Source organism: Nocardia sp. bgisy134 (assembly GCF_965341865.1).
GTDB lineage: Bacteria > Actinomycetota > Actinomycetes > Mycobacteriales > Mycobacteriaceae > Nocardia.
Window position 1 is genome coordinate 573,433 of record NZ_CBDQZP010000001.1, and the last position, 55,844, is coordinate 629,276.

At 68.1% G+C, this 55,844-nt stretch carries 52 protein-coding genes and 1 tRNA gene (1 of these 53 running past the window's edge); 26 read left to right on the forward strand and 27 right to left on the reverse strand.

What is annotated here, in order from left to right; all coding sequences use genetic code 11:
• Nucleotides 1-604 carry the 5' portion of a glucose 1-dehydrogenase gene (locus ACRWNM_RS02510; RefSeq protein ID WP_431962998.1) on the reverse strand. The gene continues 137 nt to the left of window position 1, outside the view, so 604 of the gene's 741 nt are visible here — the first part of the coding sequence; the start codon lies at nucleotides 602-604; its stop codon lies off the left edge, out of view.
• 186 nt (nucleotides 605-790) lie between these two features.
• On the opposite strand from ACRWNM_RS02510, the gene ACRWNM_RS02515 reads away from it, so the two are divergent.
• Entirely contained in the window at nucleotides 791-1,684 is an 894-nt protein-coding gene (locus ACRWNM_RS02515) for an alpha/beta fold hydrolase (RefSeq protein WP_431963000.1), read from the forward strand.
• A gap of 63 nt (nucleotides 1,685-1,747) precedes the next feature.
• Here ACRWNM_RS02515 and ACRWNM_RS02520 read toward each other — a convergent pair whose 3' ends face one another.
• Nucleotides 1,748-3,145, reverse strand: coding sequence for a WS/DGAT/MGAT family O-acyltransferase (locus tag ACRWNM_RS02520; protein WP_431963002.1), 1,398 nt, complete (start codon nucleotides 3,143-3,145; stop codon nucleotides 1,748-1,750).
• A gap of 171 nt (nucleotides 3,146-3,316) precedes the next feature.
• On the opposite strand from ACRWNM_RS02520, the gene ACRWNM_RS02525 reads away from it, so the two are divergent.
• Genes ACRWNM_RS02525 through ACRWNM_RS02535 form a run of 3 tightly spaced genes read left to right on the forward strand, consistent with a single transcriptional unit; the run spans nucleotide 3,317 to nucleotide 7,128 of the window.
• On the forward strand, nucleotides 3,317-4,219 hold the full coding sequence (locus ACRWNM_RS02525) for a metal-dependent hydrolase (RefSeq protein WP_431963004.1): 903 nt from the start codon (nucleotides 3,317-3,319) through the stop codon (nucleotides 4,217-4,219).
• Nucleotides 4,216-5,322, forward strand: a complete 1,107-nt coding sequence (locus tag ACRWNM_RS02530; protein WP_431963006.1) for a PDR/VanB family oxidoreductase — start codon at nucleotides 4,216-4,218, stop codon at nucleotides 5,320-5,322. The genes ACRWNM_RS02525 and ACRWNM_RS02530 overlap by 4 nt, the downstream gene beginning before the upstream one ends.
• A gap of 33 nt (nucleotides 5,323-5,355) precedes the next feature.
• Nucleotides 5,356-7,128, forward strand: a complete 1,773-nt coding sequence (locus ACRWNM_RS02535; protein ID WP_431963008.1) for an SDR family oxidoreductase — start codon at nucleotides 5,356-5,358, stop codon at nucleotides 7,126-7,128.
• Here ACRWNM_RS02535 and ACRWNM_RS02540 read toward each other — a convergent pair.
• A complete protein-coding gene (locus ACRWNM_RS02540) occupies nucleotides 7,121-7,648 on the reverse strand; it encodes a hypothetical protein (protein WP_431963010.1) in 528 nt (175 codons plus the stop codon). The two genes, ACRWNM_RS02535 and ACRWNM_RS02540, sit on opposite strands and share 8 nt — an antisense overlap.
• Before the next feature lie 521 nt (nucleotides 7,649-8,169).
• Between ACRWNM_RS02540 and ACRWNM_RS02545 the strand changes: the two genes are divergently transcribed.
• Nucleotides 8,170-9,165 (forward strand): zinc-binding dehydrogenase, encoded by a 996-nt coding sequence (locus tag ACRWNM_RS02545; protein WP_431963012.1) that lies wholly within the window; start codon nucleotides 8,170-8,172, stop codon nucleotides 9,163-9,165.
• A 208-nt stretch (nucleotides 9,166-9,373) separates the two neighbouring features.
• Here ACRWNM_RS02545 and ACRWNM_RS02550 read toward each other — a convergent pair whose 3' ends face one another.
• Nucleotides 9,374-9,805: a nitroreductase/quinone reductase family protein gene (locus ACRWNM_RS02550; protein ID WP_431963014.1), complete on the reverse strand. Its 432-nt coding sequence runs from the start codon at nucleotides 9,803-9,805 to the stop codon at nucleotides 9,374-9,376.
• A 174-nt stretch (nucleotides 9,806-9,979) separates the two neighbouring features.
• On the opposite strand from ACRWNM_RS02550, the gene ACRWNM_RS02555 reads away from it, so the two are divergent.
• Nucleotides 9,980-10,053, forward strand: a tRNA-Ile gene (locus ACRWNM_RS02555).
• A 497-nt stretch (nucleotides 10,054-10,550) separates the two neighbouring features.
• Entirely contained in the window at nucleotides 10,551-14,858 is a 4,308-nt protein-coding gene (locus tag ACRWNM_RS02560) for a TIR domain-containing protein (RefSeq protein WP_431963016.1), read from the forward strand.
• Nucleotides 14,859-14,980: 122 nt separating this feature from the next.
• Here ACRWNM_RS02560 and ACRWNM_RS02565 read toward each other — a convergent pair whose 3' ends face one another.
• Nucleotides 14,981-15,352 (reverse strand): hypothetical protein, encoded by a 372-nt coding sequence (locus ACRWNM_RS02565; protein ID WP_431963018.1) that lies wholly within the window; start codon nucleotides 15,350-15,352, stop codon nucleotides 14,981-14,983.
• Nucleotides 15,353-15,615: 263 nt separating this feature from the next.
• On the opposite strand from ACRWNM_RS02565, the gene ACRWNM_RS02570 reads away from it, so the two are divergent.
• Nucleotides 15,616-16,497: a hypothetical protein gene (locus tag ACRWNM_RS02570; RefSeq protein WP_431963020.1), complete on the forward strand. Its 882-nt coding sequence runs from the start codon at nucleotides 15,616-15,618 to the stop codon at nucleotides 16,495-16,497.
• A gap of 52 nt (nucleotides 16,498-16,549) precedes the next feature.
• Here ACRWNM_RS02570 and ACRWNM_RS02575 read toward each other — a convergent pair whose 3' ends face one another.
• The 5 genes from ACRWNM_RS02575 to ACRWNM_RS02595 all read right to left on the reverse strand — a co-directional run bounded on the left by ACRWNM_RS02575 (nucleotide 16,550) and on the right by ACRWNM_RS02595 (nucleotide 20,829).
• Nucleotides 16,550-17,230 carry a class I SAM-dependent methyltransferase gene (locus ACRWNM_RS02575; protein ID WP_431963022.1) on the reverse strand — a complete coding sequence of 227 codons (681 nt, stop codon included), beginning with the start codon at nucleotides 17,228-17,230 and terminating at the stop codon, nucleotides 16,550-16,552.
• Between the two features lie 106 nt (nucleotides 17,231-17,336).
• Nucleotides 17,337-17,705 carry a hypothetical protein gene (locus ACRWNM_RS02580; RefSeq protein ID WP_431963024.1) on the reverse strand — a complete coding sequence of 123 codons (369 nt, stop codon included), beginning with the start codon at nucleotides 17,703-17,705 and terminating at the stop codon, nucleotides 17,337-17,339.
• A gap of 230 nt (nucleotides 17,706-17,935) precedes the next feature.
• Entirely contained in the window at nucleotides 17,936-19,072 is a 1,137-nt protein-coding gene (locus tag ACRWNM_RS02585) for an SGNH/GDSL hydrolase family protein (protein ID WP_431963026.1), read from the reverse strand.
• Between the two features lie 204 nt (nucleotides 19,073-19,276).
• Nucleotides 19,277-20,404, reverse strand: coding sequence for a zinc-dependent alcohol dehydrogenase (locus ACRWNM_RS02590; protein WP_431963028.1), 1,128 nt, complete (start codon nucleotides 20,402-20,404; stop codon nucleotides 19,277-19,279).
• Nucleotides 20,404-20,829, reverse strand: coding sequence for a tautomerase family protein (locus ACRWNM_RS02595; RefSeq protein ID WP_431963030.1), 426 nt, complete (start codon nucleotides 20,827-20,829; stop codon nucleotides 20,404-20,406). The genes ACRWNM_RS02590 and ACRWNM_RS02595 overlap by 1 nt, the downstream gene beginning before the upstream one ends.
• Nucleotides 20,830-20,908: 79 nt before the next feature.
• Here ACRWNM_RS02595 and ACRWNM_RS02600 point away from each other — a divergent pair, with 79 nt between their 5' ends.
• Nucleotides 20,909-21,493, forward strand: a complete 585-nt coding sequence (locus tag ACRWNM_RS02600; RefSeq protein ID WP_431963032.1) for a TetR/AcrR family transcriptional regulator — start codon at nucleotides 20,909-20,911, stop codon at nucleotides 21,491-21,493.
• A gap of 33 nt (nucleotides 21,494-21,526) precedes the next feature.
• Here ACRWNM_RS02600 and ACRWNM_RS02605 read toward each other — a convergent pair whose 3' ends face one another.
• The 4 genes from ACRWNM_RS02605 to ACRWNM_RS02620 all read right to left on the reverse strand — a co-directional run bounded on the left by ACRWNM_RS02605 (nucleotide 21,527) and on the right by ACRWNM_RS02620 (nucleotide 25,057).
• On the reverse strand, nucleotides 21,527-22,321 hold the full coding sequence (locus tag ACRWNM_RS02605) for an enoyl-CoA hydratase/isomerase family protein (protein WP_431963034.1): 795 nt from the start codon (nucleotides 22,319-22,321) through the stop codon (nucleotides 21,527-21,529).
• A 54-nt stretch (nucleotides 22,322-22,375) separates the two neighbouring features.
• Entirely contained in the window at nucleotides 22,376-23,116 is a 741-nt protein-coding gene (locus ACRWNM_RS02610; RefSeq protein WP_431963036.1) for an SDR family NAD(P)-dependent oxidoreductase, read from the reverse strand.
• A gap of 404 nt (nucleotides 23,117-23,520) precedes the next feature.
• The gene (locus ACRWNM_RS02615) at nucleotides 23,521-24,150 is read right to left on the reverse strand and encodes a TetR/AcrR family transcriptional regulator (RefSeq protein ID WP_431963038.1); all 630 of its coding nucleotides are present in this window, start codon (nucleotides 24,148-24,150) and stop codon (nucleotides 23,521-23,523) included.
• Nucleotides 24,151-24,247: 97 nt separating this feature from the next.
• Entirely contained in the window at nucleotides 24,248-25,057 is an 810-nt protein-coding gene (locus ACRWNM_RS02620) for an enoyl-CoA hydratase/isomerase family protein (RefSeq protein ID WP_431963040.1), read from the reverse strand.
• A gap of 163 nt (nucleotides 25,058-25,220) precedes the next feature.
• On the opposite strand from ACRWNM_RS02620, the gene ACRWNM_RS02625 reads away from it, so the two are divergent.
• Nucleotides 25,221-26,024 carry a thioesterase family protein gene (locus ACRWNM_RS02625; RefSeq protein WP_431963042.1) on the forward strand — a complete coding sequence of 268 codons (804 nt, stop codon included), beginning with the start codon at nucleotides 25,221-25,223 and terminating at the stop codon, nucleotides 26,022-26,024.
• Nucleotides 26,025-26,103: 79 nt separating this feature from the next.
• On the opposite strand, the gene ACRWNM_RS02630 is transcribed toward ACRWNM_RS02625, so the two are convergent.
• Nucleotides 26,104-26,382: a hypothetical protein gene (locus ACRWNM_RS02630; RefSeq protein ID WP_431963044.1), complete on the reverse strand. Its 279-nt coding sequence runs from the start codon at nucleotides 26,380-26,382 to the stop codon at nucleotides 26,104-26,106.
• A 241-nt stretch (nucleotides 26,383-26,623) separates the two neighbouring features.
• Here ACRWNM_RS02630 and mraY point away from each other — a divergent pair, with 241 nt between their 5' ends.
• Complete coding sequence (gene mraY / locus ACRWNM_RS02635; protein WP_431963046.1) at nucleotides 26,624-27,700, forward strand: phospho-N-acetylmuramoyl-pentapeptide-transferase; 1,077 nt, start codon at nucleotides 26,624-26,626, stop codon at nucleotides 27,698-27,700.
• Between the two features lie 114 nt (nucleotides 27,701-27,814).
• A complete protein-coding gene (locus ACRWNM_RS02640) occupies nucleotides 27,815-28,411 on the forward strand; it encodes a TetR/AcrR family transcriptional regulator (protein ID WP_431963048.1) in 597 nt (198 codons plus the stop codon).
• Here ACRWNM_RS02640 and ACRWNM_RS02645 read toward each other — a convergent pair.
• Complete coding sequence (locus ACRWNM_RS02645; RefSeq protein ID WP_431963050.1) at nucleotides 28,389-29,321, reverse strand: alpha/beta hydrolase; 933 nt, start codon at nucleotides 29,319-29,321, stop codon at nucleotides 28,389-28,391. The two genes, ACRWNM_RS02640 and ACRWNM_RS02645, sit on opposite strands and share 23 nt — an antisense overlap.
• Nucleotides 29,322-29,870: 549 nt before the next feature.
• On the opposite strand from ACRWNM_RS02645, the gene ACRWNM_RS02650 reads away from it, so the two are divergent.
• The 5 genes from ACRWNM_RS02650 (at nucleotide 29,871) to ACRWNM_RS02670 (ending at nucleotide 36,502) form a co-directional block, all read left to right on the forward strand.
• Nucleotides 29,871-31,799 carry a hypothetical protein gene (locus ACRWNM_RS02650; RefSeq protein ID WP_431963052.1) on the forward strand — a complete coding sequence of 643 codons (1,929 nt, stop codon included), beginning with the start codon at nucleotides 29,871-29,873 and terminating at the stop codon, nucleotides 31,797-31,799.
• 72 nt (nucleotides 31,800-31,871) lie between these two features.
• On the forward strand, nucleotides 31,872-33,419 hold the full coding sequence (locus tag ACRWNM_RS02655) for an ABC transporter substrate-binding protein (RefSeq protein ID WP_431963054.1): 1,548 nt from the start codon (nucleotides 31,872-31,874) through the stop codon (nucleotides 33,417-33,419).
• Nucleotides 33,420-33,690: 271 nt separating this feature from the next.
• A complete protein-coding gene (locus ACRWNM_RS02660; RefSeq protein WP_431963056.1) occupies nucleotides 33,691-34,356 on the forward strand; it encodes a trypsin-like serine protease in 666 nt (221 codons plus the stop codon).
• A 136-nt stretch (nucleotides 34,357-34,492) separates the two neighbouring features.
• A complete protein-coding gene (locus ACRWNM_RS02665) occupies nucleotides 34,493-34,966 on the forward strand; it encodes an SRPBCC family protein (protein WP_431963058.1) in 474 nt (157 codons plus the stop codon).
• A gap of 63 nt (nucleotides 34,967-35,029) precedes the next feature.
• Nucleotides 35,030-36,502: a VWA domain-containing protein gene (locus tag ACRWNM_RS02670; RefSeq protein ID WP_431963060.1), complete on the forward strand. Its 1,473-nt coding sequence runs from the start codon at nucleotides 35,030-35,032 to the stop codon at nucleotides 36,500-36,502.
• 59 nt (nucleotides 36,503-36,561) lie between these two features.
• On the opposite strand, the gene ACRWNM_RS02675 is transcribed toward ACRWNM_RS02670, so the two are convergent.
• A complete protein-coding gene (locus tag ACRWNM_RS02675; protein WP_431963062.1) occupies nucleotides 36,562-36,837 on the reverse strand; it encodes a hypothetical protein in 276 nt (91 codons plus the stop codon).
• A gap of 237 nt (nucleotides 36,838-37,074) precedes the next feature.
• Here ACRWNM_RS02675 and ACRWNM_RS02680 point away from each other — a divergent pair, with 237 nt between their 5' ends.
• A complete protein-coding gene (locus ACRWNM_RS02680) occupies nucleotides 37,075-37,362 on the forward strand; it encodes a hypothetical protein (protein ID WP_431963577.1) in 288 nt (95 codons plus the stop codon).
• Between the two features lie 66 nt (nucleotides 37,363-37,428).
• Here the strand turns inward: ACRWNM_RS02680 and ACRWNM_RS02685 are convergent, their stop codons facing one another.
• On the reverse strand, nucleotides 37,429-37,866 hold the full coding sequence (locus tag ACRWNM_RS02685; RefSeq protein WP_431963064.1) for a group II truncated hemoglobin: 438 nt from the start codon (nucleotides 37,864-37,866) through the stop codon (nucleotides 37,429-37,431).
• Nucleotides 37,867-38,044: 178 nt separating this feature from the next.
• Between ACRWNM_RS02685 and ACRWNM_RS02690 the strand changes: the two genes are divergently transcribed.
• Nucleotides 38,045-38,524, forward strand: coding sequence for an SgcJ/EcaC family oxidoreductase (locus ACRWNM_RS02690; protein ID WP_431963066.1), 480 nt, complete (start codon nucleotides 38,045-38,047; stop codon nucleotides 38,522-38,524).
• Between the two features lie 122 nt (nucleotides 38,525-38,646).
• Here the strand turns inward: ACRWNM_RS02690 and ACRWNM_RS02695 are convergent, their stop codons facing one another.
• Nucleotides 38,647-40,668 carry a TerD family protein gene (locus ACRWNM_RS02695; RefSeq protein ID WP_431963068.1) on the reverse strand — a complete coding sequence of 674 codons (2,022 nt, stop codon included), beginning with the start codon at nucleotides 40,666-40,668 and terminating at the stop codon, nucleotides 38,647-38,649.
• A gap of 133 nt (nucleotides 40,669-40,801) precedes the next feature.
• Between ACRWNM_RS02695 and ACRWNM_RS02700 the strand changes: the two genes are divergently transcribed.
• Nucleotides 40,802-41,299, forward strand: a complete 498-nt coding sequence (locus ACRWNM_RS02700) for a hypothetical protein (RefSeq protein WP_431963070.1) — start codon at nucleotides 40,802-40,804, stop codon at nucleotides 41,297-41,299.
• A 6-nt stretch (nucleotides 41,300-41,305) separates the two neighbouring features.
• Here the strand turns inward: ACRWNM_RS02700 and pabB are convergent, their stop codons facing one another.
• The gene (gene pabB, locus ACRWNM_RS02705) at nucleotides 41,306-43,639 is read right to left on the reverse strand and encodes an aminodeoxychorismate synthase component I (protein ID WP_431963072.1); all 2,334 of its coding nucleotides are present in this window, start codon (nucleotides 43,637-43,639) and stop codon (nucleotides 41,306-41,308) included.
• A gap of 80 nt (nucleotides 43,640-43,719) precedes the next feature.
• On the opposite strand from pabB, the gene ACRWNM_RS02710 reads away from it, so the two are divergent.
• From ACRWNM_RS02710 to ACRWNM_RS02720, 3 genes are all read left to right on the forward strand, one after another.
• On the forward strand, nucleotides 43,720-44,784 hold the full coding sequence (locus ACRWNM_RS02710; protein ID WP_431963074.1) for a phosphotransferase family protein: 1,065 nt from the start codon (nucleotides 43,720-43,722) through the stop codon (nucleotides 44,782-44,784).
• 72 nt (nucleotides 44,785-44,856) lie between these two features.
• Nucleotides 44,857-45,441: a DinB family protein gene (locus tag ACRWNM_RS02715; protein ID WP_431963076.1), complete on the forward strand. Its 585-nt coding sequence runs from the start codon at nucleotides 44,857-44,859 to the stop codon at nucleotides 45,439-45,441.
• A gap of 146 nt (nucleotides 45,442-45,587) precedes the next feature.
• A complete protein-coding gene (locus ACRWNM_RS02720; protein WP_431963078.1) occupies nucleotides 45,588-46,718 on the forward strand; it encodes an NDMA-dependent alcohol dehydrogenase in 1,131 nt (376 codons plus the stop codon).
• A gap of 1 nt (nucleotide 46,719) precedes the next feature.
• Here the strand turns inward: ACRWNM_RS02720 and ACRWNM_RS02725 are convergent, their stop codons facing one another.
• Together ACRWNM_RS02725 and ACRWNM_RS02730 are read right to left on the reverse strand one after the other, a co-directional pair.
• Nucleotides 46,720-47,073: an iron chaperone gene (locus tag ACRWNM_RS02725; protein WP_431963080.1), complete on the reverse strand. Its 354-nt coding sequence runs from the start codon at nucleotides 47,071-47,073 to the stop codon at nucleotides 46,720-46,722.
• Nucleotides 47,074-47,168: 95 nt separating this feature from the next.
• Nucleotides 47,169-48,359 carry a serine hydrolase domain-containing protein gene (locus ACRWNM_RS02730; RefSeq protein WP_431963082.1) on the reverse strand — a complete coding sequence of 397 codons (1,191 nt, stop codon included), beginning with the start codon at nucleotides 48,357-48,359 and terminating at the stop codon, nucleotides 47,169-47,171.
• Nucleotides 48,360-48,547: 188 nt separating this feature from the next.
• Between ACRWNM_RS02730 and ACRWNM_RS02735 the strand changes: the two genes are divergently transcribed.
• Together ACRWNM_RS02735 and ACRWNM_RS02740 are read left to right on the forward strand one after the other, a co-directional pair.
• Nucleotides 48,548-49,378 (forward strand): serine hydrolase domain-containing protein, encoded by an 831-nt coding sequence (locus tag ACRWNM_RS02735; protein ID WP_431963084.1) that lies wholly within the window; start codon nucleotides 48,548-48,550, stop codon nucleotides 49,376-49,378.
• A gap of 92 nt (nucleotides 49,379-49,470) precedes the next feature.
• Nucleotides 49,471-50,007 carry a DUF3145 domain-containing protein gene (locus tag ACRWNM_RS02740; protein ID WP_431963086.1) on the forward strand — a complete coding sequence of 179 codons (537 nt, stop codon included), beginning with the start codon at nucleotides 49,471-49,473 and terminating at the stop codon, nucleotides 50,005-50,007.
• A 190-nt stretch (nucleotides 50,008-50,197) separates the two neighbouring features.
• Here the strand turns inward: ACRWNM_RS02740 and ACRWNM_RS02745 are convergent, their stop codons facing one another.
• From ACRWNM_RS02745 to ACRWNM_RS02760, 4 genes are all read right to left on the reverse strand, one after another.
• Nucleotides 50,198-50,950, reverse strand: a complete 753-nt coding sequence (locus ACRWNM_RS02745; RefSeq protein ID WP_431963088.1) for a TIGR02206 family membrane protein — start codon at nucleotides 50,948-50,950, stop codon at nucleotides 50,198-50,200.
• Between the two features lie 443 nt (nucleotides 50,951-51,393).
• On the reverse strand, nucleotides 51,394-52,263 hold the full coding sequence (locus tag ACRWNM_RS02750; protein ID WP_431963090.1) for a metal ABC transporter permease: 870 nt from the start codon (nucleotides 52,261-52,263) through the stop codon (nucleotides 51,394-51,396).
• 1 nt (nucleotide 52,264) lies between these two features.
• Nucleotides 52,265-53,014: a metal ABC transporter ATP-binding protein gene (locus ACRWNM_RS02755; protein ID WP_431963092.1), complete on the reverse strand. Its 750-nt coding sequence runs from the start codon at nucleotides 53,012-53,014 to the stop codon at nucleotides 52,265-52,267.
• Entirely contained in the window at nucleotides 53,011-53,931 is a 921-nt protein-coding gene (locus tag ACRWNM_RS02760) for a metal ABC transporter substrate-binding protein (RefSeq protein WP_431963579.1), read from the reverse strand. The genes ACRWNM_RS02755 and ACRWNM_RS02760 overlap by 4 nt, the downstream gene beginning before the upstream one ends.
• A 678-nt stretch (nucleotides 53,932-54,609) precedes the next feature.
• Between ACRWNM_RS02760 and ACRWNM_RS02765 the strand changes: the two genes are divergently transcribed.
• On the forward strand, nucleotides 54,610-55,017 hold the full coding sequence (locus ACRWNM_RS02765; RefSeq protein WP_431963094.1) for a VOC family protein: 408 nt from the start codon (nucleotides 54,610-54,612) through the stop codon (nucleotides 55,015-55,017).
• 173 nt (nucleotides 55,018-55,190) lie between these two features.
• Here the strand turns inward: ACRWNM_RS02765 and ACRWNM_RS02770 are convergent, their stop codons facing one another.
• Nucleotides 55,191-55,577 (reverse strand): hypothetical protein, encoded by a 387-nt coding sequence (locus tag ACRWNM_RS02770; protein ID WP_431963096.1) that lies wholly within the window; start codon nucleotides 55,575-55,577, stop codon nucleotides 55,191-55,193.
• Nucleotides 55,578-55,844 lie beyond the last annotated feature (267 nt).

A 55,844-nucleotide genomic window follows, 5' to 3' on the forward strand; every position in this document is an offset into this window, starting at 1 on the left:
GTGGGATCTGGAGGAAATCCGCCGGAATGCCCTCGGTCATCGGCGTGCTGATCAAGCCTGGATGCACCGAGTTCACCCGAATCCCGTGCTGCGCCAACTCCAGCGCGGTCGATTTCGTCAGACCCCGGACGGCGAACTTGGTCGCGGTGTAACCGTGCAGGCCGGGGCTGCCGCGCATGCCCTCCACGGAGGAGATGTTGACGATGGAGCCGCCGCCCGCCTCGATCATCGCGGGAGTCGCCGCCTGCATGCCGAGGAAGGTGCCGGTCAGGTTGATGTCGATAATGCGCTGCCATTCCTCCAGCGCGAAGTCCACCAGCAGGTTCCCGTTGACGATCCCGGCATTGTTCACCAGGACGTTCAGCGCGCCGAACCGCTGCACGGCTTCGGCGGCGGAGGCCTGCCAGTCCGCCTTCTCCCGGACGTCGAGGTGCACATAGACGGCGTAGTCGCCGAGTTCCTCGGCCAGCGCCTTGCCCTCGTCGTCGAGGACGTCTCCGAGCACGACGCGCGCGTCCTCGGCCACGAACTTCTTGGCGTGCGCGGCGCCCATGCCGCGGGCTCCACCGCTGATCAAGGCCACCTTGCCGGTCAGCCGCCCCATTGCGGTACCTCCGTCCGTCGCGGAAAAGCGTCGGCGGTAGCCGACGTGAACACGTTACATAACATCCGCATAGTTCAGCGGGTCCGCGAGGCGAAGAATCCGCCGCGCAGCACAGACCGGTCCGTAACGCTGTGGCATCATCGAATGGAACGTGTTCCAGTATTGTCGCCCGGAGGAGGTCCGAGGATGGCGAATCCCGACCGGATCCGACGGTGGATCCGCCGCGCGGGCGTTCCCGACATCGCCGAGGTGCCCGGCGGCCGCGTGGTCGAGTTGGCGGGCAGGGGACGCACCTACGTGGTCGACATGCCGGGGCCAGAGGGCGCGCCGACCGTGATCCTGCTGCACGGCACCGCGAGCACCGCCTACCTCACCTGGTTTCCCGCGCTGGCTGCGCTAGCCGAGCGCTACCGGGTGATCCTGTTCGACCAGCGCTGGCACGGGCGCGGCATCAAGTCCCCGCACTTCTCGGTGCGCGACTGCGCCGACGACGTGCTGGCGGTCGCCGACGCCATGAACGTCGAGCGGCCCCTCTGCGCAGGCTATTCGCTCGGCGGCGTGGTCGCGTTGACGGCGGCCCACCGTCATCCGGACCGCGTGGGCGGGCTGGTGCTGTGCGCGACGCCGTATCGATTCCGGGAGAAGTGGCGCGAGCGGGCGTTCCATCAGGTGTTCGGCGCTTTCGCCGATGCCATCGGCCCGTATTCGCTGCGGCGCCTCGACGCATTCGCGAGCAGGTTGTCCGAACTGCCGGAACATACCTGGCCGCCAGGCGGTTTCGAGCGCTGGGCGCTGGAGGAATTCCGCAGCACGAGCGGCTGGGCGCTGGCTCAGGTGATCGCGGAGGTGGGACGGTTCGACGCGTCGGCCTGGCTCGGCGCGATTTCGGCGCCGACGGCGGTGGTCATCACGACCCGCGACCGGGCGATTCCGGTGTATCGGCAGCTGGAGATGGCGACGATGATTCCCGGCGCGACCATTCACCTGGCCGGGACGGGACATACGGGCTGTGTCTTCGGCGCGGAGCGTTTCGTTCCCGCGCTGCTCGACGGCTGCGCTGCCGTTGCCGCGCGGCAGTGACCCGGCGAAAATCGCTGCGGGAGACCCTGTTCGGCGTCGGTGGCGAACAGGGCGGCATGGGGATTACTCCACTTCGCGTGCCGCGGTGCGCAATTCGTCGATGATGCCCGGCACCGCATCGGCCATCGTGGCGAGATCGGGCACGAGCTCCTTGCAGGCGATGAATCCGATGTCGAGATCGCCGTTGTTGGACAGCACCGTGACGGTGAGCCCTGCCCCGTGGAAGACCGGCCCGAACGGATACATCGCGTCCACCTTGATGCCCAAGAAGTACAGCGGCATCGGCGGGCCCGGCACGTTCGAGACCACGAGGTTGTGCACCACCGGATGATGTTCGGCCAGCTTCAGCGACGAGTACACCCGCGCGGCGAGCTGGAAGGTGTTGGGCGGGGCGTACTTCGACCAATCCTGCAGGAAGTCGGCGCCGATCAGATCGTGTTCGTCCTTGGCGTTCCGATTCGCCGCGGCCACCGCGCGCAGCCGCTCGACCGGGTCGGCGATGTCGGTGCCGAGCTCGGAGAAGAGCGAGGAGACTTTGTTGATTCCCTCGGTGTGCCGCGAGGATTCGTGCACCGAGACCGGCACCGAGGCGATGAGCGAGCGATCGGGCAGCTCGTCGTGCTTGTCCAGATAGGCGCGCAGCACGCCGCCGACGACGGTCAGCACAACGTCGTTGACCTTCACGTCGAAGGCGGTCTTGATCTCCTTGATGTCGGCCAGATCCGCTTCGGCGAAGGCCACCGCGCGGTGCGGGGTGATCGCCTTGTTGAACGGGGTGCGCGGCGCGGTGAGCGGAATCGCCATGCCCGCCTGGTTGTTTCGCCGCCGCTGCGCGAAACCGGCGAGCATGCCGACGGTCTTGGGCACCATGCCGACGATGCCCATCTTGCCCGGCAGTCGAACAGCCGCCTCCGCGAACAGCTTCAAGTCGTTCGGCGCGGACTCGGGCCGCCATTCCTCCGTCGGCTCCGGTCGGGTCACGCCCGGTTCCATGTCGCACAGGTGCATCATCATGTTCGTGCCGGTGATGCCGTCCACGGCGGCGTGGTGGTACTTGCAGATCACCGCGACCTTGTCGCCGTCGACGCCTTCGACCACGTTCATCTGCCACAGCGGCCGGTCGCGGTCCATCGGCCTGCTGGCGATGTCGCCGACCAGTTCGGCCAGCTCGCTCCTGCCGCCCGGACTCGGGATGCCGATGCGCCGGATGTGGTAGTCGAGATCGAAGTCGGGGTCCTCCACCCAGACCGGATGGTCCAGGTTGAACGGCACTTCGTGTAGTCGCCGCCGCATCTGCGGGATCAGGGGTACTCGGCGGCCCAGCTCGGCCTTGAAGGAGTCGAAGGAGTAGCGCGCGCCGTCGGCCGCCGGGTCCAGGATGAGCAGCGCGCAGACGTGTAGATGCTGGGTCCCGGTCTCGAGATAGAGGAAACTGGCATCCAATCCGGTCAATCGTTCCATAGCCGAAGCCTACTAGAACGTGTTCTAATTTCGGGCTCGATTGACGCTCCCTATGTGTGTTACCGCTAGTTCCATATACGTGTATGATCGTTGCTACACCCGCGCAGGAACCGGCGCTGACCCATGCCGATTCGCTGCCGAGGTGCACGTATGAGGATCGAGGGAGTACCGATGAAGCTACTTCGCAGGGCTCACCGGCGGCCGGACACCGATCCGGGCGAGGTGGCGCTCAACGCGCGCAATGTCCAGTTCGATTGGGCCGACACTCCGCTGCACTGGATGCCGGAGGAGCCGATCGCCTCGCACCTGATCAATTCGCTGAACCTGCTGCTCCCCGAGGGCGAGCGCATGTTCTGCGCCGCCTACGCCGAGGCCTTGCCCTACGTCAAGGACGAGAAGCTCCGCGAGGCGATGCTCGGCTTCATCGGCCAGGAATCGATGCACGCCGAGACTCACGACAAGGTGCTGCACGAGGTGCTCTCGGCGAACGGCATCGACCCGGAGCCCTATGTGCGCCAGGCCGAATACCTGTTCCGCAAGACGCTCGGGCCCACGGACGTCGAGGGCATCGCGCAGCGCCAGATCATGGTCGAGCGGCTGGCCTTCATCGCCTGCCTCGAGCACTTCTTCGCCTTCCTCGGCGACTGGGTGCTCAACGCCGACCTGGAGAAGTTCGGCGCGGACCCGCGGGTGGCCGACCTGTTCCGGTGGCACGGCGCGGAGGAAGTCGAGCACCGGCATGTCGCCCACGACGTGGCGGTGTATTTCGGCGCGGGGTACGTCCGCAGGTCGGCGCTGATGGTGCTGGTGTTCCCGATCTTCGTCTCGCTGGTCGTCCGCGGCACCAAGTTCATGGTCCAGCAGGACCCCGCGCTGCCCGATCTCGGATACCCGCGGCTGATCAAGCGCGTTTTCGGCGCCATGTGGCGCGGCTCACTGCCCGGCGTACCCTCGCTGCTGTGGAGTGCGCTGTCCACGTTCAAGCCCGGCTACAACCCGGAGACGGTCGGCTCCACCGCCCAGGCGGTGGCGTACCTGGCCACGTCGCCCGCGGCGCGCGCGGTCGCCTCGTGAGCCCGCGGGTCATCCCGGAGCGGCTACCCGCCGATCTGTTCGGCAAGCGTGATCGGGACCGCGCGGTGCGGGTGTTCGACGCGCTGGCGACGGCCCGGTTGCGCTGGGCCACGCTGGTCAACCGGCGGGATCTGAGCCCGAAGGTCGACGACCGCAGGCTCGCGCTGGTCGTCACCGAGCGCCGGGTCGAGGCGCACGACCAGGACGTGGTGAGCCTGCGGCTCGAGGCGCCGGACGGGCGCGAACTGCCCGCGTGGCGGCCTGGCGCGCACCTGGATCTCGAGTTGCCCTCCGGCAAGCTGCGGCAGTACTCGCTGTGCGGCGACCCTGCGGACACTCGTGCCTATCGGGTCGCGGTGCGCCGCATCCCGGATGGTGGCGGCGGTTCGGTCGAGGTGCACGACGCCTTGCCTGTCGGTAGCCCGATCGTGGTGCGCGGTCCGCGCAACGCCTTCCCGTTCGCGGTGCCCGGCTACGGTTCGCCCGCGGTGCATCTGCACTTCGTCGCCGGCGGCATCGGAATCACCCCGATCCTGCCGATGGCGCGGCTGGCCGTGCGGCTCGGACTCGACTGGTCCATGGTGTACGTCGGCCGCAGTCGCGAGACCATCCCGTTCCTCGACGAGATCGAGACGTTCGGCGACCGCGTCACCGTGCGCACCGACGACGAACACGGACTGCCGGACGCGGCCGCGCTGCTGCCCGGCGTCACCACGGGCACCGCGGTCTACTGCTGCGGCCCGGTGCCGATGACCGACACCGTCGCCGACGCGGTGCGCCGGATGCGCGGCGTGGAACTGCATTCCGAGCGTTTCTCGCCGCCGCCCGTGGTGAACGGGCGGCCGTTCGAGATCCAGCTCGCCTCCACCGGGGAGGTGCTCCAGGTGCCCGCCGACGAGTCGGCGCTGGCCACCCTCCTGAAATCCCGTCCTGATCAACCGTATTCGTGTCGGCAGGGTTTCTGCCGAACCTGCAAGGTGCGCGTACTGGCCGGTGAGCCGGACCATCGCGACACCGTGCTCACCGAGGACGAGCGCGCGGACGGCGAGATGCTGGCCTGCGTATCGCGCTGCGATCGAGGGCGTCTCGTGCTCGACCTGTAGTGAAGACCCCTCCGACCAGAACAGGAGACGTCGATGACTACGGATATCGACTCGGAAGTGACCGAACGGATCGTGCGCAACGGTGAATTCGAGCTCGCCGTCTACGAATACGGCGATCCCGCGGCCCCGACCGTGGTGCTCGTGCACGGCTGGCCGGACACCCACCACCTCTGGAGCGCCGTGGTGCCGCTGCTGGCGCGGCGGTTCCACGTCGTCACCTACGACACCCGCGGGCACGGCCGGTCCACCCGCACCCGGCGGACCGCCGACTTCCGGCTGGACGCGCTCGCAGCCGACTTCTTCGCCGTCGCCGACGCGGTGAGCCCGGACGCGCCGGTGCACGTGCTCGCCCACGACTGGGGTTCGGTCCAGGTGTGGGAGGCGGTGTGCGAACCGCGCGCCACCGCCCGGATCGCGTCGTTCACCTCCGTGTCCGGCCCGAATCTCGACCACATCGGAAAGTGGGTGCGCGCCAGGCTCTCCCGGCCCACCCCGCGCAACGTGTGGCAGCCGTTCACCCAGCTGCTTTCCTCGGCGTACACGGCCTTCTTCATGACTCCGGGATTGCCGCGGGCCGCCTTCGGCGCATTCGGTACCGAAGAGCGTTGGCAGCGTGCGGTTTCCCTGATGAACGGCACGCCCACGTCGACCGTCACCCTCGCCCCGACCTTCCGGCGCGACATCGTCGACGGTCTGCTCATCTATCGCGCGAACATCGTGCAGCGGATGCTCGCCCCGCGCGAGCGGCGCACCGAGGTGCCGGTTCAGCTGATCGTGGCGGGCCGCGATGTGGCGGTGCGCCCCGCGGGTTACGACGACGAACGCAAGTGGGTCTCGCGACTGTGGCGACGGGACGTGCCCGCCGGGCACTGGATGCCGTTCTCGCACCCCGAATTGCTGGCCACCGCCACCACCGAGCTGATCGACACCCTCGACGGCGGCGCGGCACCGCGCGGTCTGCGCCGTGCCGAAACCGACCGGACCCGAAAAGAGTTCGACGACCAGCTGGTGGTGATCACCGGCGGTGGCAGCGGGATCGGCCGGGAGACGGCGCTGGCGTTCGCCCGGCTCGGCGCCGAGATCGTGCTGTCGGACATCAATCTGGACGCGGCGAAGCAGACCGCCGAGCTGATCGCCGCGGAAAACGGTGTGGCGCACGCCTATCGGCTCGACGTCTCCGACGAGGCCGCGGTGACCTCGCACGCGGCCGAGGTGATCGCCGCGCACGGCGTGCCCGACATCTTGATAAACAACGCGGGCATCGGCCAGGCGGGCGGGTTCTTCGACACGCCCTCGGCGGAGTTCGATCGTGTGCTGCGGATCAACCTCGGCGGCGTGGTGAACGGCTGTCGCGCCTTCGGCGCCGCCATGGCCGAGCGCGGCCTCGGCGGACACATCGTCAATCTGTCCAGCATGGCCGCCTACGGCCCGCAGCAGGGGTTCAGTGCGTACTCGACCAGCAAGTCGGCGGTGTTCATGTTCTCCGACTGCCTGCGCGCCGAGCTGGCGGGCCGCGGTATCTCGGTGCACACCATCTGCCCGGGCATCGTGCACACCAATATCGTTGCCACCACTACCTTTTCGGGCCTCAGCGCCGAGGAGGAGAAGCGCAAGCAGGCCAAGTACGACAACCTGTACCGGATGCGCCGCTACACGCCGGACAAGGTCGCCGATCAGATCGTGCGTGCCGTCCGGCGCGACCGCAGCATCGTGCCGGTCACCCCGGAGGCGCGGTTGCAGTACCAGTTCAACCGCTTCGCGCCCGCGGTGGTGCGGTTCCTCGCGGCGCGGGTGAAGCTCACCTAGGGTCCGTCGACGCCCGGTGCAGCTCGGCCTCGATCGCCGCGACGCGCCGGGCGTCGATGCCCCACGGGTGGGCGACCCCGACCTTGCTGTCGAGATCCCACAGCACGCAGGTCTCGTCCGGTCGCGCGACCATCGACCAGGCCACCACCGTGCGGCCCAGCTGTTCGGCCATCGAGCCGTGCGCCACGAGCTTGCGCGGCGGCGCGTCACCGTCCGGATAGTGGTGCAGGAAGCGGCCGTAAGCGGCCGTGCAGAACGCGGCGTAGCGCTCCGTGCACAGAATCAGGCCGTGCCAGGCCTCGTCCACCGCGTGCGAGGGCATGCCGATGACCTGGCCGTCGCGCATCGCCGCGCCGCAGCAGCGCAGCCACTGACGCAGACCGGTCTCCACCAGCTCGCGCGGCTGCCACGGGCACGTCTTGAAGACGGCCTCGGAGAGTTCCAGCTCGGCCACGGCCTGCTCGACGTCGCGCAGGTCGACCTGGCGGCGGAGGCGCTGTCGGGAACGGAAAAACTGCACGATTCACTGTACGGCCGCGCGCCGCTACCATTCCGTCATGACGGCTGCGCTCATTGTCCTGAGTCTCATCCTGACCCTGCTGATTGTGTGTGCCGTCGTGGTGTTGGTGGTGGCGCTGGTCAAGGCGGTCAGCACGCCCCCGCGGCAGCCGGGGTGGCCGCCGAACCGCAGCCAGGGGCCCTGGTTCGCGGGCGGCGCCGGGATGGGACACCGCAGGCACGGGAGCGGGTGCGGTGGCGGCGACTCGGGGAGTAGCTGTTCGGGCGGCAGCGGCGGCGACAGCGGGTGCGGCGGGGGCAGTTGCGGCGGGGGAAGCAGCAGCTGTGGTGGGGGAAGCAGCAGCTGCGGCGGAGGGAGTAGCAGCAGCTGCGGCGGTGGCAGCAGTTGCGGCGGCGGCTCCTGAACCACGCGTCATGCACTACCGGCCGCGCGAGTGATCTGACTCCCCGGCTCTTGACCTCGACTGGACTTCAGGTTTCATGCTTGGCGCTGTTCGACCAGATGTGATCAGGAGGTCAGTGATGCGAGCTGTGCAGGCAAGGGAATTCGGTGGACCGGAGGTACTCGCGGTGCGCGAAGTACCCGATCCCACCCCAGGTTCCGGGCAGGTGGTCGTCCGAGTCGCGGCGGCCGACGTGATGTTCCTCGACACCCGGCTGCGCTCGGGTTGGGGAAGCGAGTACTTCGAGATCGAAACCCCTTACGTGCCGGGCGGGGCGATCTCCGGCGTGGTCGTGGAGGTGGGCGCGGACGTCGATCCGTCGTGGCTCGGCAAGCGCGTCGCCACCAGCACCGCCGCGAGCGGAATCGGCGGCGGACAGCCCATCGGCGGCTATGCCGAGAAGGCGCTCGCCAAGGCGGAGACTCTCATCGAAGTGCCGGAAGGGCTTTCGCTGACGCAGGCCGTCGCGCTCACCCACGACGGCCGGACCGCGCTCGCCGTGTTCGACCGCGCCGCCATCCAGCCGGGGGAGTGGGTCCTCGTCACCGCGGCGGGCGGCGGCCTCGGCACGCTGCTCATCCAATTGGCCCGCGCCGCAGGCGCATACGTCGTCGCGGCGGCCCGCGGGCACGCCAAACTCGAGCTCGCCGAGCGGCTGGGCGCGCACGCCGCCGTCGACTATTCCGAACCGGACTGGACCGCCAAGGCGCGCGCCGCGACCGACGGAGCCGGGGTGAACATCGTGCTCGACGGCGCGGGCGGTGAGCTCGGCGCGGCGGCCGCCGAGACCATCGCCGATCACGGCCGATTCCTCGGATATGGCGCCGCGGCAGGCGATTTCGCCGCACTGGACCGCGACGCGCTGGCCGCGCGCGATATCGCCGTGCTCGGCCTGTTCGACCTCACCGGCGCCGACATCGACTGGAACGCGCTCTCGCGCCGCATCCAGGCGGCCGTCGTCGCCGGTGACATCGAGGTCGTGATCGGTCAGACCTTCTCCCTCGAAGACGCCGACAGTGCCCATGCCGCAATCGAATCCAGGAAATCTCTCGGACGAACGCTGCTCACATTGTGACTTGTCCGGCATTGTGTGCGATCGGTCTGAGACAGCGCTAATGTGCCTGCCGTGCAAACTCTGATCGTTATCGGTGTTGTCGCCGTCGTCCTCTTCCTCGTTTTCGCCGTTGTCCAATTCGCAAGTCGCCCACCGACAATGGAGAGCCGATGGGACGACCGCGTGCCGGTGGACAAGGGTCAGTGGGGAGACGGCGGCGACTGACGGTTCACTTGGTCTGCGTCAAAACCACCACTGCGATGGGCCGTTTGGTCATCTTTTGATAGGCGCTGTAGCGGCCCTTGTTCACTTTGTCGACGATCGCCCACCGTCGTGCGTAGTCCGCATCATCCGGATACGTCGCTTGTGCAACCACTTTCACCCGGCGCCGCCCGACTTGAATCTCACACTCGGGCGTCGCCTTCACATTCGCCAGCCACCCCGGCGGGCGCGGCGAGCCGCCGTTCGATGCGGTCACCAAGTACGCCTCGCCGTCCCGCCCGTAGGTCAACGCCGAGATCCGTTCCTGACCGGACTTCCGCCCCACCGTCCGCAACAGCAGGGTCGGATTGCCGAACAGCAGCTTGTGGCCGACCAGCCCACCGCTGTTCTCGTACACCCACTGATGAACCCGCAGCACATTCGCGAACACACTGGCCATATCTGACCCTCCAGTAAGTTTCGGTTTCGGCCCACACTAGTGGACGCCGGCAGCGGAACGCCGCACGAAACCCCGCGTGTGAGCGTCTACCTGCCCAGCCGCCGGGGAGTCAACTGGTGCCCGCCCCGCCACGCCCGGTAGCATCCCTGACAGTCGCGGTTCCACCGCGCATGCGGGGCGGTAGCTCAGTCGGTTAGAGCCGTGGACTCATAATCCATTGGTCGCGGGTTCGAGCCCCGCCCGCCCCACAAACCCCCGCTGACCAGCAGGTTTTTGTTTTTCACGAGAGTTTCGATCTAGAACAGCGCTCTTCCAAGCGGTAAGGGTATGCGCGGCGGCGTTCGCCGCCTACCCCCGACGACAAGGCGTGTGGCGATGCGCCTCGAGCTGCACGCCCAGGGACGCCGTATCGGGTCGACCGACGAAGTTGAGAGCAGCGGCCGGTCGCGGATGCGGTCAGGTCATCCTACGAGCAGTGCGCCTCAGCGCACGTTGCTGCTGGGCAGCGCCATATCTACCAGGTAGAAGTGCCAGCCCGGATGGCCGCTCGCAGAAACGAGTATGGGACTACTCGTTCATCGAGTGGTGTGTCGGCCCAAAATGGAAGTTACTGCCCGGCACCAGGTTCCTTCGTTCCGCAAGGAGGCAATATGGCCACACCGACGGTGTGTCGGAAGCCAGATGCGACCGCGGGGTTGACGATAGTGGCTCGTGGGCTCATCGGGTCTGAACGTTGTGTGACCAGATGTCGCGCGTCTTTCTAAGTCATTCGAGCCGGGACAATCGCCATGCGATCGCGTTGAAGCGTTGGCTCGAGCAAGCCGAGCCGGGGTTGGCCGGCGAGATTTATCTCGATCTGGATCCCGAAACCGGTATCCGTACGGGGAGGCGCTGGACGGAAGCGCTGTGGCAGGTGAACGCGCGCTGCGAGGCGGTGATCTGCCTGGTGTCGAAAGGTTGGGTGGCGTCGAAGGAATGCCACGCCGAGTTCCGTCAGGCCGAAGGCATGGGCAAACCCGTCTTCTGCGCCCGACTCGAGGAACTCGACGAAAGGGATGTGACCCGCGCCTGGCAAAGCTGTGACCTCTTCGGGGCGGGTCCGTGGACAGAGATACCGGTCGACGAGGAACCGCCGGTGCGGTTGGCCAGTGACGGCCTGCGTCGGCTGCTGGCCGGGCTGAGAGATGTCGGAGTCGGTGCATTCAGCTTCGCCTGGCCGCCGCCGGGGGATGCGGACCGCTCACCGTACCGGGGTTGGCAGCCGCTGGAGTCAGTCGATGCGGCGGTCTATTTCGGACGTGACGCGCAGATCGCGCATGCTCTCGATGAACTTCGTGATATGCGCGGCGCCGGTCAGGAACAGATGTTTGTCATCCTGGGCCCGTCCGGGGTCGGGAAATCATCCTTTCTGCGGGCGGGACTGTTGCCCCGTATGCGACGCGACGACCGACGTTTCCTGACATTGGGCGTGGTGCGCCCGGAACGTCGCGCACTGACCGGCGACACCGGTCTGGCTCGCGCGATTCACCGCCTGCGAGTCGACGTCGGTCTGCAGGCGCCGAGCTTCGGCGACGTCAAGAACGCGATATCGGATTCGGAAAGGGTGCGGGGGTGGCTGGTCGAAGCCGTTGCGGCCGCGCACGACCGATTGCTCGAAATGCCGGCGTCGGAACGGTCCCCGACACTCGTACTCCCGGTCGACCAGGCCGAGGAGTTGTTCGGAGTCGACGCGGGAGAAGAGGGGCCGACGTTTCTGGCGCTGCTCGGCCGACTGCTGAGCGACTCCGATTTGGACATGATCGTGGTCGCCACGATTCGCTCGGATCAATACGAGCCGCTGCAGACCGCACCGCAGCTGTCGACCGTCCAGAGTCACCTGTTCGACCGGTTGAAAGCGATGCCGCAGGCTCAGTTCACCGAGATCATTTGTGGGCCCGCCCGGCGTGCTGCCGAGTCGGGATCCAGCTTCACGCTTTCCCCGGAGCTCGTCGACCGGCTAGCCCAGGAATCCTCCGGCGGCGCCGACACGTTGCCGCTGTTGGCGTTGATCCTGTCGCGGCTCTACGAGGACTACGCCGGCAGCGGTGATGCCGTCACCGTCGACCGCTACGAGGCGACCGGCGGCATGCGGCGAGTAGTGCAGAACGAAATCGACAACCTGCTGTCGGCGGATCCATCGGAGCGCCGCGAGCAGCTGGACCGGTTGCACGATGCCTTCGTTCCCTGGCTGGCGACGGTGAATTCGGACACCGATCAACCGATGCGCCGTATCGCGCGCTGGGCCGATCTACCGGAGGACAGTCATGCGCTGCTGAACGCTTTCGTCGGTCGGCGGCTCATGGTCAAGGGCGAGCGTGACGGCCAGGTCGTCGTCGAAGTGGCGTTGGAGAGTCTGCTGCATCAGTGGGAGGAGCTGGCGAACTGGTTACGGACCGAAGCGTCGGACCTCCGCGACGCCGACGCGGTCGAGCGGGCCGTCGTCGCGTGGGTGCGAAGCGGCCGCCACGACGACTGGCTGCTCGACGGCGCGCGCTTGGATGGGGCCGAAACGCTCAGTGCGCGTCCAGGATTCGGGGCGCGCCTCAACTCCGCCGGTGAGTTCCTGCTCAACTCGCGGCGGCGCGCGAATCGCAAGCTGGAAGACGCGAAGTCGGCGGCGGAAGCGCACGCGCGCTCGCTGCGGCGCCGCTCGCAAGTGCTGGCGGCGCTGCTGGCCGTGATCGTCCTCGTCGCGGTCGTTGCCGGCATCAGCTTCGAACAAGCGAGGGACGCCGAGCAGGGTGCCCGCCAGGAAGCCCAGCGGGCGATCGCGGCCAAGCTCGTCGTGGAGTCGCGGGCGATGCTCGATGGAACCCGGCTCGGCGGCGATCGGCGCGCGATCCAGCAGATGCTCGCCGCCGAGGCGCTGGCTCCCCGATCAGACCCGGATGCCCTGCTGAACACGCTGATCGATGCCCGACGTTTGGAGAAGATCATTGCGACACCGTCGGACGTCACCAGTATCGCGATCAGTCCCGATGGCCGACAAATCCTTTCGGCCGGGGATGACGGCCTCATCCGCAGGTGGGACCTCGAATCCGGCAAGCCGGTCGGAGATCCGCCGGCCGGGCACACGGGGAAGGTTTGGGCCGCCCAGTACAGCAGGGACGGGCGCTGGATCGTTTCGGCCGGGGAGGACAAGACCGTGCGCATTTGGGACGCGAATACCGGTGCAGCCGTGCACGTGCTAACCGGTCGACTCGACGACGCCTTGAGTGTGGCCTTCAGCCGCGATGGTGCCCTGCTCGCCACGGGGAACCGTGATGGCACAGCCCGGCTGTGGAACGTGGCGACCGGCGAGCGGATGGGCGAGCCGATCCGCGGACACGACGGCTGGGTATCTGCGGTCGCCTTCAGCCCGGACGGATCCCAGCTGGCCACGGGCGGGGCAGACGGTGTGGTCCGACTGTGGCATGTCGACAGCCACCAGCCGGCGGACCCGCCGCTGCCTTCGCACAAGGGCCCGGTCGTCTTTGTGGACTTCAGCCCCGACGGCCGGCGCGTCGCCTCGATGAGCTCTTTGGTCGCGGGCAACCCGGCGGATTCGGAGCCCTCAGCCAAGGGCACCGGCACACCTGTGGACGCGTCGCAGCTGCGCATCACCGACGCGGCCACGGGCAGGCCGGTCGTCGACGGGCTGACCGAATTCGGCTATGCGGGACGCGACTTGGCGTTCAGCCCCGACGGGCGACGCGTCGCCATCGGGACCTCCGATGGCAAAATCGTCGTGCGCGACGCCGACACCGGGGCGGCGGTCGGGCCACCATTGAGCGGTGACACCGACGCCGTGAAGGTGGTCTACAGCGGCGATGGCACGCGGATCATCAGCGGCGGCGGCAATGCGATCCACGTGTGGGCAGCCGAGCCCGATCAACCCATCGGAAAGAGATTGCCAGGCCTCGCCTTTGTCCGGTCCGTGCCCGCGGTGGTCAGTCCCGACGGGCGCATCGCCGCGACACGTGACGCGGACAACGAATCCGACATCGCGTTGTGGCGGATTGACACCCGCGCGCTCATCCGAACGATTTCGACCGGCCACGTCGGACCTGTCTCCGCCCTGGCATGGAGACCGGATGGGCGGGCGATCGCGTCCGCCGACGGTAAGGTCAATACGGTCCGGATCTGGGATGCGCAGACCGGTGAGCCATATGGCCCGCCCCTCACCGGCCCCACCGACACCATCCCAGGTCTGTTCTTCAGCCCGGACGGGCAGCACATCGCTTCCATTGGCTTCGATCCCTGGCTCTGGGATGTCGCAACGAGCCCACCCCACGGCAGAGCGCTGCACGGCGAAGAAGACTTCGTGGCCGCCGTGGGATTCAGCGCCGACGGGCACCGGCTGATCACCGTGGCGCCAGTGCATACCGCCTCCGGCGACGACAGCACGATAATGGAGACAGGCAATATCTTCGCCAGCTCATACGAATTGACATCGTCCGCTGTCCGGGTATGGGACACCGACACCGGCGCGCCTGCCGGCCCACCCGTTACCGGACGCGGCGGCCGCTTGGTGGACCTAATGGAAGGCGAAGACGAACTGCCGATCTCCGCCGCCGCGATCAGCCCGGACGGCCAACGCATCCTGGTCCGTACGACTGGAGAGCTGCGCCTGCACGATGTGGCCACCGGGCGGCCGGTCGGCGAACCGTGGATCGACATCGCAGGCAGTGGAAATGAAAGTCGCGTCGCGTTCAGCCCCGACGGCACCTACGTCGTTTCGGCAGGCAGGCGTACATCAGCAATACAGCTGCGCGAAGCCAAGACCGGCCGGCCCGTCGGCAGCCCAATGTTCGGCCACACGGGTCTGGTAACCAGTTTGGAGTTCACCGCTGACGGCAACCATATCGTGTCCCGCGGAGACGACGGGTGGAGGCTTTGGCCCGGCCCAAGCAGATGGCGCGACGAACTGTGCAACAGGCTCACCACCAACATGAGCCGAGCCGAATGGGACGAGTGGGTATCGCCGACAATCGAATACAAGGCCGCCTGCCCCTCGCTGGACGTGCCCGCGTGATCCGTTGACATTGCGCGGCCAGCGTCCGGCCGAAAACGGGTGTGGTGATTTCAGGCAATTACCGGCGGCATCGGTGCGGCAGGCCACCGAATTACCGGCACTTTCGACCCGCTACGGCGAGATCAGTAATGCGGCGGGTATTGCGGCTGACCGTGGGGCGGGCCGGGGTACACCGGCGGTGGACCCGGTTGACCGTACGGGGGTTGGCCATATGGAGCGCGCGGACCGTACGGTCTGAGACGTCCAGGTGCTGTCGCCAGCCAGCGGGTGGTGGAACTGGCCATCGTGAGTCCGAGGACGAGGGCCGCCACCCCCAGACCGATGAAACTGCCGATCGCGGCCGCGGGCACTTGGGAATCGAGACTGGCAATGCCGGAGTACAGGCTGCTGACGCCGCCGATGCAGGCCAGCAAGATGAGCATGATGCGGCCCGCGGATTTGCGAGACATCAGTAGCAAGCCGCCGATCGACCACAGCACACCGATGCGGCCCATATGGATAGCTCATATGTCGACTCCCCTCTCGCCGTTCCTGTGGGAACCCTACCGGCCACGTCCGTGACTACGTCATCACGAGCACCGTCGCGGGACCGTCGGGTGGCGGCGGTGGACCGGTCGAACCAGGCAACGCTGCCAGGAGGTTTGCGGCAGGGGGCAATTCGAATTCGGAAACGTGCTCGAACGGCGCTCCGACTGGCAATGATGTACACCTGAGTCGTCACCACATCGATCGGGAACATCTGCACCGGGGAGACACAGTGGTAATCGCAGCCGATGAGGTTGTCCTGAGCGACAATTGGTGGCGCGCCATCATCGCCGTGGTGGCTGTGATCGTCGGATTCGTACTCAAGGAAGTCGCGGATCAGCTTCGCGATCGCAAGAAGGTCAAGCGCCTGACCTACAGCATGAACGTCGGTTCGACGATGGCCGACGTCCCGCAGAAGCTGGCGCAGAAGGTATCCGTACAGTTCGGCGGCTTGCCGGTGGAAGGCCAGGTCTACGAGGTCACGTGCCGGGTCGAGAACACCGGCCATCTGGTCGTGAAAGACGAGTACCTGAGGTTCAGCTATCCCGCGCGCTGCCAGATTCTGGAGGCTTACGTACTCGGTGATCCGCCGCTGGAGTACGGGATCGAAGAGGCGCCGCTCGCCGGTCAGACGGTCGGTGATCAGCGTTGGGTTGTGGCGCATCTGGAGCGTCGCCAGTCGGTGAGCTTCGGTTTCCTCGTCGCGGGTCCGACGGCGTCGGCGCCGCAGCTCTTCGGCCACAACGACGAGGGCGATGTCGAACTGAATCCGAAGGGTAGGACCGCTGATCGCGAAGACGTATCCCACGTTCGCCCATTGCTGACGTATGTCCTGCTCAGTGTTCTGGTGCCCACCTTGCCCTTCTACGAGCTGGGTGAATCCATCAGCGCCCTGGTGCGGTTGGTGCTTCTGCTTCTGACCATCCCGCACCTGTACCCGGTCGGGCGCGTGCTGGCAGCCTTCCTCACCCGGGCCGACGAGGCGCCGAACACTACCGCCGACGTCCTGATCAATCAGGCGAGTGTCGGCGGCAATATCACCATCGCGAGCCGGGGGAGCGACCTGGCGTTCGGCGCGTCGCCGACCCGGCCGGACGAGCATCCTGTGGTGTAAGACGTCCGGTCGGGCGCATCGGTGATCGAGCTGGCCTCGGTGGCGAAAAGGCTCAGCGTCGGGTCTGAACCACGCTCCACAACCTCCGCGGCAAGGCTCCTTCTTCGAACTCATCGATCTGCCGCAGGTCCCAGCCTTCGGCGAGTTCGTCGACGAAAGCGCGTGAAAAGAAGTGCACCGCGAACCCGCCGTGTTCGAAGATGTCGTCACCGTGATCGATGCCGGCGCCGTAGTGCGGGTCGCCGGTGTGGCGCACCGTGTAGAAGAAGGTACCCCGCGGACGTAGCACACGGTGAATCTCGCGGACGAGGGCGACGATCTCCTCGCTCGACAGTGCCATGCACAGCAGCATGTGGGCATACACCGCGTCGAACGACGCGTCGGGGAGTGGCAGTGGCGCACGGACGTCGATGATCCCGGTGGTCAGCCCCTCGACGGCTTCGCTGTCGGCGCGCTCGCGCAACTGGTGGAGTCCGACGTCGCTGAAATCGGTTGCGTGCACGCTGAATCCAACACGGGCGAAATGCAGGGCGTCCCGCCCGTGGCCTGCGCCCAGTTCGAGAATCGCGCGCACGTCGGCCGCGCCGAAGATCTGCGCGGCCTGTATCGCGGGTGCCGAGGGTTCGTCGCCGTACATTTCGGGGTTGGCTCGATAGGTCGACTGCCAGTGCTGACGCTGGATGTCGCCCAGGTCTGCGGGGTCGCCGCCGCTCACCGCATCCTCGTTCGTCACGTACACCATTATCGTCACGTGGTCCGGCCGAACCGCGGAGGCGGAACGGTGCGACTTTCGGCCGACAGCCGTTGCGGCGGTCGGCCGGAAGGGGCTCGCCCCGTGATCACTCCCGGCCCGCCAGTGGGGGCATGGTGTCCAGCCCCAGCTCCTCCCGCAGAGCGGACAAGACCTTGTACTGCGTACTCCAGAGGCGATTCAGCAATTCGGGTGGTACTTCGACGGCTGCGCAGTCGGCGCGGGCCGCGGCGATCTGCCGGGCGATCGTGACCACCTCCAGGCAAGCGTCGGAGACCTCGACGGACGTGCAGACCAGTCTCGTCGCCATCCACGCTGAGTCGAGCCGGACCTTGTGGCGCAAGCCGCGTTCGTCGAAAAGCGGAGTCATCTCCCCTGGAATTCGTGGATGCGGAATCGCTACGACCTTCACGGTCTCGCTGAGAGCGTAGGCGACGAACTGGCGGTAGGCGACCACGAAGTCGTTGTAGGTCGTCAGCCGAATGTCGAGCCAGTGGCGCTCGTAATCCCGTCCCCACCATGTGCTTCTGGTTGCGCAGCGTCAGCCATCCACCGATCAGGACGCCTGCCAGGACACCGGCCGCGGAAATCGCATTGCCCAGGACATTCATGACTCCTCCCCCTCCGCGGGACGCCTGCGACGCCGGGATGCGCGGCGTCGCAGGCGATCCGGCTACGCGACGGCTCTCACCCGATCGTGCGGAACGGCCGAATATTCTGCCAGGAAGCAGGATTCAATCTGCCCAACGTGTACCCGTTCAGCACGACATCGACGATCCTGCGGGCGATGAGCTGATACACCGCCTCCGTGGGATGGGCGAGATCGCTGGTGGTGAGGGCGCGGCGGAGCTTCGGCACCAATATGTCTTGCCTGCCCTGGTAGACGACCGGCCCATGCTCCTGGGCGATCGGGGTCAGGTCGAAGTTCTCCGCGTGCTGGGAGACGAAATCCATCCAGTCGGACATGGGTACGAACGAGATGTTGGCCGGATTCGCACCGGGCCCTTCGTTCTCGCCGGGCGGCGGCCAGCGCGTGGCCAGATTGCGCAGGGCGGCATTGAATTCGGCGACATTGCGCACCACCTCGGCCGCCGCGTCCGCACCTTTGTCGGCGACCTTGTCCTGATAGCGCACGGAGACGAGCGGACTGGGTAGATCGATGAGGACGAAGTGCTCGTGGGCGGGATTGGTCGGAAACGAGCTGGGGATGCGGTTCACCAGACGACGAATCTCGTCCACCATCGGTTCGATTCCGGTCCCCGCCTTCGCCTTCTTCGGGTTCTCGGGGCAGGGGCGTTCGGCGGTGATGAGGTCGTTGAGGCCGATCCAGAGGATGTGCAGGGTGTGGCCGGTGTACTGATCGTGCGCCGTGCCGTCCAGCACCGCCTGGGTGTCGCCTGCCAACAGTGCGCGGCGCGCCTTGATGTACGCGTCCACTTGCGTTTTCAGGTAGCCGAGGCCGGCTGGGCTCCAGTCGGAGGCCGCGACGGCGCCGCCTTCGGCGTAGTTGGCGTACCGCACCGGCGTGAGGTTCCCCGCATTGCTGCCGAGGACGTTCGACTGCACGGCGGTCAGGGTGCGATGGACCTTGGTCAGCGATTCGGTCTCGTCCTTGTCCGCGCCGATGAGCGACGTTCCGCCCATCCATTCGACTAGAAAGTCGGTCCAGTTCCTGCCGTCGCTGTAGCGGCCGATCTCGTTGGTGCGCATCAGTCCTGCGGCGCGGGCGAACCGGCCGGCCGGCGCTGTCCGCTTGATGCCGATGTCGGACAGGCTGTCGCCGAGAACGATCAGATTCTGAATGGGGGTGGGGGCGGGATGCATGAGAACTCCACGGCTGGTTTCGTACCGCCGGGTCCGCGCCGCAGCGCGCACGCGGAACCGACTTGATCATGAAAGGTGTAGTGGCACAATGTGTTCCGAGCATTCAGAGGATACGTCGTCGATGCCGCCAGCGGAGGGCGAATACGTGCGGGAGCATCCCGGCTCTCGGCGCGCACATCGCCGAGAGCCGGGAAGCCGAGAAGGTCAGGCGCCGAGCGGTGGCCTGTGCAGCACGAGTTTGGTGGTGTGCGCTCGATACGCCTCGGGCGCGTCTTCCCAGTCGGCGAGCAGGGTGGTGACCTCCTCGGCGGCGAAGTCCGTGCGGGCGACGAAGTCGAGCAGGTCGGGCAGGACCGGACGTACGTGCGAGATACCGATTCTGAGCGTCGCGTCGTTCGCGTACATGTGCATCAGCGGCACCTTCGTCCCGGGCGGCAGGTAGTAGCCGACCGGTGCGCAGATTCCGCCGGGCTGCAGGGCGCGTAGCGCGAGGTCGACACCGGCGCCGGTGGAGGTGCCTTCCACGACGATGTCGTAGCGGCGCGCGGGCAGGTCCGCTCGGCGGAGTTTGCCCTTGGCGACCGGATGTGCCCGGGCGCCGAGCTTTTCGGCGATCGACAGGCGCTCGGGGCGGTGGTCGACGTAGTCGACGACCTCGGCGCCGTGCGCGACGGCCAGTCCGGCGGCGTAGAGCCCGATGCTCTGCGCCGCGCCGCCGAGGATGAGCACCGAGCCTCCCGGCCGTGCGGCCAGGGCCGGGACGACGCAGCGCCACGCGTCGGCGAGATTGTCGCTGGCGGCGGCCACCCGCAGCGGGTCGAGGCCGTCGGGCAGGCGCACGAGCATGTGGTCGGCGTAGGGGATGCGTAAGCGGTCGGCGACCATACCGCCCCACGGGCCGCTCGCCGGTCCGAATCCGAACGCGGCGAGGGTGCTGGTGCGGGTGGTGGCGCACTTGGCGGTGAGTCCGCGGCGGCATTCGAGGCAGTCGCCGCACGACACGGCCCACGGCACGACGACGAACTCGCCGCGCGTGAGGCCGGTGACGTCCGGGCCGACCTCGAGTACCTCGGCGATGCATTCGTGGCCGATGCCGAACGGTCCCTGGAACGGGACCGGTCCGCAGATGGTCGCGACCACCGGGTCGACCATGCCGACGCGAATGCCGAGCTGCATGGCGCGGGAGACGTGCCGGTGGATGGGCATGGTGTCCCCGTCGCAGCGGCCCGCGACGAACGGGCGAACGATCGCGTCCCGCGGCCCTTGCAGTACCGGGTCGGGCCGTTCCCGCCATTCGAGGTGGTGAGCACGGATGAATTGCAGCTCCCGCATCAGCCGCGCTGCCCCTGCGCCATGGCCTTCAGTTCGGCGAAGCGCACGATGTTTCCCGCTGCGCCCCAGGTGCCTTCGGGCTGCTCGTGGATGAGCACCCACACCCGCAATGCCGCGCTCTGGTCGAGTCCGGCGGCGGCGAGCACCTCCGCGGTCACCTGCTCGATCAGGCCCTGTTTGCGGCGATCGGACAACGCGCCTTCGGGCACGGTGACGTCCACCCGGAAGCGCGGCAAGTCGTCCTCCGCGTTGACGAACGCGCCCTCGGGCGTCTCGTCGATCCGGCACCAGGCCTGCGCACGGAAGAACGCCGTGTCGGGCGCGCCTTCCCAGTGCAGCAGCGTGGCGGCGAGGGTCTTCGGCAACCCGCTGCGGGCCTCGGCGGACAGGACGCCGCTGGGCAGGGTGAGCTGGATCATCGGCATGACAACACCTCCGTTATGACGACTGTTATAAGCGGGGACGGTACGCTATGACAGTCGTTATGGGCAAGAGAGGTGTGTGATGGCGCAGTCGGAGGCGCGGGATCGGATGGTGGCGGGTGCGGCCGACATGCTTCGGCGGCGTGGCCTGAACGCGACCAGCGTGCGGGAGCTCGCCAAGCACTCCGGCGCCCCGCTCGGCTCGACCTATCACTATTTCCCCGGCGGCAAGGCGCAGCTGGCCGCCGAGGCGGTCCGCTTCGCCGATGCCCTCACCGCGCGCAAACTGGCCAAGGAACTGCCCGCGGGGCCGGTCGCCGGCCTGCGGGCATTCGTGGATATGTGGCGAAAGGTTGTGCTGGACAGCGACTTCCGGGCCGGGTGCCCGGTCGTTGCGGTCTCGGTGGAGGACCAGCCCGACGAGGACGACGCACCCCGCCGCGCGGCCGCCGAGGCCTTCGATCGGTGGACCGGGTTGCTGTCGGATTCGCTGCGCGCGCACGGCGCGACCGAGAGCGCCGCCCAGCAGACCGCCACCCTGATCGTCGCCGCGCTGGAGGGAACCGTCGCGATGTGCCGGGCCCAGCGCAGCACCGACGCGCTCGATCAGACCGCGGACGCCCTCGAATCGGTCGTCCGCGCCGTCACAGATTCCGCCGGGGACTGAGCGGTCGCCGCTCGGGTCTGATTCAGTACCCGATCACCCGAACGACGGTGTGCGCTTGTCGAGGAAGGCTTGGATGCCCGCGAGGCCGTCGGGCCTGTCGATCACCTGTGCGATGGTGGCCGCCTCGTCGTCGAGCTGCGCCGGAAGGTCGCGACCGGCGGCCGCGGTGACGAGTCGTTTCGTCTCCGCGAAGGCGATGGGCGATCCCGACCGCAGGACGGCCACGACCTGTGCGGCGACGTCGGCGAGCTCGGCGGCCGGTACCGCGCGGCTGATCAATCCCCATGCCGCGGCTTCGGTTCCGGTGAGGGTGCGGTTGGTGAGCGCCAGGTCCAGCGCGCGGGCGGGGCCGAGGCGGTGGGCGAGCGCCCATGTCGAGCCGCAGTCCGGAGTGAGGCCGACGGCGGTGTAGGCCAGGCGCATGGCAGCGTCGTCGGCCATCAGGACGATGTCGGCGGCGAGGGCGAGCCCGATGCCGCCGCCCGCCACGGTTCCGTGCACGACGCTGACAACCGGAATCGGGGCTCGGGTGAAAGTCAGGATCGCCTGGTGCAGTTCGGCGGCGACGGCGGCGACATGGGGTCCGCGGTCGGGGGCGGTGGCGAATTCCCGCAGGTCGCCGCCGACGCAGAAGGTCGGTCCCTCGGCGGCGATCACCGCGACGCGGACGGACCCGTCGACCGCGCCGTGCGTCACCCGATCGGCCGCCTCGCGGAGGCCCTTGGCCGCGGCCATGTCGAGGGCGTTGCCCGCGCCGCGGATCAGGGTGATTCGGGCGATCCGGTCGGTCACCGTCCAGCTCACTCGGTCGTGCAGAATTTCGGACACCGGTGCTACCTCGCTTCTGATTCGTGTCGGTATGGGGAAGGGACGCGGGGGAATTCAGTCGGCCATGGTCAAGCCGCCGCTGACGCTGAGCACCTGGCCGGTGACGAACGCGGAGTAGTCGCTCGCGAAGAACAGCACCGCGTCGGCGATCTCCTCGGGCGTGGCGAGTCGGCGGAACGGTATCGCGCGGATCAGCCCGCCCCGGACCTTCTCGGGAAGAGTGGCGAACAGCGGCGTGTCGGTGGGGCCAGGGCAGACGCAGTTGACGTTGATCCGGTGCCGGGCCATTTCCCTGGCGAGCGATTTGGTGAATGCGATGAGGCCGCCCTTGGTGCCCGCGTACACGGTCTCACCGAGGCTGCCGACCCGTCCCGCGTCGCTGGCGATGTTGACGATCTTCGCCGTTCGTCGCCCGGCGAGGATCGTTTCCAGGAAGGCGTGCGTGAGCCGCACGGGTCCGAGGAAGTTCACGGCGACCAGCGATCTCCACAGGTCGTCGTCGTTGTCCATGAACGGCTCGACCCGGTCGAACCCGGCCGCGTTGACGAGCACGTCCGGAGCGCCGTGCGCGGCCACGATGTCGTCGCGCACGGCGCGAATGGCTTGCGGATCGGACAGATCGGCGCGGTGAGCGGTGGCACGGCCCGCGGTCGCTTCGGTCGTGGCGGCGAGTCTCGCGCTGTCGCGATCGACCGCCGCGACCACCGCGCCCGCTTCGGCCATGCGGAGGGCGATGGCGCGGCCGATGCCGGATGCCGCCCCGGTGACCACCGTGACCTTGTCGTTGAGATCCATGCTCTTCCTCTCGCCGGTCTCGTCTCGTTCGACACGTTACCGACCTAGCGATCTATTTTTCAACCCTTGGGTCGAGAAATGCCCCGATGGGTTGATTGAGCGTGGGGATCGAACGGCGGTTCGGCGTCAGGCGGTGACCAGAAGGGCGGGCTCGGCGCTTCCCGCGCGGGGCCTCTGTCGTCGCGCACGGTCATGGGAAGAGCGGCGGATGGCCGCGGAACGTGCACGGAGGCAAGCGTCGAGAAAGAGACCGTCGCGAAGGCGCGAGAAGGAGCGCGTCGCGAAGGCGTGAGAAGAGGGCGTTGCGAAAGCGCGAGAAGGAGGACGTCGCGAAGGCGTGAGAAGCTATTGCGCGCCGCCGCAGCGAAAGCCGCGAGCGCGCAGCGAAACGGCGCGGGAGCCGGTCAGGCTCGCGCGAACAGGCGGATGGCTTCGTCGACGACGGCGTCGCGAGTGCGGCCGTCGGGATCGGCGTCCGGGCGCAGCCAGATGGAGGCGTGGTTGAGGATGCCGTGCAGGCAGTGCAGCGCCACCGACGGGTCGGGGCAGTCGAATTCGCCGGAGTCGACGCCTTCGTCGACGACCCTGCGGAAGATCCGGTCGTGGCGGCGGCGCATCGTCTTGATCGCGTCGCCGTGCTCGGCTGGCCACGGTGCTGGGAAGGAGAAGAGCGCGCCGACCTCCGGATACAGCACGGTCAGCACGTGCAGCTGCGCGGCTACGAGCGCGCGCAACTGCTCGGTCGGCGACTGCTCCGCGACGGTGTCGAGGACTTCGCCGAGCCGGGTCAGTACATCGGTGGTGAGCTTTTCCAGCGCCGCCGAGACGAGCGCGTCCTTGCTCGGGAAATAGTGGTAGAGAGTCGCTTTCGCGATGTCGGTGCGCTCGGCGACATCCTCGAAGCGCAATCCCTGATAGCCGTTGCTGGAGAGGATCTGGAGCGCCGCCGCGATCATCTCCGCCTTGCGGCGGTCGCGACGCCGTGCCGCGCGCCCGGTGGACGCGCCGGTGTCCTCTCCCACGGTCGATGTCACCGCCCGATCATATCCGGCCGGATCGTCGGTCGATCCACCGCCGAGTGGGGAAGCGAACCCTTGCGTTCATTCTTCGACCTGGCCGAATATTCGATAGTCAACTCGGCATCGCGGAGGGGAACTTCGGCGCGCGCTTCTGCCGCAGCGCGGCGACGCCCTCGACGACGTCCGGTCCGAGGAACGTCAGCATTTCGTAGGCGGCGGACTGATCGAAAATCGGTCCCGCGGTGCGCAACCAGTTGTTGAGACTGCGCTTGGTGAGCCGGATCGCCTGCTGTGATCCGGTCGCCAGGACGTCGGCGACCCGCAGCGCCTCGTCGAGGACTCGATCGCGCGGCACCGCCTTGGCGACCATTCCGAGGCGCTCGGCCTCGGCGCCGGTGAGCATCTCGCCGGTGAGCAGGTAGTAGCGAGCCTTCGCCATGCCCGCCAGCAGTGGCCAGATGATGGCGGCATGATCGCCCGCCGCGACGCCGAGCTGGACATGCCCGTCACCGATACGGGCGTCCTCGGCGGCGATGGCGACATCGGCGAGCAGCGCCGCGACCGTGCCCGCGCCGACCGCGACGCCGTTGATCGCCGACACGATCGGCTTGTCGCAGTTGACGATGTTGTAGACCAGGTCGCTCATCTCCCGCAGCATGTGCGAGACCCGGTCGTAGTCGCCCGCCATCCGTTCGACCATGCCCAGATCACCGCCCGCGCAGAAGGCCTTGCCCGCCCCGGTGACGACGGCGACGCGCACCTCGGGGTCGTCAGAGATGTCGTTCCACACCCGCGTGAGCTCGGTGTGCATCGTCTCGTCGGCGGCGTTGTATTTCTCCGGCCGATTCAGCGTGACCAGCAGGACCCCGTTCTCGCGCCGCGTGAACGTCAACTGCTCGTAGTCGTCGAATCTCGACACCATGGCTCCTCTCGTTCGGCAGCGGCCCGCCCGCGCGGGCCGGACACCGTGAAGTCAACCACAAAGATTGCCACTCGACTAGTAGAAATGAAATTCGACCCGTAGGTTGAATTCTGATGTCCGGTTCCGTGAACCGGGGCCGCAGCACACAGAGAGGTGTTTTCCCTTGACCGGAACGGCCGAACCCGAGTCCTATTTCGAGCGGGTCGATGCCCACTCCTTCGTCCCCACGCGCCACGCGGGCGGCGCGTGGGCCGCCGACGAACAGCACTTCAGCCCGCTGGGCGGGCTCATCGTCCACGAAATCGGACGAACGCGGGCGCGCGAAGGCAGGCCCGATCTACTGATGGGCCGCATCGGCTTCGACGTCCTCGGCCGCATCGCATTCCAGCGGTTCGACATCCACGTCGAGACGATCCGGGCGGGCCGCACCATCGAACTCGTCGAGGCCACCGTCGTCATCGACGGTCGCGCCACCGTCGCGGCCCGCGCGTGGTTCATGACGACCCAGGACACCGGCATCGTCGCAGGCGGCGAACCAGAGGCGCTCGCCGCACCGGAGACGCTGTCGTCCTGGCCGTTGACCTCCGTGTGGCCCGGCGGCTACGTCGCGTCACTGGACACCAGGCCGGTCGGCATCCCGCAGCCCGGCCGGACCACCGCGTGGTTGTCCTCGCCCCTCGATCTCGTTTCCGGCGAGCAGGCCAGCGCTCTCGCGTCCTTCGTGGCCCTGGTCGACACCGCCAACGGCATCGCGGTCAGGCAGGAGCCCGCCAAATGGATGTTCCCCAACCTCGATCTGACCATCCACCTGTACCGGCAGCCCGAGGGGCCGTGGACGGGACTCGACACCACCGTCACCTTCGGTCACGTGGGTCAAGGCCTGACCAGCACGGTGCTGCACGACGTCCGTGGTCCCGTCGGGCAGGCGCAACAGATCCTGACCGTCCGTCCGCAACCGGACGCGTAAGCGAGTTCCCGCCGAGTGCGAACGGTCGAATGTCGATGCGTCTCCGCGAAACTCACACGGCGGACGCGCTCCGGACGAGTCAGTAGCGTCGGTCGACGGTTTCTTGGATCTCCCATTCGTCGGTGATCGCGAAAGCGTTCTCGGCGCGGCTTCGGGCGTCGGCGAGGAGAGCGTGGGAGTGCCTGCTGCGCTTGGTCAGCTCGTAGCGGCGAGCTCCGAGGCTCGTGGTGGTCTGGAGCTCGTAATCGAGATCGTCGACCAGGCGGTGTAGTTGCTCGATCCTTTCCAATGTCGGCTGGTCGTTCGTGTTCTCGAGCTCATCGATGGCGTCGCCGAACCGGTCTTCCAGACTGCGCATCGCGCGTCCTCCCCTGTATCAACCTGTGCCCCTTGCAATCTCAGAGTATGACGGAATCCGTTGTGGAGCTGAACATCGGACCGGTCCGCGGAGCCCCGCAGATCGAGTCGTGCGCAATGGGTCGACCGATAGCGGGTATTGCCCGATTCGGGCGTGCGAGGCGTGCTTTGGTTAGCATCTGACCGAGACGTACGGGTTTTGGTGTGGAACGGGCGGAAGCTCAGCGGCGGTACGGGGGCCCATGAAACAAATACTGTTCTCGGCGATGATCGCGCTGGCGGTCTCGATCATGGTCACGCCTTTCCTGATCCAGGCCTTCGCCACCAGGAATTTCGGTCAGGAAATCCGGGTCGACGGACCGGCCAGCCACCAGGCCAAGCGCGGCACCCCGACGATGGGCGGCATCGCCATCCTCGCCGGTCTGTGGGCCGGGTACCTCGGCGCGCACCTGCTCGTCGGGGACGACGGCGTGGACGGTCTGTCGGCTTCCGCGCTGCTCGTCCTCGGCTTGGCGACGGCGCTGGGCATCGTCGGGTTCCTCGACGATTCCATCAAGCTGCGCAAACAGCGCAATCTCGGCTTGACCGCCACCGGCAAGTACGTCGGACAGCTCTCCGCCGCCGTGCTCTTCGGCGTGCTGGCGTTGCGCTTTCCCGACAGCACCGGGCTGACGCCCGCAAGTCGGCACCTGTCCTATGTCCGGGATATCAACGCGGTGTCGTTGGGGCTCATCGCCTTTCTGCTCGTGGTCTGTTTCCTCGTGGTGGCCTGGTCCAATGCCGTGAACATCACCGACGGCCTCGACGGGCTGGCGGCCGGATCGATGAGCTTCGCGCTCGGCGCCTACGTGATCGTCACGTTCTGGCAGTACACCAACGCGTGCTCGACGGCGCCCGCCGTCGGCTGCTACGAGGTGCGTGACCCGCTCGATCTGGCGATGGTGTGCGCCTCCGGGGTCGGCGCGTGCATCGGATTCCTCTGGTGGAACGCCGCACCGGCGAAGATCTTCATGGGCGACACCGGTTCGCTGGCGCTGGGCGGCCTGCTGGCCGGACTCTCGATCACCACCCGGACCGAGGTGCTGATGGCGGTGGTCGGCGCACTGTTCTGCGCGGAGATCCTCTCGGTGCTGTTGCAGATCGTCGTCTTCCGAACCACTCGCCGCCGCTTCTTCAAAATGGCGCCGTTCCACCACCATTTCGAACTCAGCAACTGGGCCGAAACCACGGTGATCATCCGCTTCTGGCTCCTCGCCGGCATAGCCGCCGCCCTCGGTCTCATGCTTTTCTACGCCGAATACCTCGCGGTTGTCGGCTGACCTCGCAGGCTGTTCGCACGCCGCACAGAGGTTGCGGCCAGTGCGAGGCGTACGAAACCTCTGCGAGGTCGGAGGTCGTCGCTGTGGTGTGCGCGTGGATTAGTGTGAAGGGCGATGACCGACTCACCGCGTAAGGCGCCGCGGCAGCGGCGGTCCAGGGAGACCGTGGACACGCTGCTCGAGGCGGCCGCGCAGATGTTCGGGCGCGAAGGGCTGGCGACGACGACGAATCGGATCGCCGAGCGCGCGGGAGTGTCGATCGGGTCGCTCTACCAATACTTTCCGAACAAGCACGCGCTGTTGCACGCGCTGGCGGAACGACATGTGGCCGAAGGCGTGACGCGACTGGAGGCGGTGTTCGCCGAGGTGCGCTCCACCGAGCCCGGTTTCGACGAGACGATGCGGGCGATTCTGGACGTCGTCGTGGATCTGCACCGGGATCGGCCCGCCCTGCACGCATTGCTGCATCGGGTGGCGCCGCGGTCGGCGGGGGAGCTGGCCGCGCTGCGGGCGTTCGAGGACCGGCTGGTGGAGGAGATCGCCGGTCAGCTCGTGCGGTGCGGTCGTGGCGGCGACGATCCGGTGTACCTCGCGCGTACCGTCGTGCATGCCGTCGACGTTCAGGTACACCGCGTGCTGATCCCGCATCGGCTGGACACCGAGCTGTTGCTGGCGTTGGTCTCTCGAATCACCGCCGATCCGGCGGCGTGACGTTCGCAGTGTCGGCGAGGACGCCGCGCAGCGCGGTGGCCAACTGGCTCAGGCCGGGTTCTTCGATCGGGAAATGGCCGCAGTTCTCCAAGAGGACGGTTCTTGTCGGTGCGGAGATGCGGGCCAGGAACCGCAGGCTCAGCGCCGGTGGCGTCCACCGGTCCGAGGCGGGGTGCACCAGCGTGACCGGAGTCGAGGTGAACTCCTCCGGGGGCGTGTGCCGGTAGTTCATGAAGTCGGCGAGGAATCCCAGCGGCACGTGCACACCGCCGCCTCGGGGATCGCTGCCGCACAGGGCGGACAGTGCGGGATCGAGACTCATGTTCCGCATATCCGCCAACCACCGGATCGGCACCCGCAGTCGTCGAGCCCGCGGCGGAAGCGAACCGAGCAGCCGGGGCGCGAAGCCGCCGGTCCACGACCAGCGCGCCGCCGCGCGCCGGGCCGCGGGGTCGGCCGGATCGAGCAGACAGGTCGCGATCACGTGGGCGACGGCCCCGGTGCGCGCGGCGATTTCGTAGGCCAGCATCCCGCCGATGCTGGCGCCGAACACGATCAGCGGCCGTCCATCGGATTCCCGTTCGGCGCGCACGAATTCGGTGAGCAGCAGCACCCAGTCGGAATAGCGCACCGAGCTCGGCGCGGGTTCGACGGTGTCGCCGTAGAGCGGAAGGTCGATGGCCATCGCGTCGACGCTCTCGGCCGCGGCGAGCGCCGCGAACGGCCACACGAGTCCGGCGTGCCCACCCGCGCCGTGGACGACCAGCATCCGCACGGTCGCCTCGGGGCGCGCCGCCCTGGCGACGTGCACGCGCCGGCCCCGCCACGGCCACCAAGTGGCGACCGGTTCGATCAGTGGTTCGCGCCGGTAGTCGGCGGGCAGGAACTCGGCGTATCGCAGGTATTCCATGTCTTCAGCCTCGGGCGCGGCGGGCTCGCGGACAACTCGCGTTTGCGCCTGCGGTCTCGGCTTCGCGCGGCCATCGTGAGCTGGGGCGATCGGTAGGGAATCGAGACGAAGGAACCGGTGGCTCGCATTCGTGGGCGGCGGCTGGCGCGTGTGCTGTCGAAGGTCTGTCGCATCGCCGGTCCGGCGCCGCGTCATCGCTGCGGAGATCCGATATGGCGCCACCGCGGCGAAAGTCCGGGAGAGCGCCGGAGGCTCACTCGGGCTGCGCGCGGCGGCGTGACGGGCGCAGTGGTCAGCAATATTCCGGTGTGGCGGCACGGTGGGGAAGGCTTGGTGTGGCGGCACCGTGGGGAAGGCAGAGTGTCGCGCCATCGCGGCGAGGAGCCGGTGTCGTGTCATCGCGGCGAGGGCCCGATGTAGCGCGTCCGCACCGAACCCGCGCTCCCGCCGCGGACGACGCGCGCGGGCCGGCGTCACGGATCGAGTTGTCTCACAGCGGGATCGGCGTCGCGCTGCTAGAGTCGCGCCCGAGCCTGAGGGAGGTGAGGCTTGGTGATCGTGGGGCGCGCCGAGCTGCTCGAACTGATCGACACCCTGGTGCGGGTTCCGAGGGGGAATACCGAGACGGCCGGGAATCCCGTGCTGGCGCTGGAAGGATACGGCGGCGCGGGACGCACCACCGTGCTCGAACAGGTGCTGGACCGGTGGCAGCGACGGACGCCGACCGTGCTGGTCCGGCCGCTGGAACGTCCCTACGACCAATACAATCCGGCCCGCCCGGTGCTCGCCGCGGCCATGCTCGGCCTGAGCATGGATCTGCCCGGCTTTCCTATCGCGTTTCCGCGCACCCTGGTGGCGCAGCTCGCGATCAACGAGAACTTCACGGAGGTTCCCGCGACCGAGCATCGGGAGCGGTTGCGCACGGTGCTGAATCGGTACCGGGACCGGGCGGCGCTCGTCGGCTTCATCGGGGATCTGGTCGGGCTGGTCGGCGCACAGGCCGCCAACATCAAGCTGCCCGGCGCCGCGGTGATCGCGCCGACGCTGAGCCAGCACCTGTCGAATCTCGTGGTCGGCAGGCTCACCCGCGGCAGGCTGATCACCAAGATCACCTGGGGTTCGGCGGTCTCGTGGTACGGACACCAGGATCTCGGGCTGCGGGCCGACGCCGAGACCGTGCTCATCGAACTCGCCATCAAGGCGGCCGTCGAGGATCCGGACATCCGGCGCGGCGTGGACGACCTGTTGATCAGCGCCTTCCTCGCGGATCTGCGCAACAGCGCGGCGCGGGTCGCGGGACGGCCCTCGAATGTCGTCGTGCTGCTCGATGACGGTGACGCCCCGGCCGCGGTCGCGTTCACCAGTGCGCTGCTGCGCTCGCGCAAGGCATTGGCCGCCGCCGGATCCTCGCTGACCGATCCGCTGACGTTGATCACCACCAGTTCCGGCGTCCTGGCGGAGGAACTCGACGGGCAGGTTCCTGCCGCCGCGACATGGACGTCTCGGCAGCGCGCCGATCCCGCCGCAAACGAGGCGTGGGCACGATTGCCGCTGAACGATCTGTCGGAATTCGAGGTCAAGACCCTCGCCAAGGACGTCACCGCGATCGAGGCGGATCGCATCGGCGCCCAGGTGTATCGGCTGACCGACGGCCACCCCGCCGCGACGGGCTATGTGCTGAACCGGATCAAGCAGGCGCGGCAGCGGTCCGACGACCTGGAAGCATTGCTGCGCGACAATCACGCGGGACCCGGCACCACCGTCCAACGTCACCTGCTTGGGCTCTTCGCCAGGGACCTGCACCCGCGCAAGCAACTCGACGAGGGCATCCTCGACGCGCTCGTCACGGTGTCCGCGGCGCGCACCAAGGGCGACGCGCTCCGGCTGCTCACCCTGGTGCCATCCGGGATCGGGGACCGTTCGCCGCTGTTCCGATCGCCGACGCTGTGGAGCGCGCCCACCGACGACGGGGTGCTGCCCGCCTTCACGCGGCGCATGGGACTTCGCGATCTCGCCGGGCGAACGGACGACACGCCGCCCGGCTGGGACCGCGTGTTCGGCATGCTGCTCGACACGGTGAGTTCGGAGGATCGCGCAGGCAGGCTGCACTACACCCGGCTGCTGCACGGCGGCGCCGCCATCGTGGACGAACTCGCCGACCTGCTGTCGACCTCGGATACGACGAAGTGGTTGTCGCTGTTCGACGAGATCGTGGAGATCTCCGATCCGCGCAGGCCGGATGCGGGCCTTATCGACGGCAGCGACCATGCCACCACCCCCGGCGAGCACATCGCGGTGCTGCTCGCGGTGGTGCCCGCGCTCGAGTCGGACCTGCGGATCACCACCGTGCAGCGCAGGGAGATCCTGTGCGCGCGGGCGGGGCACAGCTTCGACCGGCTCGCCGATCACGCCTTGGACCGAACCCCGATCCTTGTGCGCGCCAACGTCTATCACGACTGCGCGCGCCGATCCCGTTGACCTGACCTCGATGAGGAGTCCGCTGTGGAGTCGCGTTACTGGGTAGGAATATTCCCGAAGCGACGCAGGCCGATGCCGCGACCGTGGACGGACTGGGTGCGGCTGGGTGCGGTGGTGATTCTGGTGGTGGGCACACTGAGCGGGATCGCGGCCCGCGAGCCGCTGCGGCGGCTGGCCACCTGCAACGACGGGTGGCCGAGCGCGGCGGCGTGGGCGGCGGGCGGCGAATGCGTCGGATTGTCCGAGGGGCCTTACGCTTTCGGGCTTCCCGCGTTCGACCACGTGATGCGTGTGATCGACGAGCAGAACCGCACTTCGGCCGAGGGATGTCTCGGCACGCCGGTGACCGTGGGCGTGCTGCTGACCATGACCGACGAGCTGGCGGGCAGCCGCGCGGTGCACGAATTGGAGGGGATGGCCACCGGTCAGCGCCGGGCCAACGACACCGGATGTGTGCATCCGATGCGGCTCGTCGTCGGCAATCTCGGCGACTACGGCGGCGAGGGCGCCGCGACGGCGGTCGCGCGAGAACTGGCGCAGCGCGGCGATGTGGTCGCCGTCGCGGGCGTCGGGCTCAGCGACCAGACCACGGCCGAGGTCGCCGATCTGCTTGCCGCCGAGAAGATTCCGATGGTGTCCGACCTGGTCACCGCCGAGGGTTTCGATCAGTCCGGCTCCGCGGGCGACGATCCGGATTTCACTCGATGCGACGAGGACATCACCTATCCGCATGGCGTCGGCAAGGACTACTTCTACCGGGTCGCGTTCCGGGTGGCGGTGCAGGTCCGCGCGCTCGGCACGGTGGCGCCTGCCAGGCCGGATTTCGTCATGGTCCCCACCGGCGGGTCGGACCCGTACACCTGCACGACGCTGCCCTTCCTGCACCGGCAGTACGGCGGCGACCCCCTGCTCGAGGTGAAGTTCGACGCCGAGGAGCCGACCACCGTCTTGCAGACAGCCCGGCGCGTCTGCGCGACAGCCAAGGACGTGACGATCGCTTATCTGGCTCGCGGACGCGACCTCGGACGCCTCCTCTACAGCCTGGACGAGGCCTACACCAACGGGCAGTGCGCGGCCACCTCGATCACGGTGCTGAGCACCTCCGACGGAAATCGCCTGCGCACCACGGAATCCGATCCCGCGCTGGAAGACCTGCGCAGCAAGGCGCTGAGCTCGCCCAGCTTCACCGGCGGGCGCGTGCGTCTGCTGTTCACCCGCGTCGCGGGCGCCGACGGACCCGAGCAGGGCAATCCGCAGTGGTCTGCCTTCGAAGAAGCCTATGCCGCAGCGGGATTCGATCTCGCGCACATCGGCGACGGCTGGGCGGTCAACGCCTACGACGCGCTGAGCACCGTCGTGACCGCGGTGCGCGCGCTACCGGCAGCGTCGACGGTGCAGCGCAGTCAGGTCAACATCACCATCGGTGGTTTCACCTCGCCCGAGCTGGCGGTGGCCGGTGCGGGCGGCCCCATCGTCTTCGACAACAGCGGCAACCGGGCCGGTGCGGGCCCCGCGGTCGTCCGGCTGTGCCCGGCGGGCAGCGCAGGCGGTCGGCCGTACGTGCCGACCGTCGAGGCGAAGCCAGGCGAGCCGACCCCCGAGTGCCTGCGTGGAGCGTGATTTAGCAAGGGGCGCTGAGGATTCGACGCCAAACGAAGCTGTCGTCAGTGCGTGATACGGTACGGCGCGGACGGCGAAAGGCCGTCCGTACGGGGTGAGGGGGAGTGGGCGAGTCCGCCGCGTGATCCGTGCTTCGGTTAGTCGATCGTCGTGCGCGTCGGGGCGCGCGACGGTCGGCTCGTCCGAGGACGCGTGGCGAGCCTTCCGCCGATCGGGCGCATCGAGTTACCCGGGCCGACCGCGCCTCGGCCACGCACGAGGAAGCGTGAACATGAACTACCGCAACAAGCTGACGCAGCTCCTGCTGGCGACGGCGTTGGCGACGGGTCTCGGCGCGGTGTTCCCCGCCGTCGCGCAAGCGCAGGGGGTCGCCTATCCCGGCATGACGATCACCACCGGCGAGAGCATCTGCTCGGTCGGCGCGACCGGGCACATGGGTGAGGCGAAGTACGCGGTGACCGCCGCGCACTGCTTTCAGGAAGGGCGGCGCGTCTACGACGAGAACGGCCGCCTGATCGGCTGGTACGAGCAGAGCTACGGTGACGACGCCACCATCGGCGGGATCGGTTTCGCGCTCATCCGGCTGGCCGCTGGGGTCGGGGTCTCGGCCTCGCTCGGCAACTTCGGCATCGAGTCCACCTACACCGATGCTCGAGTGGGACAGGAGGTCTGCCACGTCGGCTGGGCAACCAACTGGACCTGTGGCCGGGTCAGCGAGGTCGGCGACACCTTCTTCATCGCGGATTTCGCTGCCGACAAGGGTGATTCGGGCGGCATCGTCTACTTCCCGACGCCGCAGGGCCGCGCAGCCTTTCTCGGCATCGTGATCGGCACCCTGGAATCCGGTGGCGTGCTGGTCGAGTCGGCCAACTATCTGCGCGATACCATCGACGCACACGCCCAGGGGCCTGACCACTTCCGTTGGTACGTAGAGTGATTCGGAAGATGAGCGGGCTGACCGCCCCGCTCTCCCGCGGCTGTCGCGATCACGTGTGCGCGTTCCGATCTTGGGCGCTTGTCGCCGGTTCCGCCTACCCTCGACATCGGCGGGAAACGGTGGAAGGGGAGTAATCATGGGCCATCTCGAGCACTCGGCGACCGGCCGCGCGCCGGTGGATTTCGCGTTCGCGTACGTGGCCGACTACCGCAATGTGCCGAAGTGGCTGTTCGGGATTCGGCATTACACACCGGTCGGGGAGCAGACCTCCGGTGCCGGCGCGGTATTCGACACGACCGTGCAGCTGGGCCCGACCACCCTGAATCTGCGTGTCGAGATCGTCGAATGGGAAGACGGCGCGAAGATTTCGCTGCACGCGATCAAAGGTATCGAGGGCACCGTCCGATGGGGCTTCGAGTCCGTCGGCGAGGACAGCACCAAGATCGACGTGGTCGTCGACTACCGGGTGCCGGGCGGATTGGCCGGACGGGCGCTGGACAAGATCATTCAGGCGTTCGTTGGCCCGGCCATCCGGCACACCGAGAAGAGTCTGCGCGAGCAGATCCTGGCCGCACATCGGGCGTCCCTGGACAGCACATCCGAGCGCTGAGAACGATCCGGTCCCCGGGACGCCTGTCGTACGCTGAGCCGGGCGCGACGGCAGGAGTTTTCGGTGGGCACATCCTTGGTCAAGGGTCAGAACGGACCTGTGGCGGCGGCGCGGGTCGTGGTGTCGGTGCGCACCGAGGCGGCGGTCGACCTGTCGGCGCTGCTGGTCACCGAATCCGGCACGGTGCGCTCCGACGCGGACTTCGTGTTCTTCAACCAGCCCGTCGCGCCCGGCGTCGAGCTGACCTCGGGATCGCCCGCCGCGCTGGCGATCTCCCCCGGAGCGCTGCCCGGTGAGATCGCGCAGGTGCGCGCGGTGCTCACGCTGGACGATCCCACCGACACCTTCGGACGCTACGCGCCGCCGGTCGCGACCGTCGCGGACGACCGGGGAAACATGCTGTACGAGTACGTGATCGAGGGGCTGGGGGCCGAATCGGTCGTGATCGCCCTCGAGCTCTACCGGCGAGGTGAGCAGTGGAAGGTGCGTGCCGTCGGCCAGGGGTACGCGGGCGGGTTCGCCGCGCTGGTCACCGATCACGGAGTGGTCGTCGACGACGAGCCCGACCCGTCGCCGAGCGCCGATCCGGCATCGGCGCTGCCGACTGCGCCTACTTCACTTCCCGCGTCGCCGCCCGCGACACAGTCTCGAGCGGCTGCGGACGACTCGGCTGTCCGGCAGACATCGAGCCCCCACATCGCGGCGGCCGGTACGGCGCCGTCAGCGACTGTTCCGGCATCCGAATCCGTTCCGACGTCCGGGGAATCCGGATCCGCCCTGACACAGGCCAAGCAGCCTCTCGAGCCGGACGTGCGCACCGTGCCGGGCGAGGCGACGCTCTCCTTCGAGAAGCGCACCGTGCTCGATCTGCGCAAGCGCGAGGTCGCCAAGGTGCTGATCGACCAGGACGCGCTGGGTGTCCGGGCGCGAGTGGTGCTGGTCATCGACAAGACCGGCAGCATGGTCAAGCAGTACCGGAAGAAGGTCGTGCATCGTGTGGTGGAGCGGATGATCCCGGTCGCCACCCAGCTCGACGACGACGGGACGCTCGAGGCCTACCTTTACGCGCTGTCGTACACCAGGCTGCCCGATATCGCAGTGGCCGAGGGCGATCGCTGGTCGGAGACCTACCTGCACCTCAGCGGCACGCACGCGGGCATCGACTACAGCGGGCTCGGCGGCCGCAACGACGAGTTGCCGATCATGCGCGCCGTCATCGATACGCTGCGGCCCGGCGGCCGTCCGACGCTGGTGTTGTTCTTCACCGACGGCGGGTTCGCCAAGAAGCCGGAGATCACCGCCCTGATGCGGGAAGCGTCTCGGCTGCCCGCGTTCTGGCAGTTCGTCGGGCTCGGCCAGGCCAACTACGGACTGCTGCGCAGTATCGACGAGATGGACGGCAGGCTGGTCGACAACGCCGGATTCTTCGCGCTCGACGACATCGACCGCGTCGACGACGCCCAGCTCTACGCCAGGCTGCTAGGCGAGTTCCCGCAGTGGTTGCGCGCCGCGCGGGCCGCGGGCGTGACCAGCTGACCCGCGCCGCCGTGTCTTCCGGAGCGCACCCGATGACGAAGCCCAGCCGATGACAAAGCTCAGCCGATGACGGCGTTCATGATGGTGCCCGCGCTGGTGGCGACCACGCCGCCGATCATCGCGCCCGCCACCATCTTCGGCGATTCGAGGCCGCCGCCCGTCCACTTCTCCCAGGCGAACCGGCCGCCCGCGTAGATGATGCCGCAGACACCCGACAACAGAACGAACCAGGTCAGGTAGCGGACGAGCTGGAGGATCTTGTCGGACACCGGCGGCGCCTCGGGCGTCGGATTACCGATCTGCGCCAGGGTGTCGTATGCGATGGCCAGGATCATCGTGTGCTGCTCATTCCGGGTTCGGGACAAGGAGAATCGCTGTAAAGGATGGTATCCGGTTCTGCGGCGTGGCGCAGAAGCCTCGTGCCGCGACGCGGACGCCGCTCGACCGTGCACACAGACGCCGTTGTCGTCCAGCGTCTTGCGAGCGGACGGGTCCATCCGGATCATGGGTGGAGCGTGGTGGTCGACCCGGCTGCCACGAACCGGTGAATCCCGAGGTAACCAACAGTGAGCATGATCTTGATGTCGGTCGGGGACACGTATTCCATCCTGGCGCAGATCGGTAACCCGACTCCCGAGGCGCCGCCGTTGTCGGACAAGCTGATGCAGTTCGTCCGCTACGGGACCTGGTTCGCGATGCTGTCCGGCGTCACGAGCATCATCTACGCGGGCGGCCGATTCGCCTGGGAGAAATGGTCCGGCGGTGCGCTCCAGTCGCCGAAGATGGTGGCGGGCGCGATGCTCGGAGGCGTCGTCGCCACCAGCGCGGGCACCATCATGAACGCCGTCGTCGGCAGTTGACCTGGACCGAGCGCACATTCCGGATATCCGCTCGGCGACCGGTGCGTGCCCCGGGCAACGGGCCGCTCAGCCCTCCCAGGTCCAGAGCGGCACCGCGCGGATCGGGTGCAACTCCCCGTCGGTCTGCGCGTGCGAGTTCTGCTGCGCCACTTGCGCACCGAACTCCACGTGCGAACGGACCGCGTCGCGGAACGCCTCCGACTCCAGCAGGCCGGCCTCCTCGAACGCCTCCATGTACAACTCGGCGAAGCGCTCGCGCTGTTCGTCGGTGATCTTCAGGTGCCGGTGCACCGCGATGAGGTAGTCGAACCCCAGTTCGCGGCTGAAGCGATCCGGGCCGCCGAACGATTCCGAGGTGAACCAGGTGAGGTGGTCGACGTGGGTCGGGAGACGCTCGGGGAACAGCGACTTCAGCACCGGATCGGCGAGCACCTTGTCGTAGAAGGCGGACTCCACTCGGCGCAGCGCCTCCTCGCCTCCGGCGTGTTCGTACATGCTCGTCATGGGTGACCTCCACTGCGTGCGGGCTGCGCTACCCATTAGAGTCCCGCGCACCGGAGGATGCGTCCGATTTCGCCGAGAGCGGACCCGAAATCCATGTTTTCTCAGGGTGATTCCCGATATCCAGGCCCGTGTTCCGAGCTCACTATCGATGCGACGGGAATCGATCAGGGGAGAAGAAATGACAGATCGGACCAAGGACGAGGCGCTGATCCGCGAGGTGGTGGCGCGCGCCGCGCAGGCGTGGGACGACAACGACGCGACGGCTTACGCGGCCGAATTCACCGAGGACAGCGACTACGTGGCGTTCGACGGGACGCTGCTGCGCGGGCGGGAGGCGAACCGCGACTTGCACGCCGGGCTGTTCGACGGAGTGTTGTACGGCACCAGGATGGACGGCGCGATCGAATCGATCCGCTTCCTCACCGACGACGTCGCCGTCATCCACGGCACCGGGTCGGTGGTGTTCGCCTGGCAGCGCGAGGTGCCCAAGGGACGGCGCTCCCGCAATACCTGGGTGCTGGTGCGCACGGCGGACGGCTGGCAAGTCGCCGCGTTCCACAACACGCGGGTGCGGCCGGTCCCGGGGGAGGGGCCGGTGGTGCGGTTGTTCGGTAACTACGTGCGTTGGCGGACGGAACGGGCGCGCGCGAAAAAGTAGCGGGCGACGGCCGGGGAGAACATCGGTCTGGCAGCCGGCTGACCAACGTTCTGCGCGAGTGTCATCGGCGCACGACCCTGGCGATCGCTGCCTTCGGAGGCCTGCGGCCGCCGCCACAACCCTCAGATCCGCGCGCCCTTCGCGCGATTGCAGGCGCGGCAGAGGATCTGTAGGTTGCTCGCGCTGGTCGCGCCTCCGCGGCTGAGCGGAATGACGTGGTCGAACTCGAGGTAGTGACCGCTGCCGCACTCGACGCATTTGCCGCCGTCGCGCTGCCACACCTCGGCTTTCACCTCCTGCGGGATGCTGCGCGTGTCGCGCTGCCCCGGCGTGAGCACCAGGCGCTTCGCGACCCGCAGCGCGCCTTCCAACGCGGCCGCGACGTAATCGGGGTCGGCGACTTCGAAGCTCGCGCCGCCGCGCGCCGAGGTCGCCGCGATCGCCACGACACCGGCCTCGATGTGCACCGAGACGACCCGCGACCAGGGCATCTCCACGCCCGCGCCGCTGCCGACGAAGCGGAGCTTCTTGTTGCTGGCGATCAGCCTGCCCTCGGTGAGTTTCGGGCCGCGGGCCAGCTGGCGCACGTGCGTGGCGACCAGGTCGAGATGCACCTTCTCTTCCGAATCCAAGTGCAGGCCGGGCGTGCGGACCACCGGCAGATCGCCTTCACGCAGCCTGCACAGCGTGCGCCCGCGATGCATCCGCCTGCGCAGATCCTCGACCAGCGGGCCGGTCAGCGCCAGCTCGCCGACAGCGCGTTCGAAGGTGTCGTATTCGTCCTGCTGGATCGCCCCATCCGCGAACGCGAAGGTGACCAGCCGCTCGATGTAGCTGAGTCCGACCTCGCGCAGCGCCGTGCGGCCGATGTTCTCGTCGATGCGCTGGTAGCGCAGCGACGCCCACAGCGCTTCCCAAGGCTCGCCCTGCGGACCCGACGCGACCAGCACCCGCCAGGCTCGGGTGTGCCAGTGGGTGAGGAACTCCTCGATCTCGGCCTCGCAGAACTGGCAGGGCACTGCGCCGCCGAACAGCTTGCGGCGCAGCGTGTTTCCGCATCGCGCGCAGGCCCGTGGGCCGGCTGGGGTGCGGCGGAAGGTCGCCGAGGTCCATTCGGCGCCGTCCCACCAGCGCAGGCGCGATGGGTCCTCGGGGTCCGGATGCCAGTCGGCGCGTTCGGGATTCGGCGGTGGTGGCGGCGGGGCCGGTTGCCGCGTCTGCCGCGTCAGATCGACGCGCTGGGGAGTGCGCGCGGGCCCGCCCGCGGCGGAAGGCTCGAATGCGGTGGAGCTCACAGGGGCGGGTGTCGAAGCGGCTGCGGCGGATTCACCGCGAGGCGGCGCTTGCCGCGAGACCGCAGGAGGGCGTAGCGCGCCGTCCTCGTGGTGCGTGGAGGTCGCCGCGGCCTCCGCGTGTTCGGCCGCCCGCCGCGGCGCGGTCTCCGGGACCGGCCGCGTCGGGTAGGGGGCTCCCGAGGGCAGATGCCGGTCCTGCGGTGAGGACGGTTCGGTGGCCGGTCGTGCGTTGCGCGGCGGAGCGGTGTCGTGCGCGGCAGGTCGTTCGCGCTCGGCGTCCCGCACGCCACCGGGGTGCGGCCGGGCGAACGGATCCGAGGGTCGCGGGGTGCGAGCCTGCCGGGGCGAGTCGTCGACCGCGACGCCGAACTCGGTGACCAGCCCGGCCAGGCCGCTGCTCCAGCCCTGACCGATGGCGCGGAACCGCCAGCGACCCTCGCGGCGGTAGAACTCGCCGAACATCATCGCGGCCACCGCGTCGGCGTCCTCGATGTCGAAGCGGGCGACCGGTCCGTCGGCGGCGAAGACGGTCACCGTCAAACCCGCTATGTCGCCGAATGTTCCGTGGTCGAGCGAGCCGCTGACCACGATCCGGTCCACGTCGCTCTCGGTGCGCGGCAGCGAGACGCTCAGCCGCGCGGTCCCCGGCGCGGGCTCCTGGTCCACGGTCACCGCCTGTGACATGTGCCGAGGCGCGTTGTAGAACACCAGATCCCGGTCCGTGCGCACCGTGCCGGTGCCGTCGAGCAACAGCGCCTGCGCGTCGACGACATGCTCCGACCGCCATGAAACGACCACGGCTAGAAGGGATGTCGGTACCGGCGCGTGCGCGCCCTTGCTGAGTTTCATCGTGCTCGAATATTGCCACGCCCCTCCGACACGCCGAATTCGTCGGGTCCGCGCGCAGGCGCGCCGAGGCGACACAGACCGGGCGGTCGGGGAATTACCGGTGTTCGGGCGTCCGGTCGGGCACAGTAGTGCCATGACTACCCCGAGGGGGTCGGGCCGCAAGAAGCAGACCCCGAAAACAGCGGGACCGCGCGTCCCCGGCCCCGCGGAGATCCTGGCGGCCGCGCAGTCGGCGGTCGAGGCGGCCCAGTCGGTCGCGGGTCAGGCGCTGGAATCGGCGCAGCTGACCGCGGAACATGCGTTCGACGCCGCGGTCCGGCTGCCTCCGGCCTCGGCCCAGCTGGCCGCGCAGCTGCCCGATCTGCTCGAGAACCTCTCGCTGGCCATCGACCGGCTCAACGCGACCATCGACCGGCTCGACCGGACGCTGGCGCTGGCCGACCCGGCCTTCGCGGCCTACGACCGGCTGCTGCCGCGGTTGGAGGCGATGATCGGCCTCGGCGAGGACGTGCTCGGCAAACTCGCCCGGCTGCCCGGCATTTCGTTGCTCGGCAAGGTGACGGGATTGGGCGGCAGGCGGCCCGGTGACGAGGAGCCGCCGCCCGCGCCGCCGAAAAAACGGCGGCGCTGACCGGATTCAGCGGGCGGCGGCGCGATAGGCGGCCGCCGCTTTCAGCAGCACCTCGCGGTACTCCTCCTCCGGGTCGGAGTCGAGGACGATCGCGCCGCCCGCGCCGATGCGCCACTCGCCGCCGTGCCGCACGGCGGTGCGGATGACGATGTTCAGATCCGCCGTGCCGCCGAGCCCGAGGAACCCGATGGTGCCGGAATAGACGCCGCGTGCCTCGGTCTCCAGTTCGTCGATGATCTCCATGGTGCGCAGTTTCGGCGCGCCGGTCATTGAGCCGCCGGGAAAGCAGGCGCGCAGACAGTCGACCACGTCGACGTCGGGGCGCAGCGTCCCGCGCACCGTCGAAACCAGTTGGTGCAGTGTCGTGTACGTCTCGGTGGCCATCAGCTTGGGCACGTGCACGCTGCCGATCTGGCAGACGCGGCCGAGATCGTTGCGCAACAGGTCGACGATCATCAGGTTCTCGGCCCTGGTCTTGGGGCTGTCGGCGAGCTCGCGGCGCAGGCGCTCGTCCTCGGCGGGGGTCGAGCCCCGCGGCGCGGTGCCCTTGATCGGTTTGCTCTCCACGGTGCGCGCCCGGTCGACCTTGAGGAAGCGTTCCGGCGAGGAACAGGCGATCTCCAGGTCGTCGAAGCGCAGGAACGCCGCGTACGGGGCCGGGTTGCAGCGGCGCAGGGTGCGGTAGAAGTCGAGGCCCGCGGTGTCGGCGGCGACGGTGAGGCTGTCGGTCAGGCAGATCTCGTAGGACTCGCCCGCGTGCAGCCGGTCCAGGCAGACGTCGATGTCGGCGAGATAGCGCGCGCGGCCGCGGGCGAGCAGCCCCCCGACCGCCGTGATATCCGAATCGACCTCGAGCGTAGGCGGATTCGACCAGGTCGGCAGGGCGGCGAGCGCCTCGGCGGTGTCGCGCAGCCAGTCCGCCGCCGCGCGCGGGGTGTCGCCTGCGGGATCGGTGAGGGCCAGCAGATGGGTGCGCCCGGCGACATGGTCGACCACGACCAGCCGGTCGGCGAAGATCCACTGCGCGTCGGGCGTCGGGGCGCGGTGCGCCGCGTTCGCGCCGCAGTCGGCCTTCACCTCGTACCCGAGATAGCCGACGTACCCGCACGCGAAGTCGAACGGCAGATCGGGGATTTCGGCGGTGCGCCAGCGCAATTCGGCGGCCAGGTAGTCGAGCACGTCGCCCGCGACCGTCCGGCGGTCGCCGTCGGCGGTCTCCACCACCACGGAACCGTCGCCGACGCGGTACCGGACGACCTCGGCCAGCGGCCCGCTCGCGTCGCCGAGGAAAGAGAAGCGGTCCAGGCCGGGTTCGACATGCTCGCTGTCCAGCCAGAACGCGGTGGGCGAATCGCGGTACAGCCGCAGGAACGCGGCCTCCGTGTCGACGGCCCGATCGATGATCTCGTGGCGCAGCTGCCACGGACGCTCGGGTTCGCCGCTGCGGTAGGGACTTTCGCTCTCGGGCTCCGGCGACATTCGGGGCGGCGTCTTGACCGCGCCCGGCCCGAGGTCGATCACCGTGCGCTCGGTGGTGAAGCCGGAGGTGTCGGTCGGCCAGGCGGGAGCATCGGTCGCGCGGGCCGGTCGGTGGCGGGTCGCCGCGGCCGAAAGGGATGCCGTCGCCGGGAGTCGTGGAGCCGTGGTGACGTTCGCCGTTTCGGCCGTTCGCGGGAGTTCGACCGTCGCCGCCCGGCCGCGCCCGGCCGGTACGCCGACGGGTCTGAGTCGAGTGCCGGTGGTATCCGATCGTTCGTAGTGCGCCGCGGTGAGTTCGGCGAAATTGCGCAGCAGCGTGGCGCCGTACTCGCTGGCGATGGACTCGGGATGGAACTGCACGCCCCACTGCGGTCTGACGCGGTGGCGGACGCCCATGATCACGCCGTCGGGCGTGCTCGCGGTGATCTCCAGGTCGTCGGGCAACGGACGGATCGCGCACAGCGAGTGGTAGCGGACGGCGGTGAAGTGCTGCGGGAGACCGGCGAACAGGTCGCTGTTGTCGTGGCCGATCTGGTCGAGGTAGCCGTGCCGCGCGATCGGGGCAGGCGCGACGAGACCGCCCGCCGCCACGACGATGCCCTGGTGGCCGAGGCACACGCCGAGCAACGGAAGCTCGGTGGTGGCGATGACGGCGGCGGAGATGCCCACGTCACGGGCGATATCGGGACGCCCGGGGCCGGGGGAGACGACGACATTGGCGAAGCGATGCAGACCCAGCCGGGCCGGGTCGTCGGCCTCGTCGTTGCGCACGACCGTCGGCTCGACGCCGTTCACCTCGCTGATCAGCTGATACAGGTTGTAGGTGAACGAGTCGTAGTTGTCGATCAACAGCGTGTGCATGGTGTGCCAAACCCTACGCCTGGCCCGGCGGCACGAACTGTTGTCACATGCCTTCAGTTGCTGGGGGTGGGTGGTGCAGAATGTGGGGCATGTCTGTTGCGCAACCGGTCGAAGTGGATCGCGAGGTCGTCGATTTCGCGATCGTCGGGAAATGGATGGAAGAGCAGGGCCTGCCCGGCGGCGCGTTCGAGGGGGTGACCTCGCTGGGCGGCGGCACGCAGAACATCATGCTGCGGTTCCAGCGCGGCGGCGGGGACTACGTACTGCGGCGCGGGCCGAAGCATCTGCGCGCCAAGAGCAATGAGGTCATCCGTCGGGAGGCGCGGCTGCTCGGCGCGCTCAGCGGGACCGGCGTCCGCGCGCCCGAGGTCGTCGCCGCCTGCACCGACGAGTCGGTCATCGGCGCGGTCTTCTATCTGATGGAGCCGATCGTCGGCTTCAATCCGCAGAACGAGCTGCCCGAGCTGCACGCGAACGATCCCGAGATCCGGCGGCAGATGGGCCTGTCCGCGGTCGAGGCGATCGCCCGGCTCGGCGCGCTCGACTACCGGGCGCTCGGCCTGGAGGATTACGGCAAGCCCGAGGGGTTCCTGGAGCGTCAGGTGCCGCGTTGGCTGGGCGAGCTCGAATCCTATTCGGCCAATGAGGGTTACCCGGGTCCGGAGATTCCCGGCGTGCAGCAGGTCGGGGAGTGGCTGGACCGCAACCGGCCCGTGAACTGGACGCCGGGCATTCTGCACGGCGACTGTCACCTGGCCAACATGATGTTCTCCTACGAGGGGCCCGAGGTCGCGGCGATGGTGGACTGGGAGATGTCCACCATCGGTGATCCGCTGCTCGACCTGGGCTGGCAGATCGCGACCCGGCCGGAGCCGGGCACCACCGGCGCCGCGCTGATCGGCAAGCTGGGAGCGGTCGGCGATCTGCCGACCCCGGCGGAGATGGTCGAGCACTACGGCCGGTTCTCCGAGCGCGATCTGAGCCACGTCACCTGGTACACCGTGCTGGCCTGCTTCAAGCTGGGCATCGTGCTGGAGGGCACGCACGCGCGCGCCTTCGCGGGTAAGGCGCCCAAGCAGGTCGGCGACTTCCTGCACGCCATCACCCTGGAGCTGTTCGAGCGGGCGCATCGTCTGATGGAGTGACGGACCGTATCTCGACGAAGTCTGGCCGTATATGGATGGAAATTCATATACGGCCAGCTCTATTTTCGACGCATGCCGATCGTTCCCGACGTGAAGAACTGGACCTGGGTGCTGGAGCGCGCCTGCCCCGAATGCGGATTCGACGCCACCGCCACCCCGTACGAGCAGGTGCCCGGGCTGGCCCGGGCGAGCGCCGACCGGTTGCGCGCGGTGCTCGAACGTCCCGATGCGCGGCGTCGCCCGGACGAGTCGACCTGGTCGCCGCTGGAGTACGCGGCCCACGTGCGCGACGTGTGCCGGATCTTCGCCTATCGCGCCGCGGTGGCCGCGCGCACCGCCGCGGTGGATCCGCGGGTGCCCGCCTTCGACGCGTGCGGACGCACCCCGGAGGAGACGCCGGACGGGCTGCCGGTCTTCTCGAACTGGGATCAGGACGCGACCGCGATCGCCGACGGCTACGACACCCAGGACCCCGGCGCGGTCTCGGGAGAGCTGGCGCTGGCGGCCGAGACGGCGGCGCGGGCATTCGAAGCGGTGCCCGCGGCGGATCGCGGGTTGCGGGTGCGGCGCGGCGACGGGTCGGTCTTCACCGTCGACTCGCTGGCGAAGTACTTCGTGCACGACCTCGTCCACCACGTCTACGACGTGCGTGGCTGAGAACCGGGGCCGAATCTGGAACGCGTTCGGGCATCACGCCATCGCGCACCGATGAATTTTCGGACCGGTACTAGAACGCGTTCCACTTTTCTCGTACTGTGGGTGCAGTCACATTGAAGCACTGTGCACGCGAGAGGTCGACAGGAATGAAGACGAAGGGCGCGATCCTGTGGGGGATCGACGAGCCGTGGTCGGTGGAAGAGATCGAGGTCGGCGATCCGGTCGCCGGCGAAGTGCAGATCCGGATGGAAACAGCCGGTATGTGCCACTCGGATCACCACATCGTCACAGGTGCGACACCGATGCCCGCGTTCCCCGTGATGGGCGGCCACGAGGGCGCGGGCGTGATCACCAAGCTCGGGCCGAACGTGCCGGGCGACCTCCAGGTCGGTGACCACGTCATCCTGTCGTTCATCCCCGCGTGCGGCCGCTGTCCGGCCTGCGTCTCGGGCAACATGGCGCTGTGCGATCTCGGCGCGGGTCTGCTGCTCGGCCAGGCGATCAGCGACGGCACCTATCGCATCCAGGCGCGCGGCCAGAACGTCATCCCGATGTGCCTGCTCGGCACCTTCGCGCCGTACATGACGGTGCACCACACCTCGGTGGTGAAGATCGACCCGACCATCCCGTTCGAGGTGGCCTGCCTGGTCGGGTGCGGTGTGCCGACCGGTTTCGGCTCCTCGACGCACGTGGCCAACGTGATGCCCGGCGAGACCGTGGTGATCGCGGGCATCGGCGGCGTCGGCATGAGCGCGTTGCAGGGCGCGGTGCTCTCCGGCGCGTCCAAGGTCGTCGCCATCGACCCCAACCCGTGGAAGCGGGAGCAGGCGCAGAAGTTCGGGGCCACCCACACCTACGCCAGCATGGCCGAGGCCATCATGCCGCTGATGGACGCCACCGAGGGACGGATGGCCGAGAAGGTCATCCTCACCATGGGCGAGATGCACGGCGACTACATCGAAGAGGGCCTGATCCTCACCGCCAAGGCGGGCACCCTGGTGGTCACCTCCATGGGCCGCATGGACGCGGGCGAGGTCAAGATGAACAGCTTCCTGCTGTCCATGCTGCAGAAGACGGTGAAGGGCTGCATCTTCGGCGGCGGCAACGCCCGCCAGGACGCGCCGCGCCTGCTGTCGCTGTACAAGTCCGGCCAGCTCAACCTGGACGACATGGTGACCCGCAGCTACAAGCTGGAGGAGATCAACCAGGGCTACCAGGACATGTTGGACGGCAAGAACATTCGCGGCATCATCCGCTACACCGAAGCCGACTGGTAGATCAGCCGCCGACCCGCTCGGCGAGCCGGACCGCGACCTGGGTGACCAGATCGTGCGGGATCGGCGCGTCGAGCGGGAACCGCAACGTCCCCTTGCCCGCGCGGTAGGGCTCGATCGCGAGCTCGAAAGCCATGTCGCCCTCCGGGATCGGGTAGAGGCTGACGTGCTCCTTCCATCCCGCGAAGTGCACGATATTGCGGCCGTGCAGCTTGAAGGTCGGGATGTCGTAGCTGATCGACTCGACGGCGCCGGGCAGGGCGGTGTGGATCGTCTCGCGCAACTCGGTCAGTACCGCGCGCACGTCCTCGGGGAAGCCCGAGATGTACGCGTCGATGGTCGCGGGATGCCCTGCCACGAGGTCCTCCGATCGGTGATCGATGGATGAGTCCGGCGATGCCTCGCCAGTGTACGCAGCGGGGGTGGCACGGGCGGGTACCCGCGCCCGGCGGTTCAGGCTTTGCAGCGCAACAGGGCTGCGCGCAGGTTGCGGCTGCGCACGTCGTCGAGGACGGCCATGCCGAGGCGATTCATGGTGTAGCCGAAACCGAGACCGGTGCTCGGATCGGCGAAGCCGAAGGAGCCGCCGAGGCCGGTGGTGCCGTAGGCGCGTTTGTCGGAGCCGAACCGGAACGAACCGCGGGACTTGCGGAAGCCCAAGTGGTAGCGACTCTTGGTGTGCAGCACCAGATCCTCGGCGGGCACGTCGTCGGCGGTGTCGGCCGCGGCGAGCAGGCCGAGCAGGTCGTCGGCGATGGGCAGCGCGCCGGTGCGCGCCGCGGCGGCGCCGTAGACCTTGGCCAGCGAGCGGGCATTGCCCACGCCGCCGTGACCGGGCAACTCCACGCCGAGGAACTCGCGGCGAGTCGCGCGCGCGGGCGCTCCGCAGCGCGGATTGGTCAGCGCCGCATAGGAATGCCCGCGTTCCAGGAAGATCTCGGCGCCGATGCGCAGCGGCATGTCGCGCTCGTAGCGCAGGATGTCCAGGCCCTTGGTGGCCGAGAGCACGGCGACGCGCTCGATCGGCTCGTCGGCGGGCAGGCCGATGAAGAAGTCCGCGCCCAACGGCTTCGCGATGTCCTCGGCGAAGACGCGCCCGAGCGTCCGGCCCTCGGGATCGACGCGGCGTACCAGCTCGCCCTGGTAGAGCCCGAGGGTGATCGCGTGATAGCCGTGCCGGGTGCCGGGCTGCCACGCGGGTTTCTGGGCGGCGAGGATTTCGGCGAGGCCGTCCAGATCGGCGATCTGTGACAGCTTCACGATGGTGTCGAGACCGGACAGTCCGGCCTGGTGATCGATGAGCTGGCGCACCGTGATCGCACTCTTGCCGTGCGCGGCGAACTCCGGCCAGTAGTCGGCGACCGGTTTCTCGTAGTCCAGCACGCCCCTCGATACGGCGGCGGCGACCACGAACGCCGCCATGCCCTTCGTCGAGGAGAAGACCGGCACGATCGTGTCCCGCTCCCACGGCTGCGTGCGACGCCGGTCGCGGTGTCCGGCCCACAGGTCGACCACGGGCTGGTCACCCGCGAAAACGGCTACGGCCGCTCCGATTTCGCCGTGCCGGGAAAAATTGCGACGGAACGCGTCGGCGACCGGGCCGAAGCCGGGGGCCACGTCGCCGTGGATCGTGGGTGCACTCATGCCTGTGCCTCGCTGACGCTCGGCTGCGGCATGCGCGCGGCACGCTGGCACATGATTCGCTCACTACGTTCACTCATGGTGAGTCGATGGTACCGGCGGTACCGAGATCTTCCCCGGGGATGCCGCGCACCGGATCGATTTCCGGTCGCGGTGCTACGGCGCAGGCGCGGTCTCGTTAGGCTCGTTTCGTGCGTGCACTCGAGCAGATCAAGGACTGGCCGGTTCGACACGCGGCCGCAGGTGTGGTCACCGGCGCGGGCGCGGTCTCGCAGGGCGACGCCGAGCGCGTCTTCCCGCTCGCCTCGGTGACCAAGCCGCTGGTCGCCTACGGTGTGCTCGTCGCGGTGGAAGAGGGCGCGATCGAGCTCGACCAACCCGTGGGTCCGCCAGGAGCGACCGTCCGCCATCTGCTCGCGCACACCTCCGGCCTCGCCTTCGACACCACCGACGTGCTCGCCGAACCCGGCGCCCGCCGCATCTACTCGAGTTCCGGTTTCGAGGTGCTCGCCGAATTCGTCACCGAGCAAACCGGTATCGCGTTCGACGAATACCTGCGGGACGCGGTGTTCGAGCCGCTCGGCATGAAATCCTCGGTGCTGTCCGGATCCGCCGGGCACGCCTGCCGGTCCACCGTCGCGGACCTGCTGCTGTTCGCCGCCGAACTGCTGGACCCTCGGCTGATCTCCGGGCAGACCCACGCCGAGGCGAGCACCGTGCAATTCCCCGGCGTGAACGGCATCCTGCCCGGCTACGGCTCGAAGCGGCCCAACGACTGGGGACTCGGATTCGAAATCCGCGATGGGAAATCCCCGCACTGGACCGGCGGCGCGAACTCCCCGCGCACCTACGGCCATTTCGGCCAGTCGGGCACCTTCCTGTGGGTCGATCCGGAAATTCGGGTGGCGTGTATCGCGTTGGCGGACGAGAATTTCGGCGACTGGGCACGGGAGGTGTGGCCGGTCCTGAGTGACGCCGTGATCGCCGAAACGAGACTCGCGGGCAACACACGCGCGAAGTAACATACGTAACTTCGGGCACTCCAGTACACTCAGGCAACGCCAGCTGGACGGGTCGTTGGGGAAGACGTCCCTCGTCTGAGCTGGAGGTAGTGGTGCGCGCATCGAGTCAGTTCGCGGACGCGACGGCGGGTGTGGTGTGGATCCACTCGTCGCCCGCCGCGCTGTGCCCGCACGTCGAGTGGGCACTCACCTCGGCCCTCGGTTCCCCCGCGAAACTGCGGTGGACCACCCAACCCGCCGACGGTCAACTGCGCGCCACCAGCGACTGGATCGGGCCCGTCGGCACCGCCGCCCGAATCGCCCAGTCGTTGCGCTCCTGGCCGGTGCTTCGATTCGAGGTCACCGAGGACCCGAGCGACGGGGTGGACGGGGAGCGCTACAGCTTCGTGCCCGGTCTGGGGTTGTGGCACGGGTCCACCAGTGCGAGCGGTGATGTCACGCTGGGTGAGATGCGGCTGCGAGCGATGCTTCAGGCAGCGCGAGAATTGGGGAAGTACTCGGCGTACGACCTGGCCTCGGAGATCGACCGCGCGCTGGGGACGGCGTGGGACGAGGATCTGGAGGTGTTCCGCTCCGGAGAGTGCGGTGCTGGTGCGGAAGTGACGTGGTTGCGGCGGGACGTGGGGTAGGGCTTCGGCTGTCGCTGCGGACCGGTCGGGTTCTGCGCCGCGGTTGGGTGGTCGGGGCGAGAAGCCCTGTGCCGCAGCGTTTCTTCTGATCTGCTCGGTTTCTTGGGTTTCGTTCGGGTGGGCGTTGTGGGCGCGTTGGGTGACGCGGTTCCGGGGGTAGGCCTGCGTTTCATGCGCAGTTGTCTGCAAATCAGCCGTGTTCGGCCCTCGGCGAGCTCGTCGCCTGGTTCGCAGCAGGCAGCCTCGGCGTCGACGCGGAGCGGACCCACGGCCAGGTCATCAAGGCCCACACGACGAGCAACACGACAGCCACGGTCCCCAGGTACCAGGGCCATGGCCCGAGCACGTCGAGCAGCGACAATGTCGAGGGCTTTCGGTTGACGAAACCGTAGTTGGTGTCGGCGAGGGAGTTGAAGACGAAGGTGATCGCGACCCACACCACGGTGACCGCCACGGCGAACCAGTAGCTGCGCCAGTTCGGGTGCATACCGATGCCCCAGGTCAAGTAGATCGCGGCCCAGACCACGGCCAGGTGGATCGCCCAGAAGGCCAGGAACACCTTGTTCGGGAAGTCGGGGCTCTCCAGCGCCGGTGAAATGAGCGCCTGTGTGCTCAGAGTGAGGCACCAGTAGTAGGTGAGCGCGTATGCCCAGCGCTGGTGTGTCAACAGCGCGTAGCCGGCGACGATGGTCGCGAGATCGGTCAGGCGCAGCGGCACTGAGCGTCCGAGGGCCGGAGGGAACAAGGTGGTGATGTAGATGGTCAGGTATATCCCCAGCGTCACCGCGCCGAACGTCCGGCTGAAACGGCGTGCGGCGAAGTCGTTTCGATGCCTTCGTCCGATCACGACGACCAGCACCGCGCCCACCGCGAACAGAGCCAGCACAATCCAGTGCGACAGCCCGTATGCGGAGAACTCCCGCTGCGCCGTGGGTGCGTCCACCTATTTAGTTTAGTGGCGGCGAGCCGTGGATTTCGTGGATGCAGCACGGGGCGAGTCCCCGACCAGCGCCTCGATGCCGCTGCGTTCAGTAGGTCCGGGCCGGGACCCGGTGCCGATCGCGACGTTCGCCAGGATGCGCGCGGTGAGCACGCGCGTCGCGTCCATTGGACAGAGACCGCGACGGCTGCGTCTTCGGCGGGCAGTTAGTCCGGCGTGTGCCACATCGTCGTCGACGAGGCACCGCGGCCGCCGTCTGGCGTCATGTTCGCCGAGGAGGGCGAGTGCGATCCCGGCGCGCGAACTCCGTGTACATCGAGCATCCGCTGCCGACCGGACAGGCGATCAGCCGTGTTGTGGGGAGGTTATCCTCGACCTCCCCGCCGCGGCGGTCGCTCCCTTCGACGGAGTCGTCGAAGAGTACGGGTCGGCGGGGTCCCCGAGGCTCAGGCCGCGACCGCGGTGCGGCGGCGAGCGGCGGTGATGCGGCGGCCGATGACGCCCTGACGTGGAGCGAACAGGTATACGAGCGTGAAGGCGACGCCTTGGACCACAACCACCATGCCGCCCGGCGCGGTGTCGAGGTGGTAGCTGATGTACAGGCCGATCACCGAGCAGAGCGCGGATACCGACGGAGCGATCAGCAGCATGCGGCCGAAGCGATCGGTGAGCAGGTAAGCCGTGGCTCCGGGGATGATCAGCATGGCCACCACCAGGATGACCCCGACCGCTTGGAGCGCGAGGACCGCGGTCAAGGCGAGCAGCGCGAGGAGCGCGGTGCCGAGCAGGCGAGGACGCAGGCCGATGGCGTGGGCGTGGGTGGCGTCGAAGGCATAGAGGGTGAAGTCGCGTCGCTTCAGGACCAGGGCCGCGAGGACGATGACGGCGAGTATGGCGATCTGGACGAGTTCGTCACTGCTCACGCCGAGCAGGTTGCCGAAGATGATGTGGTTCAAGTCGGTTTGGCTCGGCGTCACCGAGACCAGGACCAGGCCGAAGGCGAACAGGGTGGTGAAGACGATGCCGATCGCCGCGTCTTCCTTGACCCGGCTGGTATTGCGCACGACGCCGATGAGCCCGACGGCGAGGAAGCCGAACACGACCGCGCCCACCGCGAACGGCGCACCGACGATATAGGCGAGGACTACACCGGGCAGCACCGCATGCGATACCGCATCGCCCATCAGGGACCAGCCGATCAGCACCAGCCAGCACGACAGCGTCGCGCACACCACGGCGGTGACCAGGGTGGTGGCCAGCGCCCGCACCATGAACTCGTAGCGCAGCGGATCGACGAAGAACTCGACGAGGGACATCTCAACCCGCCTTCGGAAGTGAATCGCGTTCCAGCACATCGAGTCCGAAGGCCAGGGCCAGCTTCTCCGGGCGCAGGATCTCGTGGGTGTCGCCGTGCGCGAGCACCTTTCGCATGAGCAGCACCGATTCGTCGGCGAGGTCGGGTAGCGCGTGCAGGTCGTGGGTGGAGACCAGGATGGTGGCGCCGTCGGCGGCGAGTTCACGCAGCAGTGTGGTGATGGTGGCTTCGGAGCGCTTGTCCACGCCGGCGAACGGCTCATCGAGCAGCAGAATCGTTGCACCCTGGGCGATTCCGCGCGCCACGAAGGCGCGTTTGCGCTGTCCGCCGGACAGTTGGCCGATCTGCCGATCGGCCAGGTCGGTCAGTTCCACTCGCTCCAGGGCGTGTGCCACGGCCTCTCGGTCCGCGCGACGGGGGCGGCGGGTGAAACCCATGTGGCCGTAGCGCCCGGTCATCACCACATCGCGCACCGAGAGCGGGAAGCTCCAGTCGACGGCCTCGCTCTGCGGCACATAGCCGAGCGTTCCGGCGCGCCGTGCGCCGGCGGGATCGGTCCCGCCGATATGGACCGTGCCCCGATCGGGTCGCACCAGACCCATGATCGTCTTGAACAGCGTCGACTTGCCGGAACCGTTCATGCCGACCAGGCCGCACACGCGTCCCGATTGCAAGGTCAGATCGACGCCGTCGAGCGCAAGCACCTCGCCGTAGTGGACTGTGACATCACGGATTTCGATGCTGGGTGTCATGGCCGGGCTCCCGTCAGCGCCGCACTGATGGTCTTGGCGTCGTGCCGGACGAGATCCAGGTAGGTGGGCACCGGGCCGTCCGCCTCCGACAGCGAGTCCACGTAGAGCACACCGCCGAATCGGGCACCGGTCGCCTCGACCACGCGCTGCATGGGCGCATCCGACACCGTCGACTCGCAGAACACGGCGGGCACCCGGTTCGCGCGGACGAAATCGATGGCCGAGGTGATCTGCTGCGGAGTGGCCTGCTGTTCGGCATTGACAGCCCAGATGTACTTCTCGGTGAGCCCTGCGTCGCGAGCCAGGTAGGAGAACGCGCCCTCGCAGGTCACCAGCGCGCGCTCGTTGGGCGGCAGCGTGGCCAGGGTGGTTACCAGTTCGTCGTGGATCTTCTGGAGTTCGGCCTGGTAGGCCGCTCCTGCGGCGTGAAAGTCGGCGGAATGCTCAGGATCGAGTTCGCTGAAGGCGCGAATCATGTTGTCCACGTAGGTCTTCACGTTCAACGGCGACATCCACGCGTGCGGGTTCGGCTTCCCCTGGTACGCGTCCTCGGTGATCGACATCGGCGCCACACCCTCGCTGACGACCACATGCTTCACGTCGACATCCTCGACGAACTGCGCGAACCACGCCTCGAGGTTCATGCCGTTGTCGAGGATGAGATCGGCGGTCGAGGCCCTGCGCACATCGCCCGGAGTCGGCTCGTAGCCGTGGATCTCCGCGCCCACCTTCGTAATCGATTCGACGGTGAGATGCTCACCCGCGACCTGCCGAGCGATATCGGCGAGCACGGTGAACGTGGTCAGCACGACCGGCTTCTCGTTCTGGTTCGCGGATTCACCACAGGCGGCGAGCGCGGCGGTCAGTGCGACGGTGCCGAGCAACGCGGCGAACACGCGAGCGGGAGTGCGGAACAACGGGTGGAGCCAAACCTTCACGAGGCGAATGATAAATTTCGGGTTACCTAAATTTCAAGTTCAAGGGGTCCAAACTGACCTTGTGATTGATGCCACATCGTGCTAGGGCAACGACTTCACACAGCGGATCGGACCCCGCCGCGCCGGTTGGGTTCGCGACGGCGGTACGTCACCAGGGCGAACTCCCGGGATCGTCCAGTACAGTCCGGCACGGTATGGACCGACCATCCGATCGTCGGACGGTGGGCAAGGCTGAGGCCACTTTCTCCGCCCGAGGCGGAACAATCGTTGCGCTGGCGTCCTCGGTGCTGAGTGCGGTGGCGACTCTGCGCGCGGCTTCGTGGAGCGGGGTGCCGAGCACATCGGTCGCACCGCGTCGGAGTCCTTCGCCCTCGATGTCCGCCGCCGACCGGACCCGCCGTCCAGGACCGGCGAGGGAGTCGGCGTACACGGATTCGGGGCGGGTGCTCGATGCCGGGGCTAACCGACGGCGTCGTTGGCGTAGATGTCGCGATTGAGGCCGGGGGGTCTCCGCCGAATCCGTGACGAGGAGAACGCCGACGGACTTGCGCCACAACCATGTCGAGGTCGATCGCGTCCGGCTGCGCTATGTCGAAGCCTGCGGCATCACGCCGCGAAAGACCTGCGGTGTGCGAGGCCGAGCCCTACGCTCGGCCAGTGCACCTGGAACTGATCACGATCATCGTTGCGGAGTACGACCCAGCCATCGAATTCTTCGTGGAGACTCTGGGTTTCGATCTGATCGAGGACTCCCCATCCTTGACCGACGACGGGCGTCCCAAGCGATGGGTCGTCGTTCGCCCGCCCGCCGCCTCCACCGGAATCCTGCTGGCACGCGCCGATGGTGACAGGCAGCGTGCTGCGGTCGGAGACCAGGTCGCAGGTCGGGTCGGGTTCTTCCTGCGGGTCGAGGATTTCGATGCCGCATACCACCGAATGACCTCTGCTGGTGTGGAATTCGTGATCGGCCCGCGCACGGAGCCGTACGGTCGAGTCGCGGTCTTTCTCGACATCTCCGGCAACCGCTGGGACCTCCTCGGCCCTACGGAAACATCTACAGCCTGAGCGCGAATCGAGTAGCCGCGGGCATGGGGGCGAGGATGCCGTCGAAGGTTTGGGGTACACCAGTGCTGAAACCCGCCGGGCGGAGTGTGGGGCTTCGCCTGGTGACCGGATGTCGTGGGTCAGTAGCAGGTTTCGGGCAAGACCGTTGTCCGAGCGCGGTGGGCTTCGTCGAGTTATTCGCGGACTCGAGCGTTCATTGTGGGATGCGCGTCCCCGCTGTCCGCGCCCAGGCCCGCGAGCAGGCGCAGCCCGTCCTCGGTGGGGCTGCCGGGGGCCGCGGACAGCACCAGCAGCTCCATGCCTGATTCGTCCGGTAGCGCGAAGTTCTCCTGGTGCAGTTCCAGCAGTCCGACCAGCGGGTGCCGGTACGCCTTGCGTCCGTGCGTGCGGGCGCACACGTCGGCACGAGCCCAGAGGCGGCGGAAGCGCTCGCTGCCCATCGCCAGCTCGCCGATGAGCGAGGCCAAGCGGGGGTCGTCGGGGTATTTGCCCGCGGACAGGCGCAGGTGCCCGACCACGTCGAGGGTGCATTTCTCCCAGTCGAGATCCCCTCGCTGCACCTGAAGGAGGGACTGGAGCCCGCGGGCTGCACGGGGTTCGGGCTGCACGTGCGCGGCTGACCGCCGATCGACAGGACGAGCTGGGCGGGAACCCGAGGAGCAGCCCGAGGGCCGTGGCGGTGGTGAGGGTGAGCGGCACTTCTGGTATGCCTCCGACCGTGTATCGGCGCCGGGTGGAATGGTCCATGAGTAGCGCCGAGATCGATGCGAAGAAGTCCGCAGCCAAAGGCGCAGCGGGACATGTCTTACGGAGCTGTTCGGCACCGA

What these genes read in the sequence shown, in the direction of transcription:
- ACRWNM_RS02515 (WP_431963000.1), top strand. Translation starts at nt 791, where the DNA reads ATGGCGAATCCCGACCGGATCCGACGGTGGATCCGCCGCGCGGGCGTT.
- ACRWNM_RS02520 (WP_431963002.1), bottom strand. Translation starts at nt 3,145, where the DNA reads ATGGAACGATTGACCGGATTGGATGCCAGTTTCCTCTATCTCGAGACC.
- ACRWNM_RS02525 (WP_431963004.1), top strand. Translation starts at nt 3,317, where the DNA reads ATGAAGCTACTTCGCAGGGCTCACCGGCGGCCGGACACCGATCCGGGC.
- ACRWNM_RS02535 (WP_431963008.1), top strand. Translation starts at nt 5,356, where the DNA reads ATGACTACGGATATCGACTCGGAAGTGACCGAACGGATCGTGCGCAAC.
- ACRWNM_RS02545 (WP_431963012.1), top strand. Translation starts at nt 8,170, where the DNA reads ATGCGAGCTGTGCAGGCAAGGGAATTCGGTGGACCGGAGGTACTCGCG.
- ACRWNM_RS02550 (WP_431963014.1), bottom strand. Translation starts at nt 9,805, where the DNA reads ATGGCCAGTGTGTTCGCGAATGTGCTGCGGGTTCATCAGTGGGTGTAC.
- ACRWNM_RS02560 (WP_431963016.1), top strand. Translation starts at nt 10,551, where the DNA reads ATGTCGCGCGTCTTTCTAAGTCATTCGAGCCGGGACAATCGCCATGCG.
- ACRWNM_RS02565 (WP_431963018.1), bottom strand. Translation starts at nt 15,352, where the DNA reads ATGGGCCGCATCGGTGTGCTGTGGTCGATCGGCGGCTTGCTACTGATG.
- ACRWNM_RS02585 (WP_431963026.1), bottom strand. Translation starts at nt 19,072, where the DNA reads ATGCATCCCGCCCCCACCCCCATTCAGAATCTGATCGTTCTCGGCGAC.
- ACRWNM_RS02590 (WP_431963028.1), bottom strand. Translation starts at nt 20,404, where the DNA reads ATGCGGGAGCTGCAATTCATCCGTGCTCACCACCTCGAATGGCGGGAA.
- ACRWNM_RS02595 (WP_431963030.1), bottom strand. Translation starts at nt 20,829, where the DNA reads ATGCCGATGATCCAGCTCACCCTGCCCAGCGGCGTCCTGTCCGCCGAG.
- ACRWNM_RS02600 (WP_431963032.1), top strand. Translation starts at nt 20,909, where the DNA reads ATGGCGCAGTCGGAGGCGCGGGATCGGATGGTGGCGGGTGCGGCCGAC.
- ACRWNM_RS02610 (WP_431963036.1), bottom strand. Translation starts at nt 23,116, where the DNA reads ATGGATCTCAACGACAAGGTCACGGTGGTCACCGGGGCGGCATCCGGC.
- ACRWNM_RS02620 (WP_431963040.1), bottom strand. Translation starts at nt 25,057, where the DNA reads ATGGTGTCGAGATTCGACGACTACGAGCAGTTGACGTTCACGCGGCGC.
- ACRWNM_RS02630 (WP_431963044.1), bottom strand. Translation starts at nt 26,382, where the DNA reads ATGCGCAGTCTGGAAGACCGGTTCGGCGACGCCATCGATGAGCTCGAG.
- mraY (WP_431963046.1), top strand. Translation starts at nt 26,624, where the DNA reads ATGAAACAAATACTGTTCTCGGCGATGATCGCGCTGGCGGTCTCGATC.
- ACRWNM_RS02640 (WP_431963048.1), top strand. Translation starts at nt 27,815, where the DNA reads ATGACCGACTCACCGCGTAAGGCGCCGCGGCAGCGGCGGTCCAGGGAG.
- ACRWNM_RS02645 (WP_431963050.1), bottom strand. Translation starts at nt 29,321, where the DNA reads ATGGAATACCTGCGATACGCCGAGTTCCTGCCCGCCGACTACCGGCGC.
- ACRWNM_RS02655 (WP_431963054.1), top strand. Translation starts at nt 31,872, where the DNA reads ATGCCGCGACCGTGGACGGACTGGGTGCGGCTGGGTGCGGTGGTGATT.
- ACRWNM_RS02660 (WP_431963056.1), top strand. Translation starts at nt 33,691, where the DNA reads ATGAACTACCGCAACAAGCTGACGCAGCTCCTGCTGGCGACGGCGTTG.
- ACRWNM_RS02665 (WP_431963058.1), top strand. Translation starts at nt 34,493, where the DNA reads ATGGGCCATCTCGAGCACTCGGCGACCGGCCGCGCGCCGGTGGATTTC.
- ACRWNM_RS02675 (WP_431963062.1), bottom strand. Translation starts at nt 36,837, where the DNA reads ATGATCCTGGCCATCGCATACGACACCCTGGCGCAGATCGGTAATCCG.
- ACRWNM_RS02680 (WP_431963577.1), top strand. Translation starts at nt 37,075, where the DNA reads ATGATCTTGATGTCGGTCGGGGACACGTATTCCATCCTGGCGCAGATC.
- ACRWNM_RS02685 (WP_431963064.1), bottom strand. Translation starts at nt 37,866, where the DNA reads ATGACGAGCATGTACGAACACGCCGGAGGCGAGGAGGCGCTGCGCCGA.
- ACRWNM_RS02690 (WP_431963066.1), top strand. Translation starts at nt 38,045, where the DNA reads ATGACAGATCGGACCAAGGACGAGGCGCTGATCCGCGAGGTGGTGGCG.
- ACRWNM_RS02695 (WP_431963068.1), bottom strand. Translation starts at nt 40,668, where the DNA reads ATGAAACTCAGCAAGGGCGCGCACGCGCCGGTACCGACATCCCTTCTA.
- ACRWNM_RS02700 (WP_431963070.1), top strand. Translation starts at nt 40,802, where the DNA reads ATGACTACCCCGAGGGGGTCGGGCCGCAAGAAGCAGACCCCGAAAACA.
- pabB (WP_431963072.1), bottom strand. Translation starts at nt 43,639, where the DNA reads ATGCACACGCTGTTGATCGACAACTACGACTCGTTCACCTACAACCTG.
- ACRWNM_RS02710 (WP_431963074.1), top strand. Translation starts at nt 43,720, where the DNA reads ATGTGGGGCATGTCTGTTGCGCAACCGGTCGAAGTGGATCGCGAGGTC.
- ACRWNM_RS02715 (WP_431963076.1), top strand. Translation starts at nt 44,857, where the DNA reads ATGCCGATCGTTCCCGACGTGAAGAACTGGACCTGGGTGCTGGAGCGC.
- ACRWNM_RS02720 (WP_431963078.1), top strand. Translation starts at nt 45,588, where the DNA reads ATGAAGACGAAGGGCGCGATCCTGTGGGGGATCGACGAGCCGTGGTCG.
- ACRWNM_RS02730 (WP_431963082.1), bottom strand. Translation starts at nt 48,359, where the DNA reads ATGAGTGCACCCACGATCCACGGCGACGTGGCCCCCGGCTTCGGCCCG.
- ACRWNM_RS02750 (WP_431963090.1), bottom strand. Translation starts at nt 52,263, where the DNA reads ATGTCCCTCGTCGAGTTCTTCGTCGATCCGCTGCGCTACGAGTTCATG.
- ACRWNM_RS02755 (WP_431963092.1), bottom strand. Translation starts at nt 53,014, where the DNA reads ATGACACCCAGCATCGAAATCCGTGATGTCACAGTCCACTACGGCGAG.